Source organism: Pseudomonas sp. JDS28PS106, assembly GCF_036706555.1.
In the GTDB taxonomy this organism is placed as follows: Bacteria; Pseudomonadota; Gammaproteobacteria; order Pseudomonadales; family Pseudomonadaceae; genus Aquipseudomonas.
In genome coordinates this window covers 339873-395521 of record NZ_JBAJGT010000005.1, presented here as the reverse complement: position 1 = coordinate 395521, position 55649 = coordinate 339873, and the positions used below count along the sequence as shown (strand labels likewise).

The following is a 55649-nucleotide window of genomic DNA, read 5'->3' as shown; positions in this document are numbered from 1 at the left end:
ACAGCTGCCTGCGGCAGGCTTCACGCATCAGATAGAGCAGGCGATGGGTCGCCACCGCATAGCTCAGGCCTTCCAGCCTGATGTTGGAGATGCAGTTGCGATGCGAATCGTTCAGGCCGGTCTTCGGCGCGTAGGTGAAGTACAGGCCCAGACTGTCCGGTGAGCTGAGACCGGGCCTTTCGCCGATCAGGATCACCGCCATCTTCGCTCCGAGCAGCTCGCCGATCTGATCGGCAATCGCCACCCGACCCTGTTCCACCAGGATGACGGGCGACAGGCTCCAGCCATCGGCATCGGCGTCTTCTCGCAGACGGCGCAGCATGGGTACGGCATGGTTATGGACGGCCAGCGCGGACAGACCGTCGGCAATCACCACGGCCAGGTCCACGCCGCCCGGATGGGCGGCGACGTGATCCCGCAGTTGTTGCACGGATTCATCGTCCAGGCGGCGGCCCAGGTCCGGACGTTGCAGATAGACGTCCCGATTTTCGGCGGCGCTGTGTACCAGCAGCGTTTCGTGGCTCAGTTCGGCCAGTTGGGCACTGATCGCCGAATGATCGAACGCCGTGTGCACCGCGTCACGTGCCTGGGCGTGGGCCAGCTGAAAATCGAGCTGTGCGGCCGTCGGCAGGCTGGTGCCGACGCGGCCCAGCGCGATGCGCGCGGGCGTAAGGTTGCGCAGTTGCTGCCAGGAAGTCAGAGGCTGCTGGTCGTCGCTGTCTGGCCGATCACTCATGCGATACGCCCTAGCGCCTGACGAAACGCCGGCGGCAGGCTGTCCGCGAAGCGCACCCGGCCGTCCGTCTGGGTGAAGATGCCCATGCGTTCCAGCCATGCCTCGTACTCGGGCGCCGGTCGCAACCCCAGGCTTTGTCTGGCGTACAAGGCGTCGTGAAAGGATGTGGTCTGATAGTTGAGCATGATGTCGTCCGACCCCGGGATGCCCATGATGAAGTTGATGCCCGCCACACCCAGCAAGGTCAGCAGCGTGTCCATGTCGTCCTGATCGGCTTCGGCATGATTGGTGTAACAGATGTCGCAGCCCATCGGCACGCCGAGCAACTTGCCGCAGAAATGATCTTCGAGGCCCGCGCGAATGATCTGCTTGCCGTTGTACAGGTACTCCGGCCCGATGAAGCCTACCACCGTGTTGACCAGCAGCGGGTTGTAGCGCCGCGCGACGCCATAGGCCCGGGTTTCGCAGGTTTGCTGGTCCACGCCATGATGGGCATTGGCCGACAGCGCGCTGCCCTGTCCCGTCTCGAAGTACATCAGGTTCTGGCCGACCGTTCCGCGGTTCAGGCTGAGCCCCGCTTCGTAACCTTCCTGCAACAGGTCGAGGGTGATGCCGAAGCTGGCATTGGCGGCTTCGGTGCCGGTGATCGACTGGAAAATCAGGTCGACCGGTACACCGCGATTGACCGCTTCGATGGAAGTGGTGACATGGGTCAGCACGCAGGACTGAGTCGGAATCTCATAACGCTGGACGATGGCGTCGAGCATCTCCAGCAGGGCGATGATAGAGGAGGTGTTATCGGTCGCCGGGTTGATGCCGATGACCGCATCCCCATTGCCGTACAACAGGCCGTCGAGGATGCTGGCGGCGATCCCGGAGGGATCGTCGGTCGGGTGGTTGGGTTGCAGGCGGGTCGACAATCGCCCGCGCAGCCCGACGGTATTGCGAAAACGGGTGACCACGCGAATCTTCTGCGCGACCAGCACCAGGTCTTGAACCCGCATGATCTTCGACACGGCTGCGGCCATCTCTGGCATCAGGCCAGGCGCAAGCGCGCGCAAACTGGCTTCGTCGGCACTGTCGCTGAGCAGCCAGTCGCGAAAACCGCCCACCGTCAGGTGGCTGATGGGTGCGAACGCCTCTTTGTCGTGCGTGTCGACGATCAGTCGGGTGACTTCGTCCTCTTCATAGGGAATCAGCGCTTCGTTCAGAAAGTGCCGAAGCGGCAGGTCAGCCAGCGCCATCTGTGCGGCGACCCGCTCGGCATCGCTCTGTGCCGCGACACCGGCCAGGAAATCACCCGAACGCGCCGGGCTGGCCTTGGCCATCAGCTCTTTGAGGCTTTCGAAGCGATAAGTGCGCGCGCCGACAGCCTGGGAAAAACGGGCCATTCTGATCCTCCATTACCAGGTCATGGGCTACAGCGAAGCAATTAGCACGCCATCTATAGAGCGCCGTGTAGGAGCCAGCTTGCTGGCGATCTGCCGCATACGCGACACCAGATGATCGCCAGCAAGCTGGCTCCTACAGCGCCGGGGGGGGGGGGGGTTAGAAGAACCCCAGCGGGCTGGTGTCGTAGCTCACCAGCAGGTTTTTGGTCTGCTGGTAATGCTCCAGCGCGATCTTGTGGGTTTCACGACCTACCCCGGATTTCTTGTAGCCCCCGAACGCCGCATGCGCGGGGTACAGGTGATAGCAATTGGTCCAGACTCGTCCGGCCTTGATCGCCCGACCGACGCGGTAGGCGCGATTGATATCGCGGGTCCAGACACCGGCGCCGAGGCCGAACTCGGTGTCGTTGGCGATTGCCAGTGCTTCAGCCTCGTCCTTGAACGTGGTGACGCTGACCACCGGGCCGAAGATTTCTTCCTGGAACACCCGCATCCGGTTATTGCCTTTGAGCAGGGTCGGCTGGATGTAGTAACCGCTGGACAGATCGCCTTCCAGCGCCTCGACCTTGCCACCGGTAAGCAGCTCGGCGCCTTCGTTTTTGGCAATGTCCAGATAGGACAAAATCTTGTCGAACTGCTGCTCGGACGCCTGCGCGCCGACCATGGTGTCGGTGTCCAGCGGATCGCCGCGCTTGATCTTCTCGATCTTAGCCATGACCGCTTCCATGAACTGCGGATAGATCGATTCCTGAACCAGCGCCCGGGATGGGCAGGTGCAGACCTCGCCCTGGTTGAAGAACGCCAGCACCAGGCCTTCGGCGGCTTTCTCGATGAACTCCGGTTCGGCGCTCATGATGTCTTCGAAGAAAATGTTCGGCGATTTGCCGCCCAGTTCGACAGTCGAGGGAATGATGTTGTCCGCCGCGAGTTTCATGATGTGCGAGCCGACCGGCGTCGAGCCTGTGAAAGCGATCTTGGCGATTCGTTTGCTGCTGGCCAGCGCCTCGCCGGCCTCGCGGCCATAACCCTGCACGATATTCACCACGCCTGCCGGCAGCAGGTCGCCGATCAGTTCCAGCAGCACGCTGATGCCTAGCGGCGTCTGCTCGGCGGGCTTGAGCACCACGCAGTTGCCGGCCGCCAGCGCAGGGGCGAGCTTCCAGGCGGCCATCAGGATCGGGAAGTTCCAGGGAATGATCTGCCCGACCACGCCCAGTGGCTCATGAATGTGATAGGCGACGGTATTGCCGTCGATTTCCGCGGCGCTGCCTTCCTGGGCGCGCAGCGCGCCGGCGAAATAGCGGAAGTGGTCGGCGGCCAGCGGAATGTCGGCGTTGAGGGTTTCGCGGATCGCCTTGCCGTTGTCCCAGGTTTCGGTGATCGCCAGGGTTTCCAGATTGGCCTCGATGCGATCGGCGATCTTCAACAGGATCAGCGAGCGGGCCTGTACCGAAGTCGCGCCCCAGGCGGGCGCGGCCGTGTGGGCGGCGTCCAGCGCGTTCTCGATGTCCTCGGCGCTGGAGCGGGGAAATTCGGCGATGGGCTTGCCGTTGACCGGCGACGTGTTGGTGAAATATTCGCCCTTGACCGGCGGGACGAACTCGCCGCCAATGTAGTTACCGTAGCGTTCCTTGAAAGTGACGATGGCGCCCTGGGTGCCGGGATGTGCGTAACGCATGGTGATGTCTCCTGATTCTTGTTCGTGGAGGGAGTCTGTATGGTTCTCGCGTTCAAACTCTGGCAGGCAATACCCAAGCGTAGGCCATATATGCGTGGTTCGTGACTTGGACCTTTGGCGCACGGCCGGCAGAGTCGCACGTCGGGCGTGCACATTCGCGAACAAACACCGGGTGCCATTTCCATGCCCCTGAGCTAACCTGCGCGCATGTTCTAAGAGGTAGTCATGCATATTCATATCCTTGGTATCTGCGGCACTTTCATGGGTTCGCTGGCGGTGCTCGCCAAAGAGCTGGGGCATCGGGTGACCGGCTCCGACGCCAACGTCTACCCGCCGATGAGCACCCAATTGCAGGCACAGGGCATAGAGCTGACCCAGGGTTACGATCCGGCCCAGCTCGACCCGGCACCGGACCTGATCGTGATCGGCAATGCGCTGTCGCGTGGCAACCCGGCGGTGGAATATGTGCTGAACAAGGGCTTGCCCTATGTATCCGGCCCGCAATGGCTGGCCGACCATGTGCTGCAAGGCCGTTGGGTGCTGGCGGTAGCCGGGACGCACGGCAAGACCACCACCAGCAGCATGCTGGCCTGGGTGCTGGAGCATGCGGGGATGAGCCCGGGCTTTCTGATCGGCGGCGTGCCGCAGAACTTCTCGGTGTCGGCGCGCCTGGGCGGCACGCCGTTCTTTGTGGTAGAGGCCGACGAATACGACAGCGCGTTCTTCGACAAGCGCTCCAAGTTCGTGCATTACCACCCGCGCACCGCGATCCTGAACAACCTGGAATTCGACCACGCCGACATTTTCCCTGACCTGGCGGCCATCGAGCGGCAATTCCATCATCTGGTACGCACCATTCCAAGCGAAGGCCTGGTCATCCATCCAACGACCGAACCCGCACTGTCACGGGTCATCGGCATGGGCTGCTGGACGCCGGTGCAAAGCACGGGCGAGGGTGGCCAGTGGCAGGCGCGCCTGCTCAGCGAGGACGGTTCGCGCTTCGAGGTGTTGCTCAAGGGGCAGCTGCAAGGCGTCGTCGAGTGGGGCATGACCGGTCAGCATAACGTTGCCAATGCCTTGGCGACGCTGGCGGCAGCGCGTCATGTGGGCGTGGTGCCCCAGCTGGGCGTGGAAGCGCTCAACGCTTTCAAGAGCGTGAAGCGCCGCATGGAGAAAGTAGCGGACATTCGCGGCATCACGATCTACGACGATTTCGCTCACCATCCGACCGCCATCGCCACCACCCTCGACGGATTGCGCAAGAAAGTCGGCGATGCGCCGGTAATCGCAGTGATCGAGCCGCGTTCCAACTCCATGAAGCTGGGCGCGCATCGCGACGGCCTGCCTGAAAGCGTACGTCAGGCCGACCAGGTGGTCTGGTACGCGCCGGCCAACCTCGGCTGGGATCTAGGGACAACGGCAGCCGAATGCACCGTGCCCGCGGTGGTCTGCGATTCCCTCGAAGGCATCATCGAACGCGTCAAGAGTCAGGCTCAGCCGGGCACTCACATCGTGATCATGAGCAACGGTGGCTTTGGCGGGCTGCATGGCAAACTGGCCGAGGCGCTGCAATGAGCGGTCCGGAACGTATCACGCTGGCGATGACCGGTGCGTCCGGCGCCCAGTACGGCCTGCGTTTGCTGGACTGCCTGGTGCGCGAGGATCGGGAAGTGCACTTCCTGATTTCCAAGGCCGCGCAGTTGGTGGTCGCGACCGAAACCGACGTTCGGCTGCCGCCCAAGCCGACCATGCTGCAGGCATTCCTCACCGAGTACACCGGCGCGTCGTCCGGGCAGATCCGGGTCTACGGGCGCGATGACTGGATGTCGCCGGTGGCATCGGGGTCGGGTTCGCCGAGCGCGATGGTAATAGTGCCTTGCTCGACCGGCACCTTGTCGGCCATCGCCAGCGGCGCCTGCAACAACCTGATCGAGCGCGCTGCCGATGTCACGCTCAAGGAGCGCCGCCAGCTGATTCTGGTGCCGCGGGAAGCGCCGTTCTCCAGCATTCATCTGGAGAACATGCTCAAGCTGTCGAATCTGGGAGCGGTCATCCTGCCGGCGTCGCCCGGTTTCTACCATCAGCCGCAAACCATCGACGATATGGTGGATTTCGTAGTGGCGCGGATTCTCAATCTGTTGAATATCCCTCAGGACATGTTGCCGCGCTGGGGGGAGCATCACATAGGCAGCGATGAGTAGGATCGCACTGCTGGCGCTGGTGGTGACGCTGTCCGGCTGCGCCACGGCCCGGACGCTCGATGCCGCCAAACCGGGCGCGCCGGTGGTCTATGCCGGGACCCGTTTGAACCTGTATGCGCTTGAAGGCGGGTGCTGCGCGATGGATCGCTTCGGCGCCGAAGCGCCACGCTATCCCGGCCTGGACCTGCCGGGCAGCGCGCTGCTCGATACCCTGCTGCTGCCGCTGTCATTGCTGACCGCCGCGGGGTTCGGCGTCCAGGCGCAAGGCGGGCTGTGAACACTGGATCGCTGTAGGAGCGGATTTATCCGCGATCTGCCGCAAGGCGGCAGCAAATCAGGCAACGCAGCCAGGTCGTCGCTCCTACTTACCCAATCTCCTCAACTCATCCGACTCCACCACCCGCACGCCATCCTGTTCCTCCAACGCCAGGCGCCACATGGCGCGGGCCAGTTGACAGGCTTCGATGGCGCCGTATTTTCCAGGTATCAACTTGGCGATCGGCGCCGCCAGTTGCTCGGCCCAGCGGGTTTCGGGGCGATTGCCCACCAGCAGGGACGGACGCGCGATGGTCAGTTGCGGCCAGTCCTGAGCGCGCAGTGCCTGTTCCATTTCACCTTTGACGCGGCTATAGAAAACGCTGGACTCCGTGTCGGCGTTGACCGCGCTGATCACCAGCAGATGACGGGCGCCCAGCTCGCGGGCGCGCTTGGCAAACGCCACCACCAGATCCAGATCCACAGCCTTGAACGCCTCCTGCGAACCGGCCTGCTTGATTGTGCTGCCCAGGCAGCAGAAGGCGATATCGACCTGCCCGCCCAGTGCGGGCAACAGGCCGTGAAGGTCGCCAACCGGATTTTCCAGATGAGGATGTTCCGCCAGCGGGCGGCGGGTGGGCGCCAGCACACGGCTGACGGTCGGTTCGTTGAGCAGACGGTCGAGCAGATGCTCGCCCGTCAATCCCGTAGCCCCAGCGAGCAGGATGTGTTGCGGCGTCAGGTACATAGTGTTTCTCCCTTGAGAGGGTGTCTACACAATGGCTACGCTCGGCAATACTGCGTTGAAATCGGTCTCAAAATGCTCATTTACTCCTTGTAAACTCCGCTTTTTCGACCGATTTCGCCTTGTCTTGCCTTCGCTCGCCGATTGTGTAAACACCCTCTTGATACTGAACAGCCTAGCGGCTGGTCGAGGACTTCGCTTCCTTGCGAGTCAACGTCGTATTCAGCGCGCGCTCAGCCTGATTTTTGCGCAACATCTGCCAGCGGGCCAGGACCGCGTCGGGCGCCCAGATCTGAGGCTCGGAGGCTTCGAATTCATCTTCGGCCTCTCGTTGTGCCACATATTCGCTGGCGCTGGCGAAAGCCTGCTGCAAGTCATCGCTTTCGACCAATGCCCTGCCGAATAGTGCATCGCCAAAATAAGTGAAGTCAGCTTCTTCCGAGCAACCGAACGACACCCGGTCAGCGCGCGAGGCCGTCATTACCAACGTGCGGTCATCCTTGAGGCCAGGGATGAAGCCGCCGGAATAGCAGGCTGAAATCACGATGATCTTGTCCCGGTTCTTCAGCGGCGCGAGCGCGTCGACGAGGGCGTCGGCCGGCAGATCGGCGAGTGACAGGCGCGGCTGTTCGAGCACCAGCTCATGCTCCGCTGTCCCGTGGCTGGTCAGGTAGATGAAGATGAGATCTTCAGGCCCGGTGCGTTGTGCCAGCGTCTGCGCCGCACGCTGAATCGTCTCCCGGGTCGCCAGGGGCCGGTCATTCATATGGTCCCGGTGATTGGCCAGGGTGATCTGACCGTGAGCGCCGAATCGGGTCGCCAGCAGGCGAGTGACGTAATCCGCTTCGCGCAGGAACACGCTTTGCTTGCCATCCCCAGCGACCACCAGGCTGTACAGTTCGGTGGCAGGCGTCGAGGCAGGTACTGCCTGCAAGGCCTTGTCCAGCAAGGCGCCCTGGGCGAGCAGCCCGGTTTCCAGCGGGTCGGGCAGCAATCTGCCGTCGGCATCACGCACACGCTGGCCATTGATCCAGGTGCCTTTCTGAACGCTGCCATCAGCCAGTGTCAGGGTGCCGGCGCCCTGATAAGTGTCGTTGGCGAAACCGCCTTCATAATGACTGCCGTCAGCCAGTTGAAGGCGGCCCTCGCCCGTGAATCGCCCGTTGACGAAGCGGCCCTGATAACGGCTGCCGTCGGCACCGATCAGCTCGCCCCGGCCGGTCAGGGCGCCTTCCTTGAATTCGCCGCTCCAGACATCGCCGTCGCTGTTTTCGTAGCGACCCTTGCCATCGATCTGGTTGTCGCGAAAGCCGCCCACGTACTGATCGCCGTCCGGGCTGCTGAAACTGCCGTTGCCCTGCAGCTGGCCGTTGACGAATCGACCGCTGTACTGGTTGCCATTGGTGTCGGTGCGCACCCCTTCGCCATTGGGCAGGCCGTTGGCGAACTGGCCCTGGTGATTACTGCCATCGGCCAGTTCCAGTCGTCCCGCACCGTGATACAGGCCGTTCTTGAACTGGCCGCGATACACCATGCCTTTTTCCTTGAACGTGCCTTCACCTTCACGCCGGCCGTGGGCAAAACCACCCACATAACTGCTGCCGCCACGCGTCGTCAGCTTGCCCTGGCCGTGGTACAGGCCGTTCTCGAAACCACCAACGTAGACATCGCCGTTGTCGGCATGCCATTCGCCGCGACCTTGCCGCTGCCCGCGCTCGAATTCACCGGCATACCAGCTGCCGTCGGGATAATCGATCCGGCCTTCGCCTTGCAACAGACCGTTGACCAGATCGCCACGATAGCGTCCGCCATCTGCCAGCAGACCATCGGGAGGCAGCAGGGATTCACCGTCGCCGCAACCGGCGAGCAGGAGTGTAAGAGCCAGCGGAGCGAGCGCGCGCATTCGGGATCTCGAGGGAAAGTTGATTCAGGCGTGGTGCGTTCCCGCCTCGCGGGGGAACCAGCCGCGAAAGTATGCCGCAGCCGGTCAGCGGGGCGAAACAGTCAGTTACGACTGTTTCGCCCCGAAGTGTCTCAGATAAAACACATGGACAATGGTTCGGCAACGAATGCCGGTCGTTCTTCGCCCTCGATTTCCAGCGTGGCGATTGCCTTGAGCAGCCATTGCCCCGGTTTCTTTTCGGTCACTTCGTTCAGCTCGACCTTCAGTCGCACCCGGGAATCGACCTTCACCGGCTGCACGAAACGCACGTTGTCCAGCCCATAGTTGACGACCATCTTCAAGCCTTCAGGCAATACCAGCAGATCCTCCATCAACTTGGGGATCAGCGACAGCGACAGAAAGCCGTGCGCGATAGTCCCGCCGAAAGGCGTCTGCGCCGCGCGCTCGGGATCGACGTGGATGAACTGGAAATCACCGGTGGCTTCGGCGAACAGATTGATGCGTTCCTGGTCGATGGTCAGCCATTCGGAACGTCCCAGTTCCTTGCCAACGTACTGCGTAAGCTCTGTAACAGGTACAAAAGGCATATCACTCTCCTTGTCATGTGATCGTATTTCATACCCGGGCGCGCCCGGGCGACCTGAAGATCAGCAGAGGGTCGGCGGTTGGTCAAGCGCGGCGCCCGGACGAAATGCGTCTGCATGGCCTTTTGCGCAGCGTGTTTATAATGCGCGCTGGATTCGTCCGGGACGTTCATTGCGCTGGAGTTCTCATGTTGCTAAGAGGCCTGACATGGCTGGTGCTGTTCCAATTGCTGGGAACGGCGCTCAACCATCTTTTCCTGTCGATGCTGCCGGGGCCGATCATCGGTCTTGTGCTGTTGATGGGGTATCTGATGTGGCGCGGCGAGGTGAGCGAGCCGGTCAGCGTCGCTGCCGGAAGTTTGCTGCGTTATCTGCCTCTGCTGCTGGTGCCGCCGGCGGTGGGGGTGATGGTCTGGGTCTCGGCCCTCGTCGAAGATTTCTGGGCCATCTTCGGCACTCTGGCGCTCTCGCTGATGCTGTCGGTGACCTTCGCCGGCTGGCTGATGCAGAAACTCATCGACCGGCAGGCACGCCGTGAGGAGCGCACATGAATCCAGACTGGCAGGGGGCCTGGGCATCGGTCGTTCATCACCCGCTGTTCGGCATCGCCATCACCCTCGGTGCCTATCAGCTCGCCATTGCCGCTTACGAACGGACTCGCTGGCTGTTCCTGCAACCGGTGCTGGTCTCGATGCTGGTGGTTATCGCGATCTTGCTGACCTGTGGCATCGATTACGTGGAATATCGCAGCAGTACCGCCATTCTTGGCATTCTACTGGGGCCGGCGACCGTTGCCCTGGCCGTGCCGCTTTATCTGAATCTGCGACGCATTCGTCAGTTGCTGTGGCCGACCTTGACTACGCTGGTGATTGGCGGAGTGTTTGCCACGGGCCTTTGCGTGGGGCTGGGCACGCTGCTCGGGGCCGATCACATGATCCTGATGACCATGGCGCCGAAGTCCGTGACCACGCCGATTGCCATGCTGGTAGCTCAGCAGATAGGCGGGGTCGCGGCTCTGGCAGCCGTGTTCGTCCTGATTACCGGCGTGTTCGGCGCCATCTTCGGGCCGACGCTGTTGAACCTGGCGGGTGTGCGCCATCAGGCGGCCCGCGGCATGGCGCTGGGGTTGACCGCGCACGCGGTGGGCACCTCTGTCGCGTTGCATGAAGGTGAAGAGGCGGGGGCGTTCGCTGCGCTGGCGATGAGCCTCATGGGCGTGGCGACCGCGCTGTTTCTGCCGCTGGCTGTGTCTCTGACCGTTTAAGGATGATTTTTTATGATGTTGCCTCTGTTTCCGCTCAACGCTGTGCTGTTTCCGGGGTGTGTGCTCGACTTGCAGCTTTTCGAGGCACGCTATCTGGACATGATCGGCCGCTGCATGAAGCAGGGTACGGGGTTTGGCGTGGTGTGCATCACCGAGGGCAGTGAAGTGGGCGTGGTCCCGGCCGGCCATTCGATGATCGGTTGCGAAGCGCTGGTCCGTGACTTTCAGCAGCAGGACAACGGCCTGCTGGGTATCCGCGTAGTGGGTGGGCGACGCTTTCACGTGCTGGAAACCGAGGTCCAGCGCGACCAGTTGCTGGTCGCTCGCGTGCAGTGGCTGGAAGACTGGGAGGAGCGCCCGTTGCAGGAAGAGGACGCGGATCTGGTCGCATTGCTCGAAGCACTGGCCGAGCACCCCATGGTGGCGTCGCTGAACATGGGCGTCTCGGCGCAAGGCCAGCAGTCACTCTCGAATCAGCTGGCGTATCTGCTGCCGTTCACCGAGCAGGACAAGATCGACCTGCTGGAAATCGATGATCCCGAGGAGCGCCTGGATGCCATCCAGGAGCTGCTCGACGAGATGCAGGGCGATCTCCAGGCCTGATCAGTATTGATAACGCAATACGGCGTGGGATAGAGCATTCACCGCAAAGGTGCCCAGCAACGCGGTCAGCGCCGGCACCACCAGCCACCAGACCTTGGTCGACATCGCAGGCAGTGGCTGTCGGTACTGGATCAGCGCAAGGCTGGTGGCGCAGACACAGAACGCCAGCATCATGCCCGCCAGGATGTCGGTCGGCCAGTGCACCCCCAAGTACACCCGCGACAGGGCAATCGCCAGCGCCGGAATTCCCCCCAGCAGCATCCAGGTCAGGCGCAGCCGCACGGGTTGCCCGCGTCCGGCCAGCACCGCCAGGCTCATGAACAGCGCGAACGCCGCTGAACTATGGCCGCTGGGCATGCTGAAGGTGGTCAAGGGTTCGACCAGCACTTCGGGGCGAGTCCGGGCGAACAGCGCCTTGAGCGTACCGTTGGCCACTGCCGTACCCAGGGTCGTCGCCAGCGCGAACGCGGCATGCCGCCACTGACGGGCGATCAGCAACGCCAGAACCAGCACGCAGGCCGCCAGCAACTGAGCCTTGAAGTCGCCGATGCTGGTGATCAGGATCACGATGTTCTGCGCGGCCTCGCTGCGATGCTCCTGCACCAGCGTCATCAGCCCCTGATCGAAGTCGTTCAGGTACGGCCAGCCAAGGAACAACGCGGTCAGCAGGATCAGGCTGAGCACGGCGATGACCTTGGTCGCGTAGCGCTTTTTGCGCATGCTGCTCTGAATGCTCAGGCCGAACAGCAGCGCCAGGCCCGCGCCGACCACGGCGGCTTCGGTCCAGAAACCTTCCGGCAACGGCAGACGGATCGCCGCGCCCGCCGCCCAGCCGGGCATCAGGTAGACGATCGACCAGCCGGCGGCAGCGATCAGGCTGACCCCGATGAAGCGCGGCAGCGGCATGTCGCACATTCCCGCGATCATCGGCAGCATGGGCCGCAGCGGGCCGATGAAGCGCCCGACCAGCAGGCTGGCGATGCCATAGCGATGGAAATAGGCTTCGGCGCCGGTCATCCATTCCGGGTGAGTGCGCAGGCCGGGCAGTTGGCGGATGTTCTGGTGGAATCGTCTGCCGATCGCATAGGACACGGCGTCGCCGAGCAAGCCGCCCAGAAACCCCAGAAGCAGCACTTCGCCCAAGGGCAGGATGCCGCTGCCGGCCAGCGCCGCGATGGCGAACATGACGACCGTGCCCGGCACGATGATCCCGACGATGGCGACGCATTCGACAAAGGCCACCACAAAAATCGCAACCGCTACCCAGGAGGGGTTGGCGGCCAGCCAGTCGGTCATGCCAGAGAGCCATTCGCCCATGTGTCAGCTTCCTTGTTCGAGCAGTAGATAATCGCGGCCTTCGACCTGACCGCGCCTCAGGGGGTTCCGCGTGCAGAAGCGGGCATAATCGGCATCGACGAAACGGTAGAGCAGATGTTCGTCCCGGCCCGTCGGGATGCCCAGTCGGGTGGTCTGGATAATGCGCTGCGGGGTCTGGCCCACGTCCTCGACCCGCAGTCTGAGCGGGTCGAACCGCTTGGCGTCCCACATTGGCACCTTCAGGCCCAGCGCCTTGCACAACAGCGTCTGCCCCGCGCAAAGCCGCTCCGGCGGGCGAATGCCGCCGCTGGCGTCGGGATTGTTCAACTGCATCCGTGCCAGTGCGTTTTCGTCGCTCAGCTCATCGACCCAGGGAAAACCCGACTTGATCAGGACCGCATTACCCGGTCCCTCGGCACTGAAATTGATCGAATCGCCACCGCGTGCGTAGTACATGTAGATGTGACCGCCCTCCAGAAACAGCGCCTTGCGCTTTTCGGTATAGCCCAGCGACGAATGACTGCCTTTTTCGGCCTGGTAATAGGCCTCGGTCTCGATGATGCGGGCCGCGAGCCAGAACTCGCCAACCTTGTGGCGCAGCACCTTGCCCAGCAGATCGCGGGCAAGGGTCTGGGCGTCGCGGTGGAAAAAACTGTCGGGAAGGGCTGAATGCATGAGGCTGGACCAACTGTGGGAACAGGCCGCCGATCATAGCAAGCGCCGGGTTAATTGCAGCTGAATGTGTCGCGGCGGGGCGTTCAGTTGTTTCCGGGCGTGACAATCAGGGAAACGGGTGCGTTGCGCGATATGTGGGAGGGAGCTTGCTCGCGACCGCAGAGTGCCAGTCGCCTTTTCTGTGTCTGATCATCCGCGGTCGCGAGCAAGCTCCCTCCCACACAAGCCTTAAGCCCGTAGATTCTGTCGACCATCTGCCCGTCCGCGCTGTCGTTCGGACGCCGTGACCGCTATAATCGGCCGCTTTCTTCTCTGCCAAGACTTCTGAGACCATGACCGAGTCCGTTCTTGACTACATGACCCGCCTGGGCCGCGCCGCTCGCGAAGCATCGCGGGTGATCGGTCGTGCCAGTACAGCGCAGAAAAATCGCGCGCTGCTGGCCGCCGCCGCCGCGCTGGATGCCGCGCGTGACGAACTGACCGCCGCCAACGAGCTGGACCTGGCCAACGGCCGCGCCAACGGTCTCGAAGCGGCGATGCTCGAACGCCTGGCCCTGACCCCCGCGCGCATTGACGGCATGATCGTCGGGTTGCGTCAGGTCGCCAGTCTGCCGGACCCGGTCGGAGCGATCCGCGACATGAGCTATCGGCCGTCCGGCATTCAGGTCGGCAAGATGCGCGTGCCGCTCGGCGTAGTCGGCATCATTTACGAGTCGCGACCGAACGTGACCATCGATGCGGCCAGTCTCTGCCTGAAGTCGGGCAATGCGACCATCCTGCGTGGCGGTTCCGAAGCCATTCATTCGAACCGGGCGATTGCCGCCTGCATCGAGCGCGGCCTGGCCGAAGCCGGGTTGCCCGCTGCCGTCGTACAGGTCGTCGAGACCACGGACCGCGCCGCCGTCGGCGCGCTGATCACCATGCCCGAGTATGTGGATGTCATCGTTCCGCGTGGCGGCAAAGGTCTGATCGAGCGCGTCAGCCGCGACGCGCGGGTGCCGGTCATCAAGCATCTGGACGGTATCTGCCACGTCTACGTCAGCGCTCACGCGGATCTGGCCAAAGCGCAGGACATCGCCTTCAACGCCAAGACTTATCGTTACGGCATCTGCGGGGCCATGGAAACCCTGCTGGTGGACCAGACGGCCGCCGCGGACTTCCTGCCGCCGATGGCTGCCCGCTTGCGCGAGAAAGGTGTCGAGCTGCGCGGCTGCGAGCGTACCCGTGAGCTGATCGACGCTGTTCCGGCCACCGAGGAAGACTGGCACACCGAGTATCTGGCGGCGATCCTGTCGATTCGCGTGGTCACCGGCCTGGAGCAGGCCATCGAGCACATCAACCATTACGGTTCGCATCACAGCGACGCCATCGTTTCCGACCATCAGGGTCAGATTCGTCGCTTCATGGCCGAAGTGGATTCCAGTTCGGTCATGGTCAACGCGCCGACCTGTTTCGCCGACGGGTTCGAGTACGGGCTCGGTGCCGAAATCGGGATTTCCACCGACAAGCTGCACGCGCGGGGTCCGGTCGGGCTGGAAGGTCTGACGTGCGAGAAATACATCGTGATCGGCGACGGTCAGTTGCGCGGGCAAGCCTGACTTGAGCAAGCCTGTCGCCGCGATGCCCAGACGTATCGGCATCCTCGGGGGGACCTTCGATCCGGTGCACATCGGCCACCTGCGCGGTGCGCTCGAAGTCGCCGAATTGCTCGAACTCGACGAGTTGCGCCTGACGCCCAGCGCCCGGCCGCCGCATCGCGATCTGCCCGGTGTGACCGCGCTGGACCGCCTGGCGATGGTGGAATGCGCGGTGGCGGGCGTGTCGCCACTGACTGTCGACGATCGTGAGCTGAAGCGCGACAAGCCTTCGTATACCATCGATACACTCGAATCGATGCGCGCCGAGCTGGGCACGGACAATCAGCTGTTTCTGCTGCTGGGTTGGGACGCATTCTGCGGCCTGCCGGGCTGGCACCGGTGGGAAGAACTGCTGGACCATTGCCACATTGTGGTACTGCAGCGACCGGACGCCGACAGCGAGTCGCCGGACGCTCTGCGAAACCTGCTGGCGGCGCGCGCCGTCAGCGATCCCAAGGCCCTGAACGGGCCGGCGGGCAAGATTACATTCGTCTGGCAGACGCCCTTGTCGGTGTCTGCCACCCAGATCCGACAGCTGCTGGCCAGCGGCAAGTCGGTACGTTTTCTGGTGCCGGACGCAGTACTGGCCTACATCGAAGCGCACGGGTTCTATCGTGCGTCGAACACCGATGGAGCGCCCTGAAACAGCTTCGATAGACAAGCGTTTGGGCGTTTCCACACTATGAGTTGAATGAGTTTCTTATGACCAAGCAAAAAATGAGCAGTGAAGAAGTCGTCGCGCTGGCAACCGCCGCGCTGGAAGACGTCAAAGGTACCGATATCCTCGCCATCGACGTGCGTGACAAGACCAGCATCGCCGATTACATGCTGATCTGCACCGGTACCTCCAACCGCCAGCTGAACGCGCTGGTCGACAACGTTCGCGAGAAGGTCAAGGCCGCCGGCCTGATGCCGCTCAGCGAAGAAGGCAAGGGCGACAGCGACTGGGTTCTGCTGGACCTGGGCGACGTCCTGGTTCACGTGATGACCGCCGCCGCGCGTCAGTTCTATGACCTGGAGCGTCTGTGGCAGGGCGCCGAGCAAAGTCGCGCTGCCAGCGCCGCGCACCATACTCCGGGCCACGAATAAGGCATCACTGTGCGTTTGCGTCTGATCGCCGTTGGTTCACGCATGCCTAAATGGGTGGAAGAGGGTTGGCATGAGTATGCCAAGCGTCTGCCGCCCGAGCTTGCCCTGGAGCTTGTGGAAATTCCGCTCAATACCCGCGGCAAGAACGCCGACGTGGCGCGCCTGATCCGTCAGGAAGGCGAAGCCATGCTGGCCAAGGTTCAGCCAGGCGAGCGGATCGTCACCCTCGAAGTGCACGGCAAGCCTTGGAGTACCGAGCAACTGGCGGTCGAGCTCGACCGCTGGCGGCTGGATGCGCGCACCGTCAATCTGATGGTCGGCGGTCCCGAGGGGCTGGCGCCGGAAGTCTGCGCCCGCAGCGAGCAACGCTGGTCGTTGTCGCCCCTGACGCTGCCGCACCCGCTGGTGCGCATCCTCATTGGCGAACAGATGTATCGCGCCTGGACGGTCCTGTCCGGGCACCCTTATCACAAGTAGCACCGCCTTTATTGTGAACACGGCCTAAATGTCTCAACCGATCCGTCTCAAAGACCACGAGAAAGACGCCCGCCTGGTGCGCGGACGGGTCGTGGTCGGTGCGGTGGCGATCATGTTTCTGGTGTGCGTGCTGATTGCCCGGCTGTACCTGCTGCAGGTCATCCAGTACGACTACCATTCCACCCTCTCCGAGAATAACCGGGTTCACGTCCAGCCGATTCCGCCGAGCCGGGGGCTGATCTTCGACCGCAATGGCGTCGTGGTCGCCGACAACCGGCCCAGCTTCAGCCTGAGCGTGACCCGTGAACGTTCCGGGGAGTGGTCCAAGGTGCTCGACACCATTGTCGAGGTGCTGCAGCTCACGCCGGACGACCGGGTGATCTTCGAAAAGCGCATGAAACAAGGGCGTCGGCCATTCGAACCGGTGCCGATTCTGTTCGAGCTGACCGAAGAACAGATCGCCCTGATCGCCGTCAATCAGTTCCGCCTTCCCGGTGTGGAAGTGGTGGCCCAGCTGGTGCGTCATTACCCGCAGGGTCCGCACTTCGCGCACTCGGTGGGCTACATGGGGCGCATCAACGAGAAAGAACTCAAGACCCTCGATCCGGTGAACTACAGCGGCACTCACCATATCGGCAAGACCGGCATCGAGCGCTTCTACGAGTCGGAGCTGCATGGTCAGGTCGGCTATGAGGAAGTCGAAACCAATGCCCGAGGCCGGGTATTGCGGGTGCTCAAGCGCACCGACCCGGTGCCTGGCAAGGACATCGTCCTGAGCCTGGACATCAAGTTGCAGGAAGCTGCCGAAGCGGCCCTGGGCGGGCGGCGTGGCGCGGTCGTGGCGCTCGACCCGGCGACTGGCGAAGTGCTGGCAATGGTCAGCGCGCCGAGCTTCGACCCGAACCTGTTCGTGACCGGCATCAGCTTCAAGGCTTACGCCGAACTGCGCGATTCCATCGACCGGCCGCTGTTCAACCGCATCTTGCGCGGCCTGTATCCGCCGGGTTCGACCATCAAGCCAGCGGTGGCCATCGCCGGGCTGGATGCCGGTGTGGTGACACCCGGTTCTCGGGTGTTCGACCCCGGTTTCTATCAGTTGCCCAACTATGACCACAAGTACCGCAACTGGAACCGCAGCGGCGACGGCTGGGTCGACCTCGATACCGCGATCATGCGCTCCAACGACACCTACTTCTACGATCTGGCGCACAAGCTGGGCATCGACCGGCTGGCCGCCTACATGAATCAGTTCGGGCTGGGCCAGAAGGTGTCGCTGGACATGTTCGAAGAGTCCCCGGGCCTGATGCCGTCGCGGGACTGGAAGCGGGCAACCCGCCGTCAGGCCTGGTTCCCTGGCGAAACCCTGATTCTCGGGATCGGCCAGGGCTATATGCAGGCCACGCCGCTGCAACTGGCTCAGGCCACGGCACTGGTGGCGAACAAGGGCAAGTGGAATCGTCCGCATCTGGCCAAGACCATCGAAGGCAAGGCGCCGGTGGACGAGAACCCCATGCCTGATATCGTTCTGCGCGACCCGGCGAACTGGGCGCGGGTCAATCACGGCATGCAGGAAGTGATGCATGGCGCGCGCGGCACGGCGCGCAAGGCTTCGATCGGCGCGCAATATCGCATTGCGGGCAAGAGCGGGACCGCACAGGTCGTCGCCATCAAGCAGGGCGAGAAATACGATCGTACCAAGGTTCAGGAGCGTCACCGCGACCACGCCTTGTTCGTCGGCTTTGCGCCGGCCGACAACCCCAAGATAGTGGTGTCCGTCATGGTCGAGAACGGCGAGTCCGGTTCCGGCGTCGCGGCGCCTGTGGTTCGTCAGGTCCTGGACGCCTGGCTGCTCGATGAAAACGGCGTGCTCAAGCCTGAGTACGCCAGCTCCCGGAATCTGGAGGCTGCGGCCCGTGAAGAGTAGTTTTGACCGCGTCCTGTCCAGCGAAGACGTGATGCGCCGCCGCGCCACCTTCCTGCAGCGCATCCACATCGACGGCCCGCTGTTGATCCTGTTGCTCACCCTGGCCGCCGGCAGCCTGTTCGTGCTGTATTCGGCCAGCGGCAAGAACTGGGACCTGCTCATCAAACAGGCCAGTTCGTTCGGTATCGGCATGGTGGCCATGGTCGTGATCGCCCAGTTCGAGCCGCGTTTCATGGCGCGCTGGGTGCCAGTGCTGTATGTGATCGGCGTGCTGTTGCTGGTCGTCGTGGACGTCATGGGTCATAACGCCATGGGTGCCACCCGCTGGATCAACATTCCGGGGGTCATCCGCTTCCAGCCCTCGGAATTCCTCAAGATCATCATGCCGGCGACCATCGCCTGGTATCTGTCCAAGCGCACTTTGCCACCGGACCTCAAGCACGTCGCCGTCAGCCTGGCGCTGATCGGTGTGCCGTTCATCCTGATCGTCCGTCAGCCGGATCTCGGCACCTCGCTGCTGATTCTCGCCTCCGGCGCCTTCGTGCTGTTCATGGCCGGCCTGCGCTGGCGCTGGATTCTCAGCGTGCTGGCCGCCGCCGTGCCCGCAGCGGTCGCGATGTGGTTCTTCTTCATGCACGACTATCAGAAGCAGCGCGTGCTGACCTTCCTCGATCCGGAAAGCGATCCGCTCGGCACCGGCTGGAACATCATCCAGTCCAAGGCAGCGATCGGCTCGGGCGGCGTTTTCGGCAAGGGCTGGCTGCTGGGCACCCAGTCGCACCTCGACTTTCTGCCCGAGAGCCATACCGACTTCATTATCGCGGTACTGGGCGAGGAATTCGGCCTGGTGGGCATCTGCGCGCTGCTGATCATCTATCTACTGCTGATCGGACGTGGGCTGGTCATCACCGCTCAGGCGCAGACGCTGTTCGGCAAGCTGCTCGCCGGCGCGCTGACCATGACGTTCTTCGTCTACGTCTTCGTCAACATCGGCATGGTCAGCGGTCTGCTGCCAGTAGTGGGCGTGCCCCTGCCCTTCATTAGCTACGGTGGAACTTCGCTCGTGACGCTGCTGTCAGCGTTTGGGGTTTTGATGTCGATCCATACGCATCGCAAATGGATTGCCCAGGTTTGATTAAGGTGAACAACTCAATGCAAGCAATGCGCAACTGGGCTCGATATGCACCGGTGGTCAGCCTGGTGGGCATCCTTGGATCGATGCAGGAAGCGATCGCGGCAGGCGAGTACGAAGGCTCGCCGCAGGTTGCAGCGTTCGTCGGCGAAATGACCCGCGACTATGGCTTTGCCGGCGAGCAGTTGATGGACGTGTTCCGTGAAGTGGAGCGCAAACAGCCCATCCTCGATGCGATTTCCCGTCCGGCCGAACGGGTCAAGCAATGGAAAGATTATCGGCCGATGTTCATCACTGACGCCCGCATCGCGCGCGGCGTCGATTTCTGGCGCCAGCACGAGGCCGCCCTGGCCCGAGCCGAGCAGGAATACGGTGTCCCGGCGCAGATCATCGTGTCGATCATCGGCGTGGAAACATTCTTCGGCCGCAACACCGGCAACTTCCGCGTCATGGATGCATTGTCCACGCTGGGCTTCGACTACCCGCCGCGTGCCGACTTCTTCCGCAAGGAATTGCGTGAATTCCTCCTGCTCGCCCGGGAGCAGCAGCTCGACCCGCTGACCCTCAAGGGTTCCTACGCGGGCGCGATGGGCCTGCCGCAGTTCATGCCCAGCAGTTTCCGCGCCTATGCCGTCGATTTCGATGGCGACGGACATATCAATATCTGGACCGATCCGGACGACGCCATCGGCAGTGTCGCCAGCTATTTCAAGCGTCATGGCTGGGTCGCCGGCGAACAGGTCGTCAGCCGCGCCAGTGCCAGCGGTCAGCAGGTGGATCAGGGTCTGAGCCCCGGTCTGGACCCCGTTATGTCGGTTGGGGAGTTGCGAGGGCTGGGGTGGGCGAGTCATGATGCGCTGCGCGACGACTTGCCCGTCACGGCGTTTCGCCTGGAAGGGGCGAGCGGCCCCGAATACTGGTTGGGATTGAACAATTTTTATGCAATCACCCGTTATAACCGCAGTGTGATGTACGCCATGGCCGTGTATCAGCTATCCGAATCCTTGGTTCAAGCTCGAGGCGTCAAGTAATGCGGGCAGTGCCGAAGGTTAAAACTTTGAAAATTCTGGCGCTGGCTGGGTTGGCGATGCTCGTCGCCAGCTGCTCTTCGCCTTCCAGGACCACCCAGCCGGGCAAGGCCGGCCCTGTGGTTCGTGCCACGCCGGGCCTGGATATCAACCGTGCCCACAAGGACGGCGCGCCCTGGTGGGATGTCGACGTATCGCGTATTCCCGACGCGACGCCGACCGTACACACCGGTCCCTACAAGGCCAACCCTTATACCGTGCTGGGCAAGACCTACTTTCCGATGAGCGAGTCCAAGCGTTATGTCGCTTCGGGCACTGCGTCGTGGTACGGCACCAAGTTTCACGGCCAGAACACCGCCAACGGCGAAGTCTACGACCTGTACGGCATGAGCGCGGCGCACAAGACGCTGCCGCTGCCCAGCTACGTCAAGGTCACCAACCTGGACAACAACCGCACCGTGATCCTGCGGGTAAACGACCGGGGGCCATTCTATTCCGACCGGATCATCGATCTGTCCTACGCGGCGGCCAAGAAGCTCGGCTATGCCGAGACCGGTACCGCGCGGGTCAAGGTCGAAGGCATCGATCCCCAGGAATGGTGGGCGCAACGCGGGCAACCGGCGCCGCTGCTGCTCAATCAGCCGCAGGTGGTCGCCAAGGCCCAGGCGGCAACGATCACGGCGTCAACCGGCACCGTCGAGCAATATACACCGCCGCCCCAGCAACACGCGGCACCCGCCGCGCCGCTGCCGGTCGAGGCAAAAAAAAACGTTTCAGGACCAGCCGCTGGGCTGTTTCTCCAGGTCGGAGCCTTCGCCAACCCGGACGCTGCGGAACTGTTGAGATCCAAACTGAGCGGGATGGTGCGAGCGCCTGTGTTCGTGAGTTCGATTGCCCGCAACCAGCAGACGCTCTATCGCGTCAGACTGGGTCCGATCGACACGCCGGGTGAAGCCCAGCAGTTGCAGAACAGCGTCAGGCTGGCCAACCTCGGCCAGCCCAGCGTAGTGACATCGGATCAGTAAACGCCCGGCAGCATCGGGTGCGTTCAATCGCCGCCTCCCGGCAACAGTGGGAAGCGGCAGCGGTCGCCGGCAGCGCGTACTTGCCATCAGAGCAAGCGGTGCGGGCGAGCGTCCACAAGGTCGTGTGTCGAACAGGCGATCTTGTCAGCCAGGGTGTGAGCCTGGCGCCATGAGCCGTGCCGGAGCCTCAGGCTTCGCCGGTCTGTTCAGCTTTGCCCGCAAGGGCATGTTTGCCCATTAGCAATTTCGAGAGACGGATGAACATCACCACCTTTGCAAAACGTTTGTGCCTGCTTGTGCCACTGATCATCGCCCCGAGCGCCTGGGCCGTAGAGCAGATGACACCGGCTGCCCCGCAGCTGGCCGCCAAATCCTACGTGCTGATGGATGCCAGCAGTGGCAACGTCCTGGTCGAGAACAACGGTGACCAGCGTCTGGCTCCGGCGAGCCTGACCAAGCTGATGACGGCCTACATTGCGACCCTGGAAATCCGTCGTGGCCAGATCGGCGAGAACGATCCGGTCACCGTCAGCGAAAACGCCTGGCGCACCGGCGGCTCGCGGATGTTCATCAAAGTGGGCAGCCAGGTCACCGTCAGCGACCTGCTGCACGGCATCATCATTCAGTCCGGCAACGACGCCAGCGTCGCGGTGGCCGAGCACATCGCCGGCAGCGAAGACGCCTTCGCCGACATGATGAACAAGACGGCCGCCGACCTGGGCCTGACCAACAGCCACTTCATGAACCCGACCGGTCTGCCGAACCCCGAGCACTACTCGTCGGCTCATGACATGGCCAAACTGGCTCGCGCCATCATCCACGAAGACCCGGCTCACTACGCGATCTACTCGCAGAAGGAGTTCTTCTGGAACGGCATCAAGCAGCCCAACCGCAACCTGCTGCTGTGGCGCGACAAGACTGTCGACGGTCTGAAGACCGGTCACACCGAAGAAGCCGGCTACTGCATGGTGTCCTCGGCCGTTCGTGACGGCATGCGTCTGATCGCGGTAGTGTTCGGCACCAACAGCGAACAGGCTCGCGCGGCGGAAACCCAGAAGCTGCTGACCTACGGCTTCCGCTTCTTCGAAACCCAGAACTTCTACCAAAAGGGCACCGAACTGGCCCAGGCGCCAGTCTGGAAAGGCACGGCGCGTCAGGTCAAGGCGGGTCTGGCGCAAGACCTGACTCTCACCATGCCTAAAGGCGAGATGAAGAAGCTGACCGCCAGCATGACCATGAACCCGCAGATCACCGCGCCAATCGCTCAGGGCGACGTCATCGGCAAGGTCGAAGTGAAGTCGGAAGACAAGGTGGTCCACACGGCGAACCTCATCGCGCTGGAGCCCGTTGAAGAAGGTGGCATTTTCCGCCGCCTGTGGGATAGCATTCGCCTGTTCTTCTACGGCTTGTTCAACTGACCTTTAAGTAATCAATGCCGACCTTCTCGCGGCCCGCTCGAGATTCGAGCGGGCCGCGTGTCCGTCGTCACGGCTTGTGAGACCTTTACTGCCATGACAGATACCGACGTCAAGTCGCACAAAATCGAATTTCCCTGCAACGACTACCCGATCAAGGTGATCGGCGACACTAGCGTGGGCTTCACCGATGCCGTCATCGAAATCCTGAGCAAGCACGCCAAGGTAGACCTCGCTACCCTGGCCGAGCGCCAGAGCAGCAACGGGAAGTACACCACCGTGCAGCTGCACATCGTCGCCACCGGCGAGGACCAGCTGCGCGACATCAACAGTGCCCTTCGCGCAACGGGCGTCGTGCACATGGTGCTTTGATGGCGCAGGTTCTGGGTTTTCGTGATCTGGGCCTGCTCGATTACGAACCCGCCTGGCATGCCATGCAGCGCTTCACCGACGAGCGCGATCGGGACACCGCGGACGAGATCTGGCTGGTCCAGCATCCGTCCGTGTTCACCCAGGGGCAGTCGGGCAAGGCCGAACATTTGCTGGTGCCGGGCGATATTCCTGTCGTACAGGTCGATCGTGGCGGCCAAGTAACCTATCATGGCCCCGGCCAGCTGGTGGCGTACCTGATGCTCGACGTCAGGCGCCTCGGTTTCGGCGTTCGCGATCTGGTCACCCGGATGGAGAACGCCCTGATCGCCGTGCTGGCCAGTTACGGCGTAACGGCCGCGGCCAAGGCCGATGCCCCTGGCGTCTACGTCGACGGCGCGAAGATCGCGTCGCTCGGCCTGCGCATTCGTAACGGCTGCTCGTTTCATGGACTGGCGTTGAACGTCGACATGGACCTGGCGCCGTTTCGCCGGATTAACCCCTGCGGCTATGCCGGGCTGGCAATGACCCAGCTTCGCGACCATGCAGGGCAGATAGAATTTTCCGAGGTCAGTGCGAGGCTGCGCGCGCAGCTCGTCAAGCACCTCGACTATGCTGAGCAGGCGACCCTTACGGGCGGAATACATTCTCATGACTGATACCGTGCAAACCCTGATTCCCACGCTTGACGTATCCGAGCGTGCGGCCCGTCCGAAAGTCGAAGCCGGCGTAAAGCTGCGTGGTGCGGAGAAAGTCGCACGCATCCCGGTAAAGATCATTCCGACCGTCGAACTGCCCAAGAAGCCGGACTGGATCCGGGTGCGCATTCCGGTGTCTCCCGAGGTCGACCGCATCAAGCAACTGCTGCGCAAGCACAAGCTGCACAGTGTCTGCGAAGAAGCGTCCTGCCCGAACCTGGGCGAGTGCTTCTCCGGCGGCACCGCGACCTTCATGATCATGGGCGACATCTGCACCCGTCGTTGCCCGTTCTGCGACGTAGGCCACGGCCGTCCGAAGCCTCTGGACGCCGATGAGCCGAAGAACCTCGCAGTCGCCATCGCTGACCTGCGCCTCAAGTATGTCGTCATCACTTCGGTTGACCGTGACGACCTGCGTGACGGCGGCGCCCAGCATTTCGCCGACTGCATCCGCGAGATTCGCGCGCTGTCGCCGGGCGTTCAGCTGGAAACCCTGGTGCCTGACTACCGCGGCCGCATGGACGTGGCGCTGGAAATCACCGCGGCCGAGCCGCCGGACGTCTTCAACCACAACCTGGAAACCGTGCCGCGCCTGTACAAGGCCGCGCGTCCGGGCTCCGACTACCAGTGGTCGCTGACCCTGCTGCAACGCTTCAAGCAGATGGTGCCGCACGTGCCGACCAAATCCGGTCTGATGCTGGGTCTGGGCGAAACCGATGACGAGGTCATCGAAGTCATGCATCGCATGCGCGAGCACGACATCGACATGCTGACTCTGGGCCAGTACCTGCAACCGTCGCGCAACCACCTGCCGGTGCAGCGCTTCGTGCACCCCGACACCTTCGCCTGGTTCGCCGAGGAAGGCTACCGCATGGGCTTCAAGAACGTCGCCTCCGGCCCGCTGGTGCGATCTTCATACCACGCTGACGAACAGGCCAAGATCGCCAAGGCCGGACTGGTCTGATCTTCGCCACGCGCAGCAAATAAAAAAGGGCCGGATAGCAATATCCGGCCCTTTTTTACACCGTCCCCCGTAGGAGCCAGCTTGCTGGCGATAGCCTGATCACATTGTCCCTATCGCCAGCAAGATGGATCGCCGCCCGCTGGCTCCTACGGGGTCACGGCTGACGCAGCCGGTTCAGCAGCTCATGAGTGGGATATCCATCCGCAGGCCAGCCGAATGACTGCTGCGCGCTGCGAATCGCCTTGCGTGTATTGGCGCCTATGATGCCGTCAGGCGCGCCCGCGTCGTATTGACGGGACGACAACAGGGTCTGCAACTCGATGCGCTCGGAGCGGCTCAGCGGCAGGTCTGAGCGCGGCCAGCTGCCCACGACATAGCCCGCGCCCTTGAAACGATCCGACAGCAGGCTAATCGCCAAGGCGTAGGACGTAGAGTTGTTGTACTTCAGAATCGCCCGGAAATTATCCAAAACCAGGAAGGCCGGACCGCGATAGCCGGCCGGCAGCAGCAATGTCGCCTGCTGCTGACTGGAAGCGACCGGGATCGCCGAGCCATCCGGCTGCTTCAGGCCCAGTTGCTGCCATTCGGCCAGACTCTTGCGGGTCGTGGCATCGGCGAGGGAGTAGTCGAAGCCTGAAGCCAGTACCACTTCAAAGCCCCACGGCTGGCCGCGCTGCCAGCCCGAGCTTTGCAGGTAGTGAGCAGTGGACGCCAGAGCGTCCGCCGGCGTGTTCCAGATGTCGCGGCGGCCATCGCCGTCGAAGTCCACGGCGTGGGTGTTATAGGTGGTGGGGATGAATTGCGTCTGGCCCATGGCCCCTGCCCAGGAGCCCAGCATCTTGTCTGGCGTGATGTCGCCTTGCTGAAGGATCTCCAGTGCCGCCAGCAACTGACTTTGAGCGAATCCAGGACGGCGGCCTTCGTAAGCCAAGGTCGCCAGCGAGCGAATCACCGACTGCGAACCCTGGAATCCGCCGAAGTTGCTTTCCATGCCCCAGACGGCCACCAGCGCCTGACGGTCGACGCCGTACTGCTGCTCGATCTTCTGCAGGTCGTCGGCATACTGCGCGAGCAGCGCCTGGCCCTTGCGCACCCTGGCGGCCGAGATGGCGCCGTCCAGATATTCCCAGACCGGACGACTGAATTCCGGCTGGCTGCGGTCGGCCTTGACCACGCTCATGTCCGGCGTGACGCCGGCAAACGCGCGGTCGAATACCTCCTCCCGGATCCCGGCTTTCAGAGCCTGGGCGCGGAAACCGGTCTGCCATTCGGCGAAAGTCATCGCTGGCTGGATCGTCAGATTCTCATCGACATTCAATGTTGGTGTCGGCGCCGCGACGGGAGCGACAGCGGGTGCCTTGCCGGTCTGGAGGGGCGTTGCATCAGCGGCAGTGGGTTTTTCTGCGCAGGCTACCAGCAGGATGAGGCTGGAAACGGCAAGGAGAGGGCGCAACTGCGGGCGCTGGGTAAAACAGAAAGGCATGCTTGGGTCCAGGAGGATTACCGACAGATATAGACCTTAACACGGCGAAGCGGTCGAAAGCGCCCCCGTCAACATGCGGAAATGTCAGGCAGCCAGAAAGCAAGAAGCCTCCCAGCTTTTAGACTGGAAGGCTTCGCGGCGGTAGCTGCCCTTGCCTTTGGCGGGTCGTTCCTGACGGCTGCGGAACAATGGCTGGGCGACGATGGATTTGGCCTTGTTGGGCCGTTTCGGCTTGCTCATGGCTGAGGCTCCTGGGCTGGTGTTTGCGACGCGCATGTTCGGGCAAAGATGGGCGACTGTCCAATAGTTGTCCGCTATGAGTCATAACCTGTAGGAGCCAGCTTGCTGGCGATTCGCCCCATCGCCAGCAAGCTGGCTCCTACGAGCGTCGTGTGGGTGGATTATTCCGCAGGCAACGCCAGCCGCTGCCCGGCCATCAGCAATGCCAGACGACTCAGGCTGCTCCAGGGCGATCCGGTGGCCTGGCCCTTGATCTGGGCATCGATGCGCTGGGCGTCCAGCAGCAGCTGGCTCCAGCGCTTGGCGGTATGACGTTTCAAGGCTTTGCTCATCAGCGGCTTGCGCTTGTCCCAGACGGGCGGACGCGCGGAGCTGAAGATTTTGTCCAGTGGAATGCCCTGGCTGAACTGCAACGACATGGTCGCCAGCGCGCGCAGTTCGCGGGTCAGTGCCCAGAGAATCACGGGCGTTTCGACCCCTTCGCCGCGCAGCCCTTCGAGTATGCGCAGCGCATGCGCCGCTTCGCCGTTGAGCACCGCGTCGGTCAGGCCGAAGACATCGAAGCGCGCACTGTCCGCCACAGCGGCCTGCACCGTTTCGACGGTCACCTGACCGTCTTCGGCCATCAGCTTGAGCTTTTCGATTTCCTGCGCGGCAGCCAGCAGGTTGCCTTCGACCCGGGCCGCGATCAGTTCCACGGCGTCCTGGGTGGCCGACAGCCCCGCCTGGGACAGGCGTTGGCGAATCCATTGCGGAAGCTGACCGATATCCACCGGCCAGATCTGCACGAACTGAGTCTGCGCGCCTTCGATCAGCGCCTTGCCCCACTTGGTCTTCTGAGCGCTGCCATCGAGTTTCGGCAAGCTGATCAGCAGCAAGGTGTCTTCGGCTGGGCGGGAGCAGTATTCCATGAGCGCAGCGGCGCCCTTGTCGCCGGGCTTGCCGGACGGCAGGCGCAGCTCCAGCAGGCGACGTTCCGCGAACAGCGACATGCTGGCGCCTGCCTGCAACAGCGATCCCCAATCGAAATTGGCGTCGGCGCTGAAGACCTGGCGCTCGTCGAAGCCCTGCCGGCGCGCGGCACCGCGGACGGCGTCCGCGGCTTCCTGGCACAACAACGGGTCATCGCCACTGATCACGTACACTGGCGCGAGCGTGCCTTGCAGGTGTTTGTCGAGTTGGGCGGGGGCGAGTTTCATGGCGGGGTATACCGGGGCCAGTTGCCTGGCCCCTCCGGATTACCTGTTCGGGATTTCGACAGGCGATTGTTGCGGAGTCTCGTCGCGGATTCGCTGAGCCGCTTCCAGCGCGTCCTGTTCAGCCTTGGCAACGGCGTCGGCCTTGGCTTGCAGTTGCTCCAGACCGGCAGGCGTCAGCTGTTGCAGGCGAGCCATGGTGCGCTGGATCAGTTCGTTGCGCATTTCAGTGCGGGCACGTGAGGCTTCCTGATCGGAGCCGGTCAGGTTGTTGCCGTCATGAATGTAGGACTGATCGACGATGACCTCGTCGCCGGTCAAAAGACGATCACGCTCGCCGCGAACTTCGTACTTGAGCGTCGTGGTCAGCAGGTATTCGGCCGCACGGCTTGAGCCGGTCGTGCTGATAGTGCGCTGATCTTCTCTCTCGCTGACCAGCACCAGCTTGTAAGGCGCGCCGGTGTAAACCTTCACGCCCGAGTTGGTGAGCGTGCGAGTCAGCTGGGTGACGGTTTCGCCGTATAGGTTGCGCGCGCTGACATCCAGCTCCTTGAGAGCCATCTCGTTAGTGCCAGTACCACGCAGCTGGAATCCGCAGGCGCTCAGCATGACTGCGAGCCCCATTACCAGCAGATTGCGTTTGATCATCTTGTTGCTCCCCTCGAATCCGTTTGGGACGTCATGGCGTACCCGGGAAATGTGTGCGGCGCCCGACTCGCGTCGGGCGCGCGATCCAATCAGCTTGCGACGATGTTGACCAGTTTGCCCGGCACGACGATCACTTTGCGGATCGTCAGGCCGTCGATGAAGCGCAGCACGTTCTCGTTGACCCGGGCGGCGGCTTCGATTTCTTCACGGCTGGCGCCGGCGGGCAGTTCGATATGGCCGCGCAGCTTGCCGTTGACCTGAATCACCAGTTGCAGGGTGTCCTGCACCAGAGCGCTTTCATCCAGCGCTGGCCAGCCTGCGTCGATGACCGGCGTGGTCTTGCCGAGCGCGTTCCACAGTTCGTGGCTGATGTGCGGCGTGATCGGTGCAAGCAGCAGCACGACGGTTTCCAGACCTTCCTGCAGCAGAGCGCGGTCCTGTCCGGTCGCCTGTGGCGCTTTTTCCAGCACGTTCATCAGGGTCATGACCTGGGCAACAGCGGTGTTGAATTTCTGATGCTGGCCGATATCGACGCTGGCTTGTTTGATCGCCTGGTGAATGGAGCGACGAATCGCCTTCTGGTCGTCGTTCAGAGCGGTCAGGTCCAGGGCGCCCGCGGGACCCTGGGTGACATGCGCCTGAGCCAGACGCCAGACGCGGCGCAGGAAGCGGTGCGAACCTTCGACGCCGGAGTCGGACCATTCCAGACTCATGTCAGGCGGCGAGGCGAACATCATGAACAGACGGCAGGTGTCGGCGCCGTATTGGTCGATCATGGTCTGCGGGTCGATACCGTTCTTTTTCGATTTCGACATCTTCTCGGTGCCGCCGATCTCCACCGGCAGACCGTCGCTGGTCAGGACTGCGCTGATGACCTTGGCCTTGGCGTCACGCTCCAGCGTCACGTCGGCGGGGTTGATCCAGGTCTTCTTGCCGTTGGCTTCCATGCGGAAGTAAGTCTCGGCGTTGACCATGCCCTGGGTCAGCAGGTTCTTGAACGGCTCGTTGGACGTGACCAGCCCTTCGTCGCGCATCAGCTTGTGGAAGAAGCGGGCGTACAGCAGGTGCAGAATCGCGTGTTCGATACCGCCGATGTACTGATCCACAGGCAACCAGTGATTGGCCGCGCCAGGCTCGACCAGGCCGCCTTCATAGTGCGGCGACGCGTAGCGGGCGTAGTACCAGGACGACTCGACGAAGGTGTCCATGGTGTCGGTTTCGCGCTTGGCCGGCGCGCCGCATTTCGGGCAGCTGCATTCGTAGAATTCCGGCATGCGCGCCAACGGCGAACCCGCGCCATCGGGTACGACGTCTTCGGGCAGGACGACAGGCAATTGATCTTCCGGGACCGGCACGTCGCCACAGGCATCGCAATGCACGATCGGAATCGGGCAGCCCCAGTAACGCTGGCGGCTGATGCCCCAGTCGCGCAGACGGAACTGGGTGCGGGACTGGCCGAGATTCTTTTTCACCAGTGCGGTTTCGATGGCGTCGAACGCTGCCTGGAAGTCCAGGCCGTCGAAGTCGCCGGAGTTGATCAGCACGCCGTGTTCGCCGTAAGCGGCCATCCACGGCGCCGGGGTCAGATCGCCGACACTGGTGCGCACCACCGGCTTGATCGGCAGATCGTATTTGGTGGCGAACTCGAAATCGCGCTCGTCGTGGGCAGGAACAGCCATGACCGCGCCGTCACCGTAGTGAATCAGCACGTAGTTCGCGACCCAGACCGGGAGTTTTTCGCCTGTCAGCGGATGCTCGACGAACAGCGAGGTCGGCCGACCCTTTTTCTCCTGAGTGGCGACGTCGGCTTCAGCGACGCTGCCGGCTTTGCATTCCTCGATGAAGGCCCGCAATTCGGCATCGTCACGCGCCGCCAGGGTCGCCAGCGGGTGCTCGGCGGCCACCGCGACATAAGTGGCGCCCATCAGCGTATCGGGACGGGTGGTGAACACCTTCAGTGCGCCGGCCTCGCCGATGGAAGCCTGATGGTACGGGAACTGCACTTCCATGCCGCGCGACTTGCCGATCCAGTTGCGCTGCATGGTCTTGACCTGCTCGGGCCAGCCCGGCAGCTCGTCGAGGCTTTCCAGCAGTTCGTCGGCGTAAGCGGTGATCTTGAAGTAGTACATCGGGATTTCGCGCTTTTCGATCAGCGCGCCCGAACGCCAGCCACGGCCGTCGATGACCTGCTCGTTGGCCAGTACCGTCTGGTCGATCGGGTCCCAGTTGACCGTGCCGTTCTTGCGATAGATGACGCCTTTCTCGAACAGGCGAGTGAACAGCCACTGCTCCCAGCGGTAGTAGTCCGGCTTGCAGGTCGTGACTTCCCGCGACCAGTCGATCGCCAGGCCCAGGCTCTTGAGCTGGGCTTTCATGTAGGCAATGTTTTCGTAGGTCCACTTGGCCGGCGCGACGTTATTGTCGATGGCGGCGTTTTCCGCCGGCATGCCGAACGCGTCCCAGCCCAGCGGTTGCAGGACGTTCTTGCCCTGCATGCGCTGGTAGCGCGAGATCACGTCACCGATGGTGTAGTTGCGCACGTGCCCCATGTGCAGCTTGCCGCTGGGGTAAGGGAACATCGACAGGCAGTAGTAGGTTTCCTTGCCTGGCTGTTCACTGACTTCAAAAGACTTTTGCTCTTCCCAGAAGGTCTGGGCGGCGGCTTCGATTTCGCGGGGCTGATAGAGTTCGTGCATGGCTACTTTTACTAAGGATGGGTGACCCTTGACCTCTTCGTTGCTTCGCCGAGTCTCGTTGCCACCGTTTGCCTGGCGGTGTGTCACCCTGGCGGTGCATCCGGGCTCAAGAGAGCGGAAGTGGAATTACAGGAAGCGTCGTAGCATACATGAGCCCCGACGACCGAGGGAAACCCTGATTGCGTGACCTCCGGCAAAACCGCGTGGTTGAGGGGTTCGCTTGCCCGTTGGTCGCAGTTCCCGGCCGGTTTTCCCAGCAGCGCTAAGCTCATTGACGAGGGTAATGTTTATCTTCGATGAGGTGAGCGGATGACAGAGTTGCAGCACACAGTAAGCACTCCTGAGCTGTATGAACGTTTGATCAATCGTCTGGGACTCGCTCTTGAAATGGCGAGCACCGCTGTCCGGCTCCGAAACGAGTCGCCGGCGGAGCTTGAGCTCAAAGGGTTGAGCAGTGCCGAGTTCGAGCTGATTGAGGCCTACCTTGAAAAAGGTCCGAGGGCGGCAAACGGGGCTGTTAAGGGTAAGTCTGAGGGCAGTTTCATTGTTCCGACGGGACACGCTGATTCGATAGCCAAATCGCACGATCGCGCCAGTGTCATCTGGCTCGATGAAAAACGGCGCGGCAAAGCCTCGAAGCGGTCGAGCCGCTACAGTTCACACAGCACTTTCAAGCTTTAAACCAGCCCAGGGAACGAACCCTGTTCACAAGCATTGTTGCTTGGCACCATTCCTTTTAGGCTTCGGGCATCCAGGAGATGCCCCAATGCCTTTACGTTACCTGTTCAAGACACTCTTGCTGCCGCCGGGCATTCTGCTCGTGCTGCTGCTGATGGCCTGGTGGTTGCGCCGTTCTCGACCGAGGACCGCGGCGCTGTGCTTTGCGCTCGGATTGGGCGGGCTCTGGCTGATGAGCCTGCCGATCGTGGTCGAGCGCGCGGCCAGAGCGCTTGAACAGGATGCGCCGTTGCCGCGCGATCAGTGGCCGTCGCTTGCCAGTCGGGCCGATGTGATCGTGGTGTTGGGCAGCGGTCGAGAGCGCCACGACCCGGTCTGGGGCGAGGATGTGTCGACGGGAACCGGACTGGAGCGTTTGCGTCTGGCGGCACGCCTGGCGAAAGAGTCCGGACTGCCGATCCTGACCACCGGAGGTCTGCACTATGGCGAACCGCCTAGCGAAGCGCAGATCATGGCACGTTCGCTTGAGCAGGACTTTGCAACACCGGTTCGCTGGCAGGAAGGACGCAGCCGTACCACCTGGGAAAACGCCACCTTCACTGCACAAATGCTCGAACCGCTGGGCATCAAGCGCGTGGCGCTGGTTACCCAGGCCTGGCATATGCCTCGCGCTCGCTGGTGTTTCGAACAGGCCGGGCTGGAAGTCGTGGCCGCGCCGGTAGGGTTTCTGGGTGTGGACAATGCCCGGCCGTTCGGCGGCTGGTTGCCGGAAAGCCGGGCGATTACCCAGAGCGGTGCACTGCTGAATGAGGCCGCCGGGTTGATGATGTACCCGCTGGCCTACCCATAAACGTCAGACGGTCTTCGAGATCCGGGCTGCCAGCAGAGCCCACCCGAAAATCAGCAGACAACCAATCGCCAGCGGCCAGGAGCGCCAGCGCAGGTAGGGCGTCAGCTCATGCATCGGCACCACTTCGCCGTACAGTACGGCGCGCTGGAACTGGGGGATCTGGGCGGTGATCCGGCCGAACGGGTCGATCAGACCTGTCACGCCATTGTTGGTGGCGCGAATCATCCAGCGTCCGGCTTCCAGCGCCCGCATCTGAGCCATCTGCAAATGCTGCAAGGGGCCGATGGAAGTCCCGAACCAGGTGTCATTACTGACCGTCAGCAACAGATCGCTGCGAGCTGAAAGCCCGGCGGCAAATTCCGGGTAGACCACTTCGTAGCAAATGAAGGGCGCTACCTGGTAGCCCTTGGCTTGCAACAGCGCCTGATCATCCGGGCCGCGGGCGAAATCCGACATCGGCAGGTCAAAGAACGCGATTAGTCCGCGCAACAGGTCTTGCAGCGGGACGTATTCGCCAAACGGCACCAGTTTCTGTTTGTAGTAAAGCCCGTCACCCTGGCCGGTTACCGTGATGCCATTGTAGTAACGGTTTTCCCCGCGCTCGTTGCGCTCGCGTACCGGCACGCCGGTGATCAGCGCCGCGCCCCGGTCGCTGGCGAAGCGCCCCATCATGGTCAGGTAACCGTCGGCGTTCTCCTTGAGTACCGGTACGGCGGTTTCCGGCCAGACGATCAAGTCGGCCTGGCGGGATGTGAAAGTCATGTCCCGGTACAGTTCAAGCTGGGCGGTCAGCTGGGCCGGGTCCCATTTCATGCTCTGTTCGATATTGCCCTGCAAGACCGCCACTTTCAGCGGATCGCCCGCTGGCGAGGTCCATGCATGGTTCTTGAGCGTCATGCCCGCGACCCATGGGGCGAGCAGCAGCACCAGACCCAGGGCCAGGAACGATTTACGGGCACGCAGTCGATGCAGGTTGCACAGCAGCGCCGCGGTGAGCGCCAGCGCAAAGGAAATCAGCCACACGCCACCCAATGGCGCCAGTCCGGCCAGCGGGCCATCGAGTTGACTGTAACCGGAATACAGCCAGGGGAATCCGGTAAGGAACCAGCCCCTGAACGCTTCCTGCAACAACCACAGCGCGGCGAAGGCGAGAGCGTCAGCCAGCGGCGCTTCGTTTCTGCGCAGCCAGCGTGCCCACAGCCAGGCGGGGAGGGCGAAGAACAGCGCGATGGCGGCGATGAACGCCAGCATCAGCAGGCCGGCGAGCAGCATCGAGGCCCCACCGTAGGTGTGAATGCTGACGTAGATCCAGCTGGTGCCGGCGCCGAACAGGCCGAAACCGTAGCACCAGCCGCGACCGAACGCCTGACGTGGTGTCAGACCGCGCATCCCGAGGTAGAACATTCCGACAGCGACCAGCGCCAATGGCCAGAAGTCGAAAGGCGCCAACGCCAGGGTCGTGACGCCGCCGGCCGCCACGGCCAGCAGATTACCGGGCCAGCCGGGGCGGGTTATCCAGCGCATTTCATTTCCTTGAGACGGTATTACAGGCGTGAGATCGGGGTCAGGCGCAGCAAGTGAATGCGACGGCTGTCGGCGCTCAGAACGCGGAACCGGTAGGCACCGATTTCAGTGATCTCGTTGCGCTTGGGCAAGTGGCCAAAGGCGTTCATGACCAGCCCGCCTACGGTGTCGAATTCATCGTCCGAGAACTGGCTGTCGAAGAATTCGTTGAAGCCTTCGATCGGGGTCAGTGCCTTGACCAGGAAATCGCCGCTTGGCAGAGGCTTGATGTAGCTGTCTTCCTCGACGTCGTGCTCGTCTTCGATGTCGCCGACGATCTGCTCGAGCACGTCTTCGATGGTCACCAGACCCGCCACACCGCCGTACTCGTCGATAACGATGGCCATGTGGTTATGGTTGGCGCGGAATTCGCGCAGCAAGACGTTCAGACGCTTGGACTCGGGCACGAATGTGGCCGGGCGCAGCAAGGTCTTGATGTCGTCGCTGTCGCCATCCGCCTTGAGGATCAGCGGCAGCAGGTCCTTGGCGAGCAGTACACCAAGCACGTCGTCATGGCTTTCGCCGATGACCGGGTAGCGCGAGTGCGCGGCATCGATGACCGCGGGCAGGAACTCCCGTGGCGTCTGGCTGGCCTTGATGCTGATCATCTGCGAGCGCGGCACCATGATGTCGCGTACTTGCAGGTCAGCCACCTGAATGGCGCCTTCGACGATGGCCAGGGCCTCGGTGTCCAGCAGTTTGTTCGTGTGGGCTTCGCGCAGCAGCTCAAGCAGCTCCTGGCGGCTTTTGGGCTCATGGACAAAAGCCTGGGTCAGTTTACCCAGCCATGACTTTTGTCCGTTGGTCGATCGATCTTCGCTCATAGCCCTTACTCGTGTTCCTTGCTCGGTGTTTCTGAATGGGGGTGGTCGGCGCTTTCGTCGTCGGCATAGGGATCGGGAAAGCCCAGTTCGCCAAGCAACGTTCGTTCCAGTGCTTCCATCTCCTCGGCTTCCTCATCCTCGATATGGTCATAGCCCAGAAGATGAAGGCAACCGTGGATAACCAGATGCGCCCAGTGTGCCTCGACGGCCTTGCCCTGTTCCCGCGCCTCGCGATCGACGACCGGGACACAGATCACCAGGTCGCCCAGCAGCGGAATGTCCAGCATGTCGTCGGGCACATCGGCCGGGAAGGACAACACGTTGGTGGCGTAATCCTTGTGCCGCCAGGTGTGGTTGAGCTCGCGGCCTTCGGCTTCGTCCACCAGACGGATGGTCAGCTCCGAATCGGCGCTGCGCTGGCGAAGGCCCATTTCACACCAGAGGCGGAACTGGGCTTCGCTTGGGGCAGGGGTCTGACTCGCTCTCTGCAGGTCCAGCTCAAGCATCGCGTTTGCCCGACGGGTTGTCGCTGAAACGGTCGTCGAAACGCTCATAGGCCTCGACGATGCGCTGCACCAGCGGGTGGCGAACGACGTCCTTGGGCTTGAAGTGGGTAAAGCTGATGCCCGGCACATCCTTGAGTACATCGATGACGTGGGTCAGCCCGGACTTGGTGCCCTTGGGCAGGTCGACCTGAGTGATGTCACCGGTAATCACGGCGGTGGAGCCAAAGCCGATACGGGTCAGGAACATTTTCATCTGCTCGACGGTGGTGTTCTGACTCTCGTCGAGAATGATGAAGCTGTTATTAAGGGTGCGTCCGCGCATGTAGGCCAGCGGAGCCACCTCGATCACCTGCTTCTCGATCAGCTTGGCGACGTGCTCGAAGCCCAGCATCTCGTACAGCGCGTCGTACAGCGGGCGCAGGTACGGGTCGATCTTCTGGGTCAGGTCGCCGGGCAGGAAGCCGAGCTTTTCACCCGCTTCGACTGCCGGACGCACCAGTAGGATGCGGCGGATCTGCTCGCGCTCCAGGGCGTCCACGGCACAGGCGACGGCCAGATAGGTCTTGCCGGTACCGGCGGGGCCGATGCCGAAGTTGATGTCGTTGCCGAGGATTTCCTTGACGTAGCGCTGCTGATTCAGGCCGCGCGGGCGAATCATGCCTTTACGGGTACGCAGGGAAACGCCGACTTCGGCAGCGGGATGGTTGTCCAGCCCTTCGACGCCTGATTCCTGAAGGAACAGGTGCACCATGTCTGGCGTCAGGTCGGTACTCTGGGTTTCCCGATACAGACGACGCAGCAGGTTCTCGGCCGAAGTGGTGCTTTTGGGCTCGCCGATGAGCTCGAACTGATTTCCGCGATTGCGGATCTCGATGTTCAGGCGCTTCTCGATCAAGCGCAGGTGCTCGTCGAGTTGGCCGCACAAGTTGGCGAAGCGATGGGCCTCGAAGGGTTCGAGGGTGAAACGATGAGGTTCTATGGTTGCGTTCAAGGTCGTTTTGTAGCCATCCGACGGCAAATGAGGTGAGTCAGAGAATACTCCTGGCGATGACGACGCGAAAGGGCTCAGGTGTAAATGGCTACCAGTGGTATCGCCGGATCTGTAATGGATGGCTGATCGCCAGCAAGCTGGCTCCTACGGAAGGTATGCGCCTGTAGGAGCCAGCTTGCTGGCGATAGATTTGGCATTCACCGCTTACTGCAATAACGACCCACGCAATGAATGCGGCTGCGCATCGTCGATATGCACGTCAACGAACTGGCCGATCATCTTCGGATCGTGGCAGCGGAAATTGACGATCCGGTTGTTTTCGGTGCGACCCTGCAGTTCGCCGGGGTCTTTCTTGGAATAGTCGGTGACCAGAATGCGCTGGATGCTGCCGACCATCTGCCGGCTGATCTCGAAGCCCTGCTGGTTGAGGCGATGTTGCAATGCCGCCAGACGCTCTTTTTTCAGGCTTTCCGGCGTGTCGTCCTTGAGGTCCGCCGCCGGCGTGCCGGGGCGCGGGCTGTAGACGAACGAGAACGAGAAGTCGAAGCCCACGTCCTGCACCAGCTTCATGGTGTCGTTGAAATCCTTTTCGGTTTCGCCCGGGAAGCCGACGATGAAGTCGGAGCTGATGCTGATACCGGGCACCGCTGCCTTGAGCTTGCGCAGGCGTGACTTGTACTCGAGGGTGGTGTGGTTGCGTTTCATCGCCGCCAGAATCCGGTCCGACCCCGATTGAACCGGCAGATGCAGATGCTTGACCAGCTCCGGGACCTCCGCATGCGCCTGGATCAGGCTGTCGGAGAACTCCAGTGGGTGCGAAGTGGTATAGCGAATGCGGTCGATGCCATCCACGGCCGCGACGACCCGGATCAGGTCCGCCAGATCGGCAACGCCGCCTTCGGATGTGGTGCCGCGATAGCCATTGACGTTCTGCCCCAGCAAGGTGACTTCACGGACACCGTTGTCGGCCAGGTGGATGATTTCACTCAATACGTCCTCGAACGGACGGCTGACCTCTTCGCCACGGGTGTAGGGTACGACACAGAACGTGCAGTATTTGCTGCAGCCTTCCATGACCGACACGTAAGCGCTGGGGCCATCGATGCGTGGCTCGGGCAGATGGTCGAACTTTTCGATTTCCGGGAAGGACACGTCCACCTGCGGCTGGCGCGTCACGCGGGCCACGTCGATCATTTCCGGCAGGCGGTGCAGAGTCTGCGGGCCGAATACCACATCGACGTAGGGCGCGCGATCACGAATGGCGGCGCCTTCCTGGCTGGCGACGCAACCGCCGACGGCAATGACCATGTCCGGATTGGCGAGCTTGAGTTCGCGCCAGCGGCCCAGCTGCGAATAAACGCGATCCTGAGCCCGTTCACGAATAGAACAGGTGTTGAGCAGGATGACGTCGGCGTCTTCCGCGCGGGCAGTGACCTCCAAGGCCTGATGTTCGCCCAGCAGGTCGACCATGCGCGAGCTGTCGTACTCGTTCATCTGGCAACCGTGGGTTTCGATATAGAGCTTCTTGGCCATGCGGGATCATCAGCGGATACAAAGGACCGCGCATTATAGGGACGAAGCGCCCGGCTTCCTAGCGTTGGCTGTCCGGCGGGCATGCTATAGTGCGCGCCCTTTTTTCTGTCCGATCCTTATCCGCCCGTCATGACCAAACGCGAAGCTCCAATCTACAAGGTGATTTTTCTCAACCAAGGCCAGGTTTTCGAAATGTACGCCAAGCAGATCTACCAGAGCGATCTCTGGGGATTTCTGGAGGTGGAAGAATTCGTCTTCGGCGAGCGCACGACCGTGGTGGTGGACCCGAGCGAGGAAAAGCTCAAGGCGCAGTTCGAAGGCGTGGTGCGCAGTTTCGTGCCGATGCATTCGATCGTGCGTATCGATGAGGTCGAACGCATGGGCACGCCCAAGATCAGCGAAGCCCGCGGCACCGGCAACGTGATGCCGTTTCCCATGCCGATGCCGGAGAAGTAAGCGCGTTCACAGGGATCCTGTGGGAGGTACCTTGGTCGCGACAGGGTATTACGCGGTCCGACGGATAGACCGCGTCGTCTGCGTCGCCAGCAAGCTGCCTCCCACAATGATCGCATTCGCAATCCTCGATGGATCGCACAACTCAAGGGCGCCTGTATTCAGGGCAGCGGCGAAAAAGGCGTACGGCCTTCAGCCGTCTGCAACTCCAGCAGATATTTGCGGAAAATCTGTCCGAGCACCTGAGTGGCGACTTCCAGCTCGTCGCGGCGCATCTTCGCCGAGACTTCGTCAGCCGCGTCGAGCGCTTCTTCCGAGCCGTTGACCGCGGCCATCTTCAGCACGATGTAGGCCTGAATATTGTTGGCCCGCACGCCTTCGCCCCGGCTGAACATCAGGCCCAACTGGTACTGCGCCTGAGCATGTCCCTGAAGCGAAGCCTGCTCGAAATAACTCAGCGCCTGCGCCAGATCACGTTCGCCGCTCGTGCCCTGGTAATAGAACTCGCCCAGCTCGTATTGCGCCTGCGCGTCGCCGGCCTGCGCAGCCTGCTGGCACGTGCTGAGGGCCGCGGCCAGGTTCTCCGGCTGCGTATTGAGCGTGCAACGACCCACCGCTGGGATTAACAACGAGTTGCCGCCCGCATTCGCCAGCAGGGGAGAGATAAGCAACAGGCAGCCCAATGCAAGGGTGCGGCCGGTGCGGTTCATGGGAGTCGACTTACCTCTGAAAAGGTGCGGATGTGCCCGTCCAGCGAAACGGGCTGGCTGCGCATTATGAAATAAGCGAGGCCAACCTTACAAAGTCTTTACGGATTTTCTGCTGCGCGGCCTTGAAAAAGCCCTTGTTTGCGGGGTCGAAGCCCGCGGGCCATCGCTGGTCCGCGGACAGCGCCCAGGTCACTTCAGGGCAGCGAAAGCTTTTTCAGCCGCGTCCAGCGTCAGCTTCAGCTCGGCATCGCCATGGGCGATGGAGGTAAAGCCTGCCTCGAACGCACTCGGCGCCAGATACACGCCGCCTTCGAGCATCAGATGGAAGAAGCGCTTGAAGCGTTCCGCGTCGCTGGTCATGACGTCCTGGAAGGTCACGATCGACTTGGCTTCGCTGAAGTACAGTCCGAACATGCCGCCGGCCTGGGTGGTCACGAACGGGATGCCCGCAGCATCGGCGCGCTCCTTGAGACCCTTGAGCAGGCGGGTGGTAAAGGAAGTCAACTCGTCGTGGAAGCCGGGACGGCTGATCAGACGCAGAGTGGTGAGGCCCGCCGCCATTGCCAGCGGGTTGCCCGACAAGGTGCCGGCCTGATAGACGGGGCCGAGCGGAGCGATGTGCGACATGATTTCCCGCTTGCCGCCGAAGCAGCCGACCGGCATGCCGCCGCCGATGATCTTGCCGAAGGTGCTCAGGTCGGGCGTGACGCCGTAGTAGGCCTGGGCGCCGCCCAGAGCCACGCGGAAACCGGTCATGACTTCGTCGAAGATCAGCACCACGCCGTGCTCGTCACACAGTGCGCGCAGACCTTGCAGATAACCGGGCGCCGGAGGCACGCAGTTCATGTTGCCCGCCACCGGCTCGACGATGATGCAGGCCACTTCCTTGCCGACTTCGGCCAGCAGAGCACGGACGGCTTCCAGGTCGTTGAACGGAACGGTCAGGGTGTGCTTGGCGAACGCCGCCGGAACGCCGGGCGAGCTGGGTACGCCCAGGGTCAGCGCGCCGGAACCGGCCTTGACCAGCAGGCTGTCGGAGTGACCGTGGTAGCAGCCTTCGAACTTGATGATGCTGTCCCGGCCGGTGTAGCCACGCGCGAGACGGATGGCGCTCATGGTCGCCTCGGTTCCGGAGCTGACCATGCGCACCATCTCCATCGACGGCACCAGCGAGCAGACCAGATCGGCCATCTGGGTTTCCATCGCCGTTGGCGCGCCGTAGGAAAGACCGTGCTCCAGCTGGCTGCGCACTGCGTCGAGCACCTCGGGATGGCTGTGGCCGAGAATCATCGGCCCCCAGGAACCCACGTAGTCGACGTAGCGTTTGTCGTCCTCGTCTGTCACGTAGGCGCCGGCTGCGTGCTTGAAGAACAGCGGTGTGCCGCCCACGCTCTTGAAAGCGCGAACCGGCGAGTTGACGCCACCGGGGATGTGTTTCTGGGCGTTGGCGAACAGTGTTTCGGAACGGGACATGATCGGGTCTCTGCTGTGCAACGGTAAGTCGTGGCCGCGTCTGGCGCGGCGTGTCGCGGGCGCGGAATGGCGCAGGGTTCCGCACTATAGCAAAAGCCGTCCGCTCGCCGGATGTACATGTCCGAATTCGGCCAGACTTTTGCCCGGGCCTGGAATAGAGTCTGTTCCATGAACACTCTCGATCCGCATATCTGCTACACGGCCTTTGTCGCCCGGGACCGCCGTTTCGACGGCTGGTTCTTCATGGGTGTCTCGTCCACCGGCATCTACTGTCGTCCGGTGTGCCCGGTGCGTGCGCCACTGGCCCGTCATTGCAGTTTCTATCGCTCAGCCGCAGCGGCCGAACGCGCCGGTTTCAGACCGTGCCTGCGCTGCCGGCCGGAACTGGCGCCGGGTAATGGCCTGCTGGACATGTCCAGCCGCCTGGCCCAGGCCGCGGCGCGGCTGCTCGAGGAAGGTTTCCTGAACGGTCGCAGTCTCGATGATCTGGCCGAGCGGGTCGGCGTCACGTCCCGGCATCTGCGGCGCATTTTCGAGGCCGAGTTCGGCGTGACCATGATCGAGTTCGCCCAGACCCAGCGGCTGCTGATTGCCAAACGCTTGCTGACCGACACCGGGCTGTCGATGGCCGAAGTCGCGCTGGCTGCTGGATTCGGCAGCGTCAGGCGCTTCAATGACCTGTTCCAGACCCGCTACGGCCTCAATCCGCTGCGTTTGCGCAAGGCCGCCCATGTGCCCGGAGCCGCGACCCTGCGTTTCGAGCTGGCTTATCGGCCGCCATTTTCATGGAGCGGTGTACTGGAGTTCCTCGCCCATCGCTGCATACAGGGCGTGGAAGCCGTCAGCGAGGACAGCTATTGGCGCGTCATCGAGCTGGAGCACGGCGAGCGCCGGCTGTGTGGCTGGATCCGGGTGAACCATGTTCCGCAACGCCATGCGCTTGCAGTCACGGTTTCATCTTCGCTGCAACCGGCCATCGCACAGGTTCTCGCGCGGGTACGGCGGGTGTTCGATACCGGCTGCCGACCGGATCTGGTTGACGAGCACCTTGGCCCGCTGATCGGCGACCTGCCGGGGATGCGCGTCCCGGGCGCTTTCGACGGCTTCGAGATCGCCGTACGCGCGGTGGCCGGGCAACAGATATCGGTCAGCAATGCCCGCGCGATTCTCGGCCGGATCGCGGCCCGGTTCGGTACTGCGGTCGAGGACGCGCCCGCAGGGCTGCGGCATGCGTTTCCCGATGCGCGAACGGTTGCCGGGCTGGACCGGGAACAGATGGTCGGCACGGGACTGATCGGCATTCGCGCCGAGGCGATTCTGGCCATCGCCCGCGAGGTCGCCGCCCGGCGCATCGTCCTCGAACCGCTGGTGCCGCTGGACGAAACCCTGGCGGCGTTGCGGCATATTCGCGGAGTAGGCGAGTGGACCGTGCAATACATCGCAATGCGGGCGCTGGGCTGGCCTAATGCGTTTCCGGAAGGCGATGCGGTGCTGAAAAAACATCTGGGTTTCACCACGGCCGCGCAGCTCAATGAGCATGCCGGTCAATGGGCGCCATGGCGGGCCTACGCCACGGTGCACGTCTGGCGCCAACGAGAACAGGAGGCACGCACATGATTCAGGGTTATCTGATTTCCAGCCCATTGGGCGATATGGCTTTGTGTGCCGAGGATGATGCACTGACCGGCGTGTTTTTTGTCGGCCAGAAACATTATCCGGCGTTGACCCTGATGCCCGATGACCATGCGGTGCCCAACGTGATTCGCCAGGCGCAGGAACAACTGACCGAGTTCTTCAACGGCGAGCGGCGTGAATTCGACGTGCCGCTGCGGCCGCGTGGTACGCCGTTTCAAGAGCAGGTCTGGCGGGAACTGGCGCGTATTCCCTATGGCGAGGTCGTGTCCTACGGGACGATGGCGCGTAACTTGGGGTTGAGCGCCGGTCACTCCAGGGCAGTCGGCATGGCCAACGGCCGTAACCCGATCTGCATTCTCTTGCCTTGCCACCGGGTCATCGGCGCAAGTGGCGGCCTGACCGGATACGCCGGCGGCATGGAGCGCAAGCTGGCCCTGCTGAAACTGGAAAACGCCATCGGCGTGCCAGAGCTGGCATTGAGTCTGGGGTAAAGAAGAGGGGGCCTCGTCGCGAGCAAGCTCCCTCCCACAAATATCCGCTCCAGATTCACCTCTTCCGTTCATCTGGAACGCGGGTTGTGGGAGGGAGCTTGCTCGCGACCGGTGCAGCGCCGTCCGTGAGACCTCAGATATTCAACAACGCATTGAACGCCCTGGCGCGGCGGGTCACCTCGGCTGCGGTCTCGACACCGAACAGGCCGTGTACCACGGCAAGCAGGTCGGCACCGTGTTCCACCAATGGCGGGGCATTCTCCACGGTGATCCCGCCGATTACCGCGATCGGCAGATTCACGCTGGCGCGAACCTGGTTCAGCAGATCCAGCGGCACGGCCGGCGCATCCGGTTTGGTGTGAGAGGTGAAGAACCGCCCGAACGCCACGTAAGTGGCTCCGTCGGCCTTGGCCTTGCGAGCCAGCTCCAGACTTCCGTGGCAGGTGGCGCCGACGACCGCGCGGTGGCCGAGCAAGGCTCGCGCATCGGGCAGTGAGCCGTCGGTCTGGCCCAGGTGCACGCCAACTCCCAGGCGCGCCGCGAGTTCGGCATCGTCATTGATGATCAGTCGGGTCTTATAGCGCTCGCACAGTTTGAGCAGCTCGCTGGCCTCGCGCAGGCGTCTGGCCTCGTCGCCGCTCTTGTCGCGATATTGCAGCAGGGTTACGCCGCCATCGAGGGCTGCTTCGACGTAAGACAGAAACCGGCCGGCCAGGAGCTGGCCGTCGGTGATGGCGTACAGGCCACGTAGTTTCATGATGCAGATCTCGATGGCATATCGTTACGAGCAGAAATCCAGTGGCAGGCGACGCGGAACGAACTGACCTTTGCCGAGTTGCTCGGCATCGCGCAACGTGCGCCAGGTGTAATCGAGTGCTGTCTTGACCGCGCTGACCAGTTCTTCCCCTTGAGCCAGACGGCCGGCCAGGGCGCTTGCCAGCGTGCAGCCGGAGCCGTGGTAACTGCCCGGCAGGCGCTGGCAGGTAAAAGTGTGGGTCTGGCCGCCACGCAGGTAGAGCCGGTTGTGGATATCTTCTTCTTCGCCATGCCCGCCGGTGATCAGCAAGTGCTCGCAGAACGGCAAAAGACGTTCGGCACACTGGTCGGCGGTGCCTTCGGGCAGCTCGGCCAGAATCCGCGCTTCAGGCAGGTTCGGCGTAGCGATGGTGCACAGCGGCAGCAGCACCTCGCGCATGGCGTAGCCCACTTCATCCTTGCCCAGTCGTCCGCCGCCGCCCGCGCGCAAGACCGGATCGCACACCATCGGCAGAGCGGGGTTGGCACGCAACAGTTCGGCAACTGTTTCGACCATCTCCAGCGAACCGAGCATGCCGAGTTTGACGGCGGCGACCGGAGAATCCTGGAGCACCGCGTTGGCCTGGGCGAGTACCCATTCGCGATCCAGCACACGGAAGTCCCGGACATCGACGGTGTCCTGGACGGTCAGGGCGGTCACGGCGGGCGCAGCATGGCAGCCCTGAGCGAGCAACGCTTCGATATCGGCCTGCAGGCCGGCACCGCCGCTGGGGTCGTGGCCGGACAGACATAGAACAACTGGGCGAGAGCTATACGTATTCATGGTGCGTGAGCTTATCACTAATCCCTCTCCCGACTGCCCGCGCACGGCGATTTTTCTTACTGCGGTGACGACCTCACGCAGAAGAACCGCGTATATAGCCCATCGTTCCTAAAACCTGCGCAACAGAGCTATCGCGTTGATTTACATTGAAAATGGCTGGCGGCATTTCCCGGCTATGCTTTATTGTTCTGGCGCTCCATGGAGCGGGAATCAAGAGCGGTCCGGAATCACACTGAAGCACCTGTTTTCCAATGACCTGCCTTTTCATGGAATGAAGTCACAGGGCGTCGTCTCCAGTGGAGGGATGACCGCGACGATCACATCGGGGCTTCAATGCGTTACTTGCTGATCATCCTGGCTGCCTGTCTGCCGATCCTGGCCCAGGCCATCGAATTCGACGAACACGTTCGAAGCCTCGCGCTGGGGCGATCGATCGAAGTGTTCGAGGATGTCAACGGCAAGGCGACCATCGAGAGCGTAAGCTCGGCAGCCCATTCCGCAGCCTTCCGCCCCCTGGAAACCGAAACCTTCAACGCCGGCTATTCCGATTCGGTGTTCTGGCTGCGCGGTGAGCTGCTTTATCGGCCGAGCAAGTCGACGGGGCCGATGGACTGGATTCTCGAACTGGCCTACCCGCCGCTGGATCGCGTCGACCTGTATCTGCCTGACGCCGCCGGACAGTCGCGCCTGGCTTGGCGGACCGGCGATACGCTGCCGTTCTCCAGCCGACAGATCAAACAAGCCAATTATCTGTTCGACCTGGATCTGCCGCCCGATCAGCCGGTGACCTTCTATCTGCGCGTTTCCAGTGAGGGAGCGGTGCAGGTCCCGCTCAATCTCTGGTCAAGCAAGGCGTTCATCGAGCGTCAGCCCGCGCAGCTACAGATCATGGGGCTGATCTACGGCGTGCTGCTGGGGATGCTGATCTACAACCTGTTCATCCTGATCAGCGTGCGCGACAGAAGTTATCTGTACTTCATCCTCTACATTGCGACCTTCGGGCTGTATCAGCTCTCGATCAGCGGGACGGCCATCGAATACCTCTGGCCGGACAATCCCTGGTGGGCCAATACCGCCACGCCGTTCTTGATGGGCCTGGCGGTATTGTTCAACAGCCTGTTTTCCCGACGCTTCCTGCAGACGGCTCGATTGGGGCGCTGGCTGGATTTGCTGCTGTCGGTGCTGATGGCCTGCGCGGCGGGGGTAATGCTGGCGGCGCTGACCCTGGGTTACGGCCTTGCGCTGCGCGCCGCTACAGCGCTGGTCCTGGCGTGCACCTGGGTCATGCTCCTGTGCGGCGCCACTGCCGTGGCCAAGGGGGTGCGCAGTGCTCGCTTCTATCTGGTTGGATGGATCGTCTTCTACGTCGGCGCGACCATCAATGCCGTGATGCTGCTGGGGTATCTGCCCAACACCTTCTTTGTGCTGTACGTCGGCCACATGGGCGCGGTGCTGGAAATCGCCTTTCTGACGCTGGCGCTGGCGGACCGCCTCAATCAGGTTCGCGAACAGCAGGCGCAGACCCTGCACGAAGCCGGCAGAAACCTTGAGCAGCTCAATCAGCAACTGGCCGCCAGTAACCGCTACAAGGACGAATTTCTCGCGACGCTCACCCATGAACTGCGTACACCGATGAATGGTGTGATCGGCTCGCTGGAGTTGATGAGCACCGTCGAGATGGACAGCGAGATGAAGATGTACCAGCAGACGGCCGCCAGCTCCGCAAAGGACATGATGGCGATGATCAATGGCATCCTCACCTTGAGTGAATTGCAGGCCGGCGCTCTGTACGCCGAATGCCAGGTGTTCGCTCCGGCAACCTTGCTGGAGCGCCCGCGCTTGCGGTTCGGCGAGACGGCTCGCCTGAAGGGCCTGCGCCTGATGCTGGAGCTGGACGAGAGCGTTCCGCCGTACCTCTTCGGCGATGCGCCGAAACTGTATCAATGCGTCGAATGCCTTGTGGACAACGCCATCAAATTCACGTCAAAAGGGACGGTCAGTCTCCGGCTAAGCGGTTGGCAACAGGACAACGATCGATTCGAGCTGCGGATCGACGTAACGGATACCGGCATCGGCTTCAGCCACTTGGACGAGGCGAGGCTCTATCAACATTTCCATCAGATGGACGCTTCGATGACGCGCGAGCACGGCGGGCTGGGCATCGGTCTGGCGATCTGTCGCAAACTGACCGAGCTGATGGGCGGCACCCTGAGCCACCGATCCAAGCCAGGATCCGGCAGCTGTTTTACCCTCAGCCTGAGCCTCTCGCTCGCCCCGTCCGGAGCGCCACGGATCATGTCGCACGCGCCTTTCCTGCGCGAAACCTGAAGCGCCGACAATTCGGCGTGAATGGCACTTTTTAAAGCGCCGGCCGCGTGCTTCACTGCTGCGAATCTCACTGGCAGGCAGGAGAGTCGTCATGAACATCCCCGACCTGAGCTATCTGGCCGAAACTCACCAGGTGACCAATCAGCCGCCACCGCTCGAAGGCGTCAATCTCTATCGCATCGACCTGCCGTTGCAGGACTGGACCCGGCGTTTCGGCGCGCAATGGGCGGCCACGCGAATCGACGCCTATGGCGCGCTTGCCGGCGGCCCGCTGATGGAAGCCGGCTTTCTCGCCAACCAGAACAAACCGGTGTTCGCCAGCCATGATCGTTACGGCCATCGCATCGACCTGGTCGAATTCCACCCGGCCTATCACCAGTTGATGAGCGCGGCCATAGAACACGGTATCCCGTCGTTGCCCTGGACCGATCCGCAGCCCGGCGCCCATGTCGCTCGCGCGGCCATGAGCTATCTGCACACTCAGGCTGAGCCCGGCACAGGCTGTCCGTTGACCATGACCTTCGCCAGCGTGCCGGCGTTGCGCCTGCAACCGGAACTGGCCGAAACCTGGCTGCCGAAGATTCTTGCGACGCGCTACGACCCACGCAATGTCGGCATCGCCCACAAGCACGGCGCGACCATCGGCATGGCGATGACCGAGAAGCAGGGCGGCACCGATGTGCGCGCTAATACCACCCATGCTTACCCGGTTGGCGCGGGCGGTCCGGGCCAGCCTTACGAACTGGTTGGACACAAATGGTTCTGCTCGGCACCGATGTGCGACGCATTCCTGGTGCTGGCGCAGACCGCCAGGGGGCTGAGCTGTTTTCTGTTGCCCAGACACCGGCCGGATGACACCCGCAACGAGTTCTATATCCAGCGCCTGAAGAACAAGCTGGGCAACTGGTCCAATGCCTCCAGCGAGGTCGAGTTTCGCGGCGCGCTGGCGTGGATGATCGGTGAAGAAGGACGCGGCGTGCCGACCATCATCGAAATGGTCGCCATGACCCGCTTCGATTGCATGGTCGGCTCCAGCGCGCTGATGCGACAGGCTCTCACCCAGGCGACCCATCACTGCGCCCATCGCACGGTTGGCGGGCGAGTGCTGGCCGAGCAACCCCTGATGCAGAACGTGCTGGCCGATCTGGCGCTGGAGAGCGAAGCGGCGCTGGCGCTGACGATGCGCATGGGTCGCGCCCTGGACCATCTCGACGATGCTCATGAAGCACATTTCGCCAGGCTGGTGACAGCGGTTGGCAAATACTGGATCTGCAAACGCGCGCCGGCCATGATCAACGAGGCGGCCGAGTGTCTGGGCGGTGCCGGCTATGTGGAAGACAGCATTCTGCCCCGGCTGTATCGCGAAGCGCCGGTCAACTCCACGTGGGAAGGTTCCGGCAATGTGCAGTGCCTGGACGTGTTGCGGGCATTGTCCAAGGAGCCCGGAATGCTCGACATGCTGTTCGATGAGCTGGGAGACGGCCACGGCAGCCGCCCTCTTGCCGAGCATATCCGGCAGCTCAAGCAGGCGTTTTCGGACACTATGGACATCCAGTATCGGGCGCGACAGCTGACCGAGAACATCGCCTTGGCGCTGCAGGCCAGACTCTTGCTCGAAGCCGGAAACGAGACCGTCAGCGAAGCTTTCATCCGGGGCCGACTGGCGGAACCGGGGCGCGTCTATGGCACCTTGCCGAGCGGCGTCGATGTAGCGGCGCTGGTCGCCCGTGCATCGCCGCAGGTGGCATGAGCACGGGAACCCGTTAGGATGCAGGTCTGCAATATCCAGACAGGACGTAGACCGTGACCCAAGCCTTTGTTGTGGTAGAAACCGCCGAGCAAGCCGTGGAGCGGCTGGCCGAACTGCATGAACGTGCAACCGGCGCCCTGAGCCGGGCGCTCAAGCTGTACCTGAAAGACCGCGTCGAGCCCGACGCCGAACAGCGTGCGCTGTTTCGCTACCCTGAGCTTCGCCTGACCTACAAATGCCATGGCGAAGTGCCGCTGACCACCCGTGCCTACGCCAAGGTGCAATTGCCCGGCACCTACAGCGTCACCATTACCCAGCCGGCGGCGTTCCGCAAATACCTGCTCGAACAGCTGCGCCCGCTGATGAGCGACTTCACCGTTTCGGTATCGGTAGGCGTCAGCGAACAAAATATTCCTTACCCGTACGTGGTCGAGCAGGGCGACGAGCTCGCCGGTTCCGGGGTAACGGCCGCGGCGCTGGCTCGTGTGTTCCCCAGCACCGATCTTTCCGCCGCCACCGATGGCATCGCCGACGGTCTGTACGACTGGGCCAACGTCGATCCTCTGCCGCTGGCGCTGTTCGACGCGACCCGCGTGGACTTTTCCCTGCGTCGCCTGGTGCATTACACCGGCAGCGACTGGCGTCATGTGCAGCCCTGGATTCTGCTGACCAACTATCACCGCTATGTCGACCAGTTCATCCTGCATGGTCTGGAAAAACTGCGTGACGACCCGCGCTTCGTGCGCATGGTCTTGCCGGGTAACGTAGTGGTGGACAAGGGCATGAGCGAGGAAGAGGCGCAGGCGATCGTCGCCGGTGTGGTGTGGCACCGCTACCAGATGCCCGCCTATCACCTGATTGCCGACGACGGTCATGGCGTCACCCTGGTCAATATTGGCGTAGGTCCGTCCAACGCCAAGAACATCACCGACCACCTGGCGGTGCTGCGCCCGCATTGCTGGCTGATGATCGGCCACTGCGGCGGCCTGCGTCAGTCGCAGACCATCGGCGATTACGTGCTGGCCCACGCTTACATGCGCCGCGACGGAATCCTCGACCGCGTATTGCCGCCCCACATTCCGATTCCGGCGCTGGCTGAAGTCCAGCTGGCGTTACAGGAATCGGCGGCGCAGATTACCGGCGAGCGCGGTGAAGAGCTCAAGAAGCGGCTGCGTACCGGTACGGTGCTGACCTATGACGACCGCAACTGGGAACTGCGCTGGGCTCAGGAACGTCCGCTCATCAATTTGTCCCGCGCGGTGGCGGTGGACATGGAGAGTGGCACCATCGCGGCGCAAGGCTACCGCCTGCGGGTGCCCTACGGCACGCTGCTGTGTGTTTCGGACAAACCTTTGCACAGCGAAATCAAGCTGCCGGGCTCGGCCAACGCCTTCTACGAGCGAGCCGTCAGCCAGCATTTGAAGATCGGCATCGCGGCGCTTGATCTGCTGCGCACCGAGCTCAATTCGTTGCACTCGCGCAAGCTGCGCAGCTTCGACGAGCCGCCGTTCCGTTAATAGCGTTTTGGTTTTTCGGAAAGGGCCACTAAAGTGGCTCTTTCCGTTTTCGATCAGCGCAATTTCCCATGCCCCGCATCCAACGTCCTACGTCACGTCGCCCGGTTTCGAGCACCGCAAGCGGCCCGCGCCGTGTCGCCAAGGCACCGCCCGCTGTCCCCAGGCTCATCCTGTTCAACAAACCGTTCGACGTCCTGACCCAGTTCAGCGATGGAGAAGGGCGCGCCACGCTCAAGGACTTCATCGATATCCCCGGCATCTACCCGGCCGGCCGACTGGATCGCGACAGTGAAGGCCTGCTGTTGCTGACCAACGACGGGCAGTTACAGGCGCGCATTGCTGACCCGAAGCACAAGCTGGCCAAGACCTACTGGGTGCAGGTGGAAGGCGAACCGAGCGAAGCGCAGTTGCAGCAGTTGCGTGACGGCGTACAGCTTAACGACGGACCGACACTGCCGGCCCAGGCGCGGCAACTGGAAGAACCGCACCTCTGGCCGCGCAACCCGCCGGTACGCTTCCGCAAGAGCGTGCCCACCAGCTGGCTCGAACTGGTCATCAAGGAGGGTCGCAACCGCCAGGTCCGGCGCATGACCGCGGCCGTGGGCCTGCCGACGCTCAGGCTGGTTCGGGTAAGAATCGGCGAGTGGACGCTGGACGGGCTGGATCAGGGCCAATACCGCGAAGTGCCGGCCAGGTTGTAGGAAGGTTCAGGAGCCGTTTTCGATCCAGGCGATCACCACGCTTTTGATCACGAACGCCATGATCCCCAGGCCCAGCACCAGAAACAGGATCAAGGTGCCGAAACGGCCCGCCCCGGACTTTTTCGCCAGGTCCCAGACAATGAACGCCATGAAGCCGATCAGCACGGTGACCAGAAGGGTCATCATCCATTCCTCGAACAGCACCGGGTCCATCGTTCGCTCCAGTCCGACCTGATTCGCTTAGCTGCGCAGATGAGTCAAGGGTAGTTCAGTGCTGGCCAATACCTGATTGAGCACGAAGCTCGACTTGACGCTGGTCACTCCTTCGATGCGGGTAAGATGCCCCAACAGCAGCTTCTGGTAATGATCCATGTCAGGCACCACGACCTTGAGCTGATAGTCGGCGTCCATTCCTGTCACCAGGCTGCACTCCAGCACCTGCGGCAGGTTGCGGATGTGCTGCTCGAAATTTTCGAAACGCTCCGGTGTATGCCGGTCCATGCCGATCAGCACGTAGGCGGTCAGGTTCAGGCCCAGCTGCTTGCGATCCAGCAGGGCGACCTGCCGGACGATGAAGCCATCGTCTTCCAGCTGTTTGACCCGCCGCGAACAGGGCGAGGGGGACAGGCCGATGCGTTCGGCCAGCTCCTGATTGGAAATGCGCGCGTCGCGTTGCAGTTCCGCCAAAATGCTCAAGTCATATCTGTCGAGCTTGCTCACGTTTTATCCCTTGATAAGTTCGATTGCGCCGAATTATTCATCTGAAGCTAAAAATTGCGCAAGTGGTGTTTTGCTGAGCAATCTTAGCAATCCCTTGCCTGTGTGACAGGCCTATCCTTTTTCACAGAATCACTGCCCGGACATCGCGTCCATTGCGGCTCGCCCAATCAGGTCAGCCGCGGCCTGCCATCCCACAGGGTGGAGAAGGCCCCCGGGCTACATACTGTCCAGAAGACGGCATGAGGTGAGCCGGCGTCAAAAGCGTCGAGCCAGGACGAAGTATCTCAAGGGGGCCATTTGGCCCCCTTTTCTTCGTCTCTGATAAAGTGCGCAGAACGGCATAACGCCATTGCAGTCCTAGATTTTGTACGTCGACACACGCGCTAGCGAGGCAAGCATGAGAACCGGTATCTGGCATCTGACGGGGTTGAGCCTTCTGTGCATGAGCATCAGCGCCCAGGTCCTGGCCGACAGTCAGGCTCCGCGCAGCGAGCCCAATGAAAGCGGGCAGCGTGACATTCGCCAGCAGCTCTACCAGCAACGCAGCGTCGAGCGCCAGCAGCAACAGCAAATCAATCAGCAGCAGCGCGAACAGCAGCGGCAGATCAATCAACAGCAGAATCAGGTGCGCCAGGCCGAGCGCCAGCAACAGCAGCAGATCCAGCAGCAGGAGATGCAGCAGCGCAGCGTCGAGCGTCAGCAGCAACAGCAGATCAACCAGGTCAACCGCGATCAACAGCGGCAGATCCAGCAACAACAGAACCAGCAACGCCAGGTCGAGCGCCAGCAGTTGCGCCAGGCCCAGGATAATCTGCCGATCCAGAGCGGTCCGCGTGAGGCCTGGCAAACCCAGCCTCCGCGTCAGGGCTACTACCGCGATATCCCGCGTGACGATCGCAACTGGCGCCCGAACGACCGCTGGGAAGGGCGGCCCGACGGGCACGGCAACGGCTGGGGTCCCGGACCGCAATATCAGCCGGGTCATCTGTTCGACAGAGTGCCAGGCAACTATTCGCGTATACCCTGGCGCGGGCAGGAATATTTCTATGCGGACGGCTACTGGTATCGGCCGCAGAATGACCGCTACGTCGTAGTGGCGCCTCCCTACGGCGCCCGGGTGCGCAGCCTGCCGTCGTATTCGCGGGAAATATGGGTCGGCAGTTCGTTGCTGTTTCTGGCGGCCGGGACTTACTACACCTATCAGCCCAACACGCAGGAATACGTCGTGGTCACCCCGCCGGCCGAGCAAGCAGTCTACGGCGAGACGAGCCAAGGCAATGGCTACGATCCTGTCGCCTGGCCGCAAAACGGTCAGAGTCCGCAGCAGGTCGAACTTGACCACTATCAATGCTACCGCTGGGCCGCTGACGAAAGTGGCTTCGATCCTGCGACCGTGACCTATCAGCCCGCGCCCCAGGTCGTCGATCAATATCGCCGTTCGATGGGTGCCTGTCTCGTACAACGCGGGTACAGCGTCCAGTAAAGCCGATCAGGCGCGTTTGACCACTTCCTGCGGGTCGGCGTGCACCAGCACCTCGGCTCGCGGATAGCGCTGGTGAATCGCATCGGTCACTTGCTCGCACAGATCGTGGGCAACCGACAGTGTCAGATTGCCGGGCAGCTCCAGATGCAACTGGACGAACCAGTGACTGCCGGAAATCCGCGTGCGCAGATCATGGGCACCGAGCACGCCGGGCACTGCGCAGGCCAGCTCCAGCATTCGGCTGCTGACATCCGCCGGCAGCTCCTCGTCCATCAATACCGAAACGGTGTCGCGGGCAATATGAACGGCGCTCCAGAGAATGTAGCCGGCAATCGCCAGCCCGAAATATCCGTCCAGCTCTTGCCAGCCGTACCAGGCTAGAGCCAGCGCTACCAGAATGCTGGCGTTGAGCAGCAAGTCCGAGCGGTAATGCAGGGAGTCGGCGCGAATCGCCGCCGAGCCGGTTTCCTTGATCACCTTGTGCTGCAAGGTCAGCAGACCCAGCGTCACGAAGATCGACATTACCATCACCACAATGCCCAGCAAGGGTGAACCCAGCGGCTGCGGGTTCTGGATGCGTTCGACGGCCTGAAAAGCCACCAGCACGCCGCTGACCGCGATGAACAGTGCCTGAGCCATAGCCGACAAGGCCTCGGCCTTGCCATGGCCGTAGCGGTGATCGTCGTCGGCCGGACGCAGCGCGTAATGCACGGCCACCAGATTGAGGAACGAAGCGGCGCCATCCAGCAGCGAATCGGTAAGCCCCGCCAGCAGACTTACCGACCCGCTCAGCCACCACGCAACGCCTTTGGCGATGATCAGACTCACGGCCACCCCCAAGGATGCTCGGGTGGCCAGTCGTAGCAGGCGCGCGTGATCGGTGCTGATATTCATGAGGCTCCCTGCGGGGCGCGGTTATCAGGCAGCAGGCACCATGCCTAGCGTCGCCAGTTGCTCCGTACTGCCCTTGTGCTGGATCAGACGAGGATCGTCCAGCGGCAGCGAACGGCCCAGCTCGGCCTCGATGATCGCCTGCAGCTTGAGATTGTCGACGCTGCCATCAGGATTCACCGCCCGTTGCAGCTTCTGCGGATCGACCTGCGCATGCTCGCCGGGTGCGTAGTAGATCGCACCGGTAGCGAAGTCCACGGCAAAGGCGATCACACCGGGAATGAGGTAGAACAGCAGGCCGAAGGCATCGAGTGCGGCGATGGCCGGGTCGATCTTGCCATCGATCTGACCGCGACGATCAGGGTAGAAAATACTGCCGCACGCCGAAATCTGGGTGAGCAGGGCGGCAACCAGAACACCGCCGATCAAACGGGAAGGAACGCGCATGGAAAGCTCCTGAAATGAAGAGGCCAACTATACAAGGCAAAGGCTGCAAGGCTAAGACTATTGCGTGCAATGGCGGTTCTCAAATGCCCGGGTTTATCGCCAGCTGCCTGTCAGCCACTGCATCTGATACTGGCGAATCCGTATTATTCCCGACTCAGCCCGGTCAGATGGGCCTTCCATCTCACCCACTCACCCAGCATGTCGGGAACCCTGTCATGACACCTGAGCCAGTCATGCAGGCCGGGGTCGATCCACTTGATGATCTCGGAAAGATCACGATGCACCTCGGATAACGGTTGCCACAACAATGGCTCATGGTGGAAGCAGCGGTTACGAAGGTCTCGGCCCTTATTGAGGCGCGTGCGGATGTGATCAGGTCGACGCATGTTCCTGGGGCAGCAGTAAAACACTCGCATCAAAGGCTTGGACAGCTGTTTGATGGTTGCTCGGTTGAACAGAGATGTCCAAAATCCGAAACTGAGTTCAGCCACTATATTGTCAGGACGGACTTCGACTTTTCGTTGCAGTAACGAATTTTTTGCTACAGCAACCCTGTCGTACAGTTTCTGGAGATGTATGTCACCCGCGCCATTCCAGCTTTCGTACCAGTCAACATGGCCATACTCTCGCGCCATTTCCTTTTGAATACCGTTCCGTAGCGCCACTTCAAGTACGTGGAAGACGGTAACAAGTGACTCTGCAATCTTCATGTTGTGAACATAGGCTTCAGCCGCCCGCGCTTGCGAGCCGCAGTTGCTGTTCAGGTACCGCGACATCCGTGGTGTAGAAAGCTTCGCTTCCAGCGTAAGCCAGACCATACCGAGCTCCTTGATGTTGAGAGGCGGGTTGGCATCCCTGCTACCCCGAGTGGAAGCCTACACGCGGTCCTCGCCCACCCCCAAGCGCCGTCGTGGTATCTGAATATGACGGCAAACCTCTGAGAATTACGCAGCACGGCGACCCTCAGTAATTTGAGGTTGACGTTGTCGAATGCTGTGATAGATTCGCTTGGCTGCCCTGACCACTCCACTCCCGGGATACAGAAACGGTGATGAGATCAGGTTGTGTTATGGCCCCGCTCTGCGGGGCCTTCTCATTTCCGCCGGTCGAGCGAGTCGCTGTCCGGTGCGATGTGCTCAAGTCCTCATATAAT

The 55649-nt window shown here is 62.3% G+C and carries 55 protein-coding genes (1 of these 55 only partly in view); 28 read left to right on the top strand and 27 right to left on the bottom strand.

Annotated features, from left to right (window positions below):
• From eutC to exaC, 3 genes are all read right to left on the bottom strand, one after another.
• Nucleotides 1-736, bottom strand: the 5' portion of a protein-coding gene (eutC, locus tag TRP66_RS11185; protein ID WP_333401716.1) for an ethanolamine ammonia-lyase subunit EutC. 107 nt of this gene lie to the left of the window's left edge; 736 of the gene's 843 nt are visible here — the first part of the coding sequence; the start codon lies at nt 734-736; its stop codon lies beyond the left edge, outside the window.
• Nucleotides 733-2127 (bottom strand): ethanolamine ammonia-lyase subunit EutB, encoded by a 1395-nt coding sequence (locus TRP66_RS11180; RefSeq protein WP_333401715.1) that lies wholly within the window; start codon nt 2125-2127, stop codon nt 733-735. Before TRP66_RS11180 ends, eutC begins: the two co-directional genes overlap by 4 nt.
• A 157-nt stretch (nt 2128-2284) precedes the next feature.
• Nucleotides 2285-3805 carry an acetaldehyde dehydrogenase ExaC gene (gene exaC, locus TRP66_RS11175; protein WP_333401714.1) on the bottom strand — a complete coding sequence of 507 codons (1521 nt, stop codon included), beginning with the start codon at nt 3803-3805 and terminating at the stop codon, nt 2285-2287.
• Nucleotides 3806-4030: 225 nt separating this feature from the next.
• Between exaC and mpl the strand changes: the two genes are divergently transcribed.
• From mpl to TRP66_RS11160, 3 genes are read left to right on the top strand one after another with little or no spacing between them, the layout of a single operon-like run.
• The gene (gene mpl / locus TRP66_RS11170; RefSeq protein WP_333401713.1) at nt 4031-5380 is read left to right on the top strand and encodes a UDP-N-acetylmuramate:L-alanyl-gamma-D-glutamyl-meso-diaminopimelate ligase; all 1350 of its coding nucleotides are present in this window, start codon (nt 4031-4033) and stop codon (nt 5378-5380) included.
• The gene (ubiX, locus tag TRP66_RS11165) at nt 5377-6006 is read left to right on the top strand and encodes a flavin prenyltransferase UbiX (protein ID WP_333401712.1); all 630 of its coding nucleotides are present in this window, start codon (nt 5377-5379) and stop codon (nt 6004-6006) included. Before mpl ends, ubiX begins: the two co-directional genes overlap by 4 nt.
• On the top strand, nt 5999-6283 hold the full coding sequence (locus TRP66_RS11160) for a YceK/YidQ family lipoprotein (RefSeq protein ID WP_333401711.1): 285 nt from the start codon (nt 5999-6001) through the stop codon (nt 6281-6283). The genes ubiX and TRP66_RS11160 overlap by 8 nt, the downstream gene beginning before the upstream one ends.
• A gap of 84 nt (nt 6284-6367) precedes the next feature.
• Here the strand turns inward: TRP66_RS11160 and TRP66_RS11155 are convergent, their stop codons facing one another.
• The 3 genes from TRP66_RS11155 to TRP66_RS11145 all read right to left on the bottom strand — a co-directional run bounded on the left by TRP66_RS11155 (nt 6368) and on the right by TRP66_RS11145 (nt 9496).
• Nucleotides 6368-7009 (bottom strand): oxidoreductase, encoded by a 642-nt coding sequence (locus TRP66_RS11155; protein WP_333401710.1) that lies wholly within the window; start codon nt 7007-7009, stop codon nt 6368-6370.
• Between the two features lie 172 nt (nt 7010-7181).
• The gene (locus TRP66_RS11150) at nt 7182-8909 is read right to left on the bottom strand and encodes a C13 family peptidase (RefSeq protein WP_333401709.1); all 1728 of its coding nucleotides are present in this window, start codon (nt 8907-8909) and stop codon (nt 7182-7184) included.
• A gap of 131 nt (nt 8910-9040) precedes the next feature.
• On the bottom strand, nt 9041-9496 hold the full coding sequence (locus TRP66_RS11145) for a MaoC family dehydratase (RefSeq protein WP_333401708.1): 456 nt from the start codon (nt 9494-9496) through the stop codon (nt 9041-9043).
• Between the two features lie 185 nt (nt 9497-9681).
• Here TRP66_RS11145 and TRP66_RS11140 point away from each other — a divergent pair, with 185 nt between their 5' ends.
• Genes TRP66_RS11140 through TRP66_RS11130 form a run of 3 tightly spaced genes read left to right on the top strand, consistent with a single transcriptional unit; the run spans nt 9682 to nt 11360 of the window.
• Nucleotides 9682-10044: a CidA/LrgA family protein gene (locus TRP66_RS11140; RefSeq protein ID WP_333401707.1), complete on the top strand. Its 363-nt coding sequence runs from the start codon at nt 9682-9684 to the stop codon at nt 10042-10044.
• Complete coding sequence (locus TRP66_RS11135; RefSeq protein WP_333401706.1) at nt 10041-10757, top strand: LrgB family protein; 717 nt, start codon at nt 10041-10043, stop codon at nt 10755-10757. The genes TRP66_RS11140 and TRP66_RS11135 overlap by 4 nt, the downstream gene beginning before the upstream one ends.
• Nucleotides 10758-10769: 12 nt before the next feature.
• Nucleotides 10770-11360 carry an LON peptidase substrate-binding domain-containing protein gene (locus tag TRP66_RS11130; RefSeq protein ID WP_333401705.1) on the top strand — a complete coding sequence of 197 codons (591 nt, stop codon included), beginning with the start codon at nt 10770-10772 and terminating at the stop codon, nt 11358-11360.
• Here the strand turns inward: TRP66_RS11130 and TRP66_RS11125 are convergent, their stop codons facing one another.
• The gene (locus TRP66_RS11125) at nt 11361-12677 is read right to left on the bottom strand and encodes a bifunctional DedA family/phosphatase PAP2 family protein (protein ID WP_333401704.1); all 1317 of its coding nucleotides are present in this window, start codon (nt 12675-12677) and stop codon (nt 11361-11363) included.
• 3 nt (nt 12678-12680) lie between these two features.
• Nucleotides 12681-13352 carry a DNA-3-methyladenine glycosylase gene (locus tag TRP66_RS11120; protein WP_333401703.1) on the bottom strand — a complete coding sequence of 224 codons (672 nt, stop codon included), beginning with the start codon at nt 13350-13352 and terminating at the stop codon, nt 12681-12683.
• A gap of 332 nt (nt 13353-13684) precedes the next feature.
• Between TRP66_RS11120 and TRP66_RS11115 the strand changes: the two genes are divergently transcribed.
• The 12 genes from TRP66_RS11115 (at nt 13685) to lipA (ending at nt 25110) form a co-directional block, all read left to right on the top strand.
• Nucleotides 13685-14950, top strand: coding sequence for a glutamate-5-semialdehyde dehydrogenase (locus tag TRP66_RS11115; protein ID WP_333401702.1), 1266 nt, complete (start codon nt 13685-13687; stop codon nt 14948-14950).
• Nucleotides 14951-14972: 22 nt separating this feature from the next.
• Nucleotides 14973-15632, top strand: a complete 660-nt coding sequence (nadD, locus tag TRP66_RS11110) for a nicotinate-nucleotide adenylyltransferase (RefSeq protein ID WP_333401764.1) — start codon at nt 14973-14975, stop codon at nt 15630-15632.
• Between the two features lie 59 nt (nt 15633-15691).
• Nucleotides 15692-16078 carry a ribosome silencing factor gene (gene rsfS, locus TRP66_RS11105; RefSeq protein WP_333401701.1) on the top strand — a complete coding sequence of 129 codons (387 nt, stop codon included), beginning with the start codon at nt 15692-15694 and terminating at the stop codon, nt 16076-16078.
• Nucleotides 16079-16087: 9 nt separating this feature from the next.
• Entirely contained in the window at nt 16088-16555 is a 468-nt protein-coding gene (gene rlmH / locus TRP66_RS11100) for a 23S rRNA (pseudouridine(1915)-N(3))-methyltransferase RlmH (RefSeq protein ID WP_333401700.1), read from the top strand.
• A 28-nt stretch (nt 16556-16583) separates the two neighbouring features.
• A complete protein-coding gene (gene mrdA / locus TRP66_RS11095; protein WP_333401699.1) occupies nt 16584-18479 on the top strand; it encodes a penicillin-binding protein 2 in 1896 nt (631 codons plus the stop codon).
• A gap of 31 nt (nt 18480-18510) precedes the next feature.
• On the top strand, nt 18511-19614 hold the full coding sequence (gene rodA, locus TRP66_RS11090) for a rod shape-determining protein RodA (RefSeq protein WP_333401763.1): 1104 nt from the start codon (nt 18511-18513) through the stop codon (nt 19612-19614).
• Between the two features lie 17 nt (nt 19615-19631).
• Nucleotides 19632-20642: a lytic murein transglycosylase B gene (gene mltB / locus TRP66_RS11085; protein WP_333401698.1), complete on the top strand. Its 1011-nt coding sequence runs from the start codon at nt 19632-19634 to the stop codon at nt 20640-20642.
• Nucleotides 20642-21664 carry a septal ring lytic transglycosylase RlpA family protein gene (locus tag TRP66_RS11080; RefSeq protein ID WP_333401697.1) on the top strand — a complete coding sequence of 341 codons (1023 nt, stop codon included), beginning with the start codon at nt 20642-20644 and terminating at the stop codon, nt 21662-21664. Before mltB ends, TRP66_RS11080 begins: the two co-directional genes overlap by 1 nt.
• Before the next feature lie 257 nt (nt 21665-21921).
• Nucleotides 21922-23082 carry a D-alanyl-D-alanine carboxypeptidase family protein gene (locus TRP66_RS11075; protein WP_333401696.1) on the top strand — a complete coding sequence of 387 codons (1161 nt, stop codon included), beginning with the start codon at nt 21922-21924 and terminating at the stop codon, nt 23080-23082.
• A 93-nt stretch (nt 23083-23175) separates the two neighbouring features.
• Nucleotides 23176-23451, top strand: coding sequence for a DUF493 domain-containing protein (locus tag TRP66_RS11070; protein WP_333401695.1), 276 nt, complete (start codon nt 23176-23178; stop codon nt 23449-23451).
• Nucleotides 23451-24107, top strand: coding sequence for a lipoyl(octanoyl) transferase LipB (gene lipB, locus TRP66_RS11065; RefSeq protein WP_333401694.1), 657 nt, complete (start codon nt 23451-23453; stop codon nt 24105-24107). Before TRP66_RS11070 ends, lipB begins: the two co-directional genes overlap by 1 nt.
• Nucleotides 24100-25110 (top strand): lipoyl synthase, encoded by a 1011-nt coding sequence (gene lipA / locus TRP66_RS11060; RefSeq protein WP_333401693.1) that lies wholly within the window; start codon nt 24100-24102, stop codon nt 25108-25110. The genes lipB and lipA overlap by 8 nt, the downstream gene beginning before the upstream one ends.
• Before the next feature lie 154 nt (nt 25111-25264).
• On the opposite strand, the gene TRP66_RS11055 is transcribed toward lipA, so the two are convergent.
• The 5 genes from TRP66_RS11055 to leuS form a co-directional block, all read right to left on the bottom strand.
• Nucleotides 25265-26593 (bottom strand): lytic murein transglycosylase, encoded by a 1329-nt coding sequence (locus tag TRP66_RS11055; protein WP_333401692.1) that lies wholly within the window; start codon nt 26591-26593, stop codon nt 25265-25267.
• 84 nt (nt 26594-26677) lie between these two features.
• Complete coding sequence (gene arfA, locus TRP66_RS11050) at nt 26678-26833, bottom strand: alternative ribosome rescue factor ArfA (protein ID WP_125831790.1); 156 nt, start codon at nt 26831-26833, stop codon at nt 26678-26680.
• 161 nt (nt 26834-26994) lie between these two features.
• Entirely contained in the window at nt 26995-28032 is a 1038-nt protein-coding gene (holA, locus tag TRP66_RS11045) for a DNA polymerase III subunit delta (RefSeq protein ID WP_333401691.1), read from the bottom strand.
• A 39-nt stretch (nt 28033-28071) separates the two neighbouring features.
• Entirely contained in the window at nt 28072-28677 is a 606-nt protein-coding gene (locus TRP66_RS11040) for an LPS-assembly lipoprotein LptE (RefSeq protein ID WP_333401690.1), read from the bottom strand.
• A gap of 89 nt (nt 28678-28766) precedes the next feature.
• Nucleotides 28767-31373 (bottom strand): leucine--tRNA ligase, encoded by a 2607-nt coding sequence (gene leuS / locus TRP66_RS11035; protein WP_333401689.1) that lies wholly within the window; start codon nt 31371-31373, stop codon nt 28767-28769.
• 309 nt (nt 31374-31682) lie between these two features.
• Here leuS and TRP66_RS11030 point away from each other — a divergent pair, with 309 nt between their 5' ends.
• Together TRP66_RS11030 and TRP66_RS11025 are read left to right on the top strand one after the other, a co-directional pair.
• Nucleotides 31683-32054 (top strand): hypothetical protein, encoded by a 372-nt coding sequence (locus TRP66_RS11030; protein ID WP_333401688.1) that lies wholly within the window; start codon nt 31683-31685, stop codon nt 32052-32054.
• A gap of 85 nt (nt 32055-32139) precedes the next feature.
• Nucleotides 32140-32901, top strand: a complete 762-nt coding sequence (locus TRP66_RS11025) for a YdcF family protein (RefSeq protein WP_333401687.1) — start codon at nt 32140-32142, stop codon at nt 32899-32901.
• 3 nt (nt 32902-32904) lie between these two features.
• On the opposite strand, the gene lnt is transcribed toward TRP66_RS11025, so the two are convergent.
• From lnt to miaB, 5 genes are all read right to left on the bottom strand, one after another.
• Nucleotides 32905-34425, bottom strand: coding sequence for an apolipoprotein N-acyltransferase (gene lnt, locus TRP66_RS11020; protein WP_333401686.1), 1521 nt, complete (start codon nt 34423-34425; stop codon nt 32905-32907).
• 20 nt (nt 34426-34445) lie between these two features.
• Complete coding sequence (locus tag TRP66_RS11015; RefSeq protein WP_333401685.1) at nt 34446-35288, bottom strand: HlyC/CorC family transporter; 843 nt, start codon at nt 35286-35288, stop codon at nt 34446-34448.
• A 5-nt stretch (nt 35289-35293) separates the two neighbouring features.
• Nucleotides 35294-35794, bottom strand: a complete 501-nt coding sequence (gene ybeY / locus TRP66_RS11010; RefSeq protein ID WP_333401684.1) for an rRNA maturation RNase YbeY — start codon at nt 35792-35794, stop codon at nt 35294-35296.
• On the bottom strand, nt 35787-36785 hold the full coding sequence (locus TRP66_RS11005) for a PhoH family protein (RefSeq protein ID WP_333401683.1): 999 nt from the start codon (nt 36783-36785) through the stop codon (nt 35787-35789). Before TRP66_RS11005 ends, ybeY begins: the two co-directional genes overlap by 8 nt.
• 204 nt (nt 36786-36989) lie before the next feature.
• Nucleotides 36990-38318, bottom strand: coding sequence for a tRNA (N6-isopentenyl adenosine(37)-C2)-methylthiotransferase MiaB (miaB, locus tag TRP66_RS11000; RefSeq protein ID WP_333401682.1), 1329 nt, complete (start codon nt 38316-38318; stop codon nt 36990-36992).
• Nucleotides 38319-38447: 129 nt separating this feature from the next.
• Here miaB and TRP66_RS10995 point away from each other — a divergent pair, with 129 nt between their 5' ends.
• Nucleotides 38448-38774: a DUF1820 family protein gene (locus TRP66_RS10995; protein ID WP_333401681.1), complete on the top strand. Its 327-nt coding sequence runs from the start codon at nt 38448-38450 to the stop codon at nt 38772-38774.
• Between the two features lie 158 nt (nt 38775-38932).
• On the opposite strand, the gene TRP66_RS10990 is transcribed toward TRP66_RS10995, so the two are convergent.
• Nucleotides 38933-39481: a tetratricopeptide repeat protein gene (locus tag TRP66_RS10990; RefSeq protein ID WP_333401680.1), complete on the bottom strand. Its 549-nt coding sequence runs from the start codon at nt 39479-39481 to the stop codon at nt 38933-38935.
• Between the two features lie 189 nt (nt 39482-39670).
• Nucleotides 39671-40954, bottom strand: a complete 1284-nt coding sequence (gene hemL, locus TRP66_RS10985) for a glutamate-1-semialdehyde 2,1-aminomutase (protein WP_333401679.1) — start codon at nt 40952-40954, stop codon at nt 39671-39673.
• Between the two features lie 168 nt (nt 40955-41122).
• Here hemL and TRP66_RS10980 point away from each other — a divergent pair, with 168 nt between their 5' ends.
• Nucleotides 41123-42571 carry an AlkA N-terminal domain-containing protein gene (locus TRP66_RS10980; RefSeq protein WP_333401678.1) on the top strand — a complete coding sequence of 483 codons (1449 nt, stop codon included), beginning with the start codon at nt 41123-41125 and terminating at the stop codon, nt 42569-42571.
• Nucleotides 42568-43080: a methylated-DNA--[protein]-cysteine S-methyltransferase gene (locus tag TRP66_RS10975; protein ID WP_333401677.1), complete on the top strand. Its 513-nt coding sequence runs from the start codon at nt 42568-42570 to the stop codon at nt 43078-43080. The genes TRP66_RS10980 and TRP66_RS10975 overlap by 4 nt, the downstream gene beginning before the upstream one ends.
• Before the next feature lie 133 nt (nt 43081-43213).
• Here TRP66_RS10975 and thiE read toward each other — a convergent pair whose 3' ends face one another.
• Nucleotides 43214-43837 (bottom strand): thiamine phosphate synthase, encoded by a 624-nt coding sequence (gene thiE, locus TRP66_RS10970; protein WP_333401676.1) that lies wholly within the window; start codon nt 43835-43837, stop codon nt 43214-43216.
• 24 nt (nt 43838-43861) lie between these two features.
• Entirely contained in the window at nt 43862-44659 is a 798-nt protein-coding gene (locus TRP66_RS10965) for a hydroxymethylpyrimidine/phosphomethylpyrimidine kinase (RefSeq protein WP_333401675.1), read from the bottom strand.
• A 333-nt stretch (nt 44660-44992) separates the two neighbouring features.
• Between TRP66_RS10965 and TRP66_RS10960 the strand changes: the two genes are divergently transcribed.
• From TRP66_RS10960 to TRP66_RS10945, 4 genes are all read left to right on the top strand, one after another.
• The gene (locus TRP66_RS10960; RefSeq protein ID WP_333401674.1) at nt 44993-46987 is read left to right on the top strand and encodes a sensor histidine kinase; all 1995 of its coding nucleotides are present in this window, start codon (nt 44993-44995) and stop codon (nt 46985-46987) included.
• Between the two features lie 91 nt (nt 46988-47078).
• A complete protein-coding gene (locus TRP66_RS10955) occupies nt 47079-48737 on the top strand; it encodes an acyl-CoA dehydrogenase family protein (RefSeq protein ID WP_333401673.1) in 1659 nt (552 codons plus the stop codon).
• A gap of 53 nt (nt 48738-48790) precedes the next feature.
• Entirely contained in the window at nt 48791-50254 is a 1464-nt protein-coding gene (amn, locus tag TRP66_RS10950) for an AMP nucleosidase (protein WP_333401672.1), read from the top strand.
• Nucleotides 50255-50322: 68 nt separating this feature from the next.
• Nucleotides 50323-50955 carry a pseudouridine synthase gene (locus TRP66_RS10945; RefSeq protein ID WP_333401671.1) on the top strand — a complete coding sequence of 211 codons (633 nt, stop codon included), beginning with the start codon at nt 50323-50325 and terminating at the stop codon, nt 50953-50955.
• 6 nt (nt 50956-50961) lie between these two features.
• Here the strand turns inward: TRP66_RS10945 and TRP66_RS10940 are convergent, their stop codons facing one another.
• Both TRP66_RS10940 and TRP66_RS10935 read right to left on the bottom strand, forming a co-directional pair.
• Nucleotides 50962-51168, bottom strand: a complete 207-nt coding sequence (locus TRP66_RS10940; protein WP_333401670.1) for a DUF2788 domain-containing protein — start codon at nt 51166-51168, stop codon at nt 50962-50964.
• A gap of 27 nt (nt 51169-51195) precedes the next feature.
• On the bottom strand, nt 51196-51675 hold the full coding sequence (locus TRP66_RS10935; protein WP_333401669.1) for an Lrp/AsnC family transcriptional regulator: 480 nt from the start codon (nt 51673-51675) through the stop codon (nt 51196-51198).
• A 397-nt stretch (nt 51676-52072) separates the two neighbouring features.
• Here TRP66_RS10935 and TRP66_RS10930 point away from each other — a divergent pair, with 397 nt between their 5' ends.
• Nucleotides 52073-53158: a DUF6515 family protein gene (locus TRP66_RS10930; protein ID WP_333401668.1), complete on the top strand. Its 1086-nt coding sequence runs from the start codon at nt 52073-52075 to the stop codon at nt 53156-53158.
• A 6-nt stretch (nt 53159-53164) separates the two neighbouring features.
• Here TRP66_RS10930 and TRP66_RS10925 read toward each other — a convergent pair whose 3' ends face one another.
• The 3 genes from TRP66_RS10925 to TRP66_RS10915 all read right to left on the bottom strand — a co-directional run bounded on the left by TRP66_RS10925 (nt 53165) and on the right by TRP66_RS10915 (nt 55314).
• Nucleotides 53165-54052 (bottom strand): cation diffusion facilitator family transporter, encoded by an 888-nt coding sequence (locus tag TRP66_RS10925; RefSeq protein ID WP_333401667.1) that lies wholly within the window; start codon nt 54050-54052, stop codon nt 53165-53167.
• 24 nt (nt 54053-54076) lie between these two features.
• Entirely contained in the window at nt 54077-54496 is a 420-nt protein-coding gene (locus TRP66_RS10920) for a polyribonucleotide nucleotidyltransferase (protein ID WP_333401666.1), read from the bottom strand.
• A 143-nt stretch (nt 54497-54639) separates the two neighbouring features.
• Nucleotides 54640-55314 carry a hypothetical protein gene (locus tag TRP66_RS10915; protein WP_333401665.1) on the bottom strand — a complete coding sequence of 225 codons (675 nt, stop codon included), beginning with the start codon at nt 55312-55314 and terminating at the stop codon, nt 54640-54642.
• Nucleotides 55315-55649: the final 335 nt, after the last annotated feature.

Bases quoted from the DNA above. Each gene is read 5' to 3' on its own strand.
- TRP66_RS11180 (WP_333401715.1), bottom strand. From the start codon at position 2,127: ATGGCCCGTTTTTCCCAGGCTGTCGGCGCGCGCACTTATCGCTTCGAA.
- exaC (WP_333401714.1), bottom strand. From the start codon at position 3,805: ATGCGTTACGCACATCCCGGCACCCAGGGCGCCATCGTCACTTTCAAG.
- mpl (WP_333401713.1), top strand. From the start codon at position 4,031: ATGCATATTCATATCCTTGGTATCTGCGGCACTTTCATGGGTTCGCTG.
- ubiX (WP_333401712.1), top strand. From the start codon at position 5,377: ATGAGCGGTCCGGAACGTATCACGCTGGCGATGACCGGTGCGTCCGGC.
- TRP66_RS11160 (WP_333401711.1), top strand. From the start codon at position 5,999: ATGAGTAGGATCGCACTGCTGGCGCTGGTGGTGACGCTGTCCGGCTGC.
- TRP66_RS11155 (WP_333401710.1), bottom strand. From the start codon at position 7,009: ATGTACCTGACGCCGCAACACATCCTGCTCGCTGGGGCTACGGGATTG.
- TRP66_RS11150 (WP_333401709.1), bottom strand. From the start codon at position 8,909: ATGCGCGCGCTCGCTCCGCTGGCTCTTACACTCCTGCTCGCCGGTTGC.
- TRP66_RS11145 (WP_333401708.1), bottom strand. From the start codon at position 9,496: ATGCCTTTTGTACCTGTTACAGAGCTTACGCAGTACGTTGGCAAGGAA.
- TRP66_RS11140 (WP_333401707.1), top strand. From the start codon at position 9,682: ATGTTGCTAAGAGGCCTGACATGGCTGGTGCTGTTCCAATTGCTGGGA.
- TRP66_RS11135 (WP_333401706.1), top strand. From the start codon at position 10,041: ATGAATCCAGACTGGCAGGGGGCCTGGGCATCGGTCGTTCATCACCCG.
- TRP66_RS11130 (WP_333401705.1), top strand. From the start codon at position 10,770: ATGATGTTGCCTCTGTTTCCGCTCAACGCTGTGCTGTTTCCGGGGTGT.
- TRP66_RS11125 (WP_333401704.1), bottom strand. From the start codon at position 12,677: ATGGGCGAATGGCTCTCTGGCATGACCGACTGGCTGGCCGCCAACCCC.
- TRP66_RS11120 (WP_333401703.1), bottom strand. From the start codon at position 13,352: ATGCATTCAGCCCTTCCCGACAGTTTTTTCCACCGCGACGCCCAGACC.
- TRP66_RS11115 (WP_333401702.1), top strand. From the start codon at position 13,685: ATGACCGAGTCCGTTCTTGACTACATGACCCGCCTGGGCCGCGCCGCT.
- nadD (WP_333401764.1), top strand. From the start codon at position 14,973: ATGCCCAGACGTATCGGCATCCTCGGGGGGACCTTCGATCCGGTGCAC.
- rsfS (WP_333401701.1), top strand. From the start codon at position 15,692: ATGACCAAGCAAAAAATGAGCAGTGAAGAAGTCGTCGCGCTGGCAACC.
- mrdA (WP_333401699.1), top strand. From the start codon at position 16,584: ATGTCTCAACCGATCCGTCTCAAAGACCACGAGAAAGACGCCCGCCTG.
- rodA (WP_333401763.1), top strand. From the start codon at position 18,511: ATGCGCCGCCGCGCCACCTTCCTGCAGCGCATCCACATCGACGGCCCG.
- mltB (WP_333401698.1), top strand. From the start codon at position 19,632: ATGCAAGCAATGCGCAACTGGGCTCGATATGCACCGGTGGTCAGCCTG.
- TRP66_RS11080 (WP_333401697.1), top strand. From the start codon at position 20,642: ATGCGGGCAGTGCCGAAGGTTAAAACTTTGAAAATTCTGGCGCTGGCT.
- TRP66_RS11075 (WP_333401696.1), top strand. From the start codon at position 21,922: ATGAACATCACCACCTTTGCAAAACGTTTGTGCCTGCTTGTGCCACTG.
- TRP66_RS11070 (WP_333401695.1), top strand. From the start codon at position 23,176: ATGACAGATACCGACGTCAAGTCGCACAAAATCGAATTTCCCTGCAAC.
- lipB (WP_333401694.1), top strand. From the start codon at position 23,451: ATGGCGCAGGTTCTGGGTTTTCGTGATCTGGGCCTGCTCGATTACGAA.
- lipA (WP_333401693.1), top strand. From the start codon at position 24,100: ATGACTGATACCGTGCAAACCCTGATTCCCACGCTTGACGTATCCGAG.
- TRP66_RS11055 (WP_333401692.1), bottom strand. From the start codon at position 26,593: ATGCCTTTCTGTTTTACCCAGCGCCCGCAGTTGCGCCCTCTCCTTGCC.
- arfA (WP_125831790.1), bottom strand. From the start codon at position 26,833: ATGAGCAAGCCGAAACGGCCCAACAAGGCCAAATCCATCGTCGCCCAG.
- holA (WP_333401691.1), bottom strand. From the start codon at position 28,032: ATGAAACTCGCCCCCGCCCAACTCGACAAACACCTGCAAGGCACGCTC.
- TRP66_RS11040 (WP_333401690.1), bottom strand. From the start codon at position 28,677: ATGATCAAACGCAATCTGCTGGTAATGGGGCTCGCAGTCATGCTGAGC.
- leuS (WP_333401689.1), bottom strand. From the start codon at position 31,373: ATGCACGAACTCTATCAGCCCCGCGAAATCGAAGCCGCCGCCCAGACC.
- TRP66_RS11030 (WP_333401688.1), top strand. From the start codon at position 31,683: ATGACAGAGTTGCAGCACACAGTAAGCACTCCTGAGCTGTATGAACGT.
- TRP66_RS11025 (WP_333401687.1), top strand. From the start codon at position 32,140: ATGCCTTTACGTTACCTGTTCAAGACACTCTTGCTGCCGCCGGGCATT.
- lnt (WP_333401686.1), bottom strand. From the start codon at position 34,425: ATGCGCTGGATAACCCGCCCCGGCTGGCCCGGTAATCTGCTGGCCGTG.
- TRP66_RS11015 (WP_333401685.1), bottom strand. From the start codon at position 35,288: ATGAGCGAAGATCGATCGACCAACGGACAAAAGTCATGGCTGGGTAAA.
- ybeY (WP_333401684.1), bottom strand. From the start codon at position 35,794: ATGCTTGAGCTGGACCTGCAGAGAGCGAGTCAGACCCCTGCCCCAAGC.
- miaB (WP_333401682.1), bottom strand. From the start codon at position 38,318: ATGGCCAAGAAGCTCTATATCGAAACCCACGGTTGCCAGATGAACGAG.
- TRP66_RS10995 (WP_333401681.1), top strand. From the start codon at position 38,448: ATGACCAAACGCGAAGCTCCAATCTACAAGGTGATTTTTCTCAACCAA.
- TRP66_RS10990 (WP_333401680.1), bottom strand. From the start codon at position 39,481: ATGAACCGCACCGGCCGCACCCTTGCATTGGGCTGCCTGTTGCTTATC.
- hemL (WP_333401679.1), bottom strand. From the start codon at position 40,954: ATGTCCCGTTCCGAAACACTGTTCGCCAACGCCCAGAAACACATCCCC.
- TRP66_RS10980 (WP_333401678.1), top strand. From the start codon at position 41,123: ATGAACACTCTCGATCCGCATATCTGCTACACGGCCTTTGTCGCCCGG.
- TRP66_RS10975 (WP_333401677.1), top strand. From the start codon at position 42,568: ATGATTCAGGGTTATCTGATTTCCAGCCCATTGGGCGATATGGCTTTG.
- thiE (WP_333401676.1), bottom strand. From the start codon at position 43,837: ATGAAACTACGTGGCCTGTACGCCATCACCGACGGCCAGCTCCTGGCC.
- TRP66_RS10965 (WP_333401675.1), bottom strand. From the start codon at position 44,659: ATGAATACGTATAGCTCTCGCCCAGTTGTTCTATGTCTGTCCGGCCAC.
- TRP66_RS10960 (WP_333401674.1), top strand. From the start codon at position 44,993: ATGCGTTACTTGCTGATCATCCTGGCTGCCTGTCTGCCGATCCTGGCC.
- TRP66_RS10955 (WP_333401673.1), top strand. From the start codon at position 47,079: ATGAACATCCCCGACCTGAGCTATCTGGCCGAAACTCACCAGGTGACC.
- TRP66_RS10945 (WP_333401671.1), top strand. From the start codon at position 50,323: ATGCCCCGCATCCAACGTCCTACGTCACGTCGCCCGGTTTCGAGCACC.
- TRP66_RS10940 (WP_333401670.1), bottom strand. From the start codon at position 51,168: ATGGACCCGGTGCTGTTCGAGGAATGGATGATGACCCTTCTGGTCACC.
- TRP66_RS10930 (WP_333401668.1), top strand. From the start codon at position 52,073: ATGAGAACCGGTATCTGGCATCTGACGGGGTTGAGCCTTCTGTGCATG.
- TRP66_RS10925 (WP_333401667.1), bottom strand. From the start codon at position 54,052: ATGAATATCAGCACCGATCACGCGCGCCTGCTACGACTGGCCACCCGA.
- TRP66_RS10920 (WP_333401666.1), bottom strand. From the start codon at position 54,496: ATGCGCGTTCCTTCCCGTTTGATCGGCGGTGTTCTGGTTGCCGCCCTG.
- TRP66_RS10915 (WP_333401665.1), bottom strand. From the start codon at position 55,314: ATGGTCTGGCTTACGCTGGAAGCGAAGCTTTCTACACCACGGATGTCG.